Raw genomic sequence first — 48,649 nt, forward strand, 5'->3', positions numbered from 1 at the left:
AATGACGTGCAGTGCGTGTCGATCGAACACAAGCTCGGCATCAAGGCCAGCCCGACCGCGGTGCTGCAGTTTGGCGACCATGGCGGTGCCATCGGTTACCTGGTCGGCGAGGAGAACCGCGGCCTGGAGTACATGTTCGTGATGATGAACGCAGCGCGCTTCGGCGTGGGCGTGCAGGGTATTGCCATCTCCGACCGTGCCTACCAGCAGGCGGTGGCCTATGCGAAGGATCGCGTGCAAAGCCGCCCGGTCGATGGCTCGTCGCGCGAGGCGGTGGCCATCATCCATCATCCCGACGTGCGCCGCATGCTGACCGAGATGCGCGCGCTGACTGAAGGCGCGCGAGCACTGTCGCTGGTGGCGGCTGCGTACTCGGATCTTGCCCACCACGCACCGGATGCCTATACGCGGGCGCAGTTCAAGTCAGCCTACGAGTTCCTGGTGCCCGTCATCAAGGGCTGGAGCACGGAGATGTCGCTGGACGTGACCAGCCTGGGCGTGCAGGTGCACGGCGGCATGGGCTTTATCGAGGAGACCGGTGCCGCCCAGCATTTCCGCGACGCCCGCATCCTGCCGATCTACGAGGGCACTACCGCCATCCAGGCCAACGACTTGGTGGGCCGCAAGACCGTCCGCGATGGCGGCCTGGCCGCGCGCGCCATCCTGGCCGAAGTCGACCAGACCATCGATGCGCTCAGGGACTGCGCCGGTAGCGGCGCGGATGCGGCATGCAGCGCCATGTTCGTGCAACTCGGCTACGCGCGCATGGCGCTGGGCCGGGCCGTCGACTTTGTGCTGGAGAACGCGGCCAAGGAGCCGAACGCGGTGTTTGGCGCAAGCGTGGCCTACCTCAAGCTGGCCGGCATCGTGCTGACGGGCTGGCAGATGGCGCGCGCGCTGGTCGTGGCGACGCACAAGCGCAGCGAGGACGAAGCGTTCTACGCCGCCAAGATCGCCACCGCTGAGTTCTTCGCCAAGCAGATCCTGCCGCGCGCCGCGGCGCTGGAAGCGGCCATTACCGGTGCGTCGGGCGAGGACGGTTTCCTGAACCTGGACGAATCCCGGTTTTGAAACCCAAACTGTGGCGCAACGCGGCACGGGCAAAAAGATCAATCAATGTAGGAGGCCGTATGGCAATCGAGAACTACCGCATGGCGACGCTCAACGCGTTCGTCGGCAAGGAACTGGGCGTGTCCGACTGGGTGGAAGTGGACCAGGCGCGCATCGACGCATTCGCGCAATGCACCAACGATAAGCAGTGGATCCACGTTGACGTGGAGCGTGCCGGCAAGGAAAGTCCGTTCGGCGGCACCATCGCCCACGGCTACCTGACGCTGTCGCTGGTGGCAGGCCAAATGCAAGAGATGGGCGTGATCCCGGCCGATGCCAGCGCCGCAGTCAACTACGGACTGGAAAAGACGCGCTTCCTGGCGCCGGTGAAGGCGGGCTCGCGCGTGCGCAATCGCGTCAGCCTGTTGGCTGCAGACAACAAGGGCGGCGGCCGCGTGCTGCTGCGCACGGAAAACACGATCGAGATCGAAGGCGAGGCCAAGCCCGCGCTGGTGGCGGAAGCCCTGGCGCTGCTGGTCGCCTGAAGCAATGAGCAAGACAGTAGTAGCAAGGAATAAGGCGGGAGACGCAGGATGACGAGGGTCAGCAGTACGAGAGAGCAGGGCAGCAAGGGCGGCAGGGCCGGCAGGGCGAAGGTCGTTATGGCCAAGATCGATAGCGCCAAGGTCGATAGGGACGATAGTGCGGATCAGGCTGCAGCCGTGAGCGCGGCCACCGCGGTGGCGTCCATCGAACGCATGCCGGACATGATGGCCGGCCCCAACCCCTTCGTGGGCCTGCGCCTGGAAGACCTGGTCAGCACTGCGCAGCAGATCGGCGCGCAGTGCCTGCAGGAGCCGGTGCTGGTGCTTGAGCAGCAGGCGCAGCTGGCGCAGGACCTGGTCAGCGTGCTGGACGGCTCGGCCCCGTTGCCGTCGGCGCGCGACCGGCGCTTTGGCGACCCGGTCTGGCAGGACAACCCGCTGTACCGCATGTCGCTGCAGGGCTACGAGACCTGGCGCAATTTCATCAGCGGCTTTGTCCGGCGCTCGGTCATGGACGAGCGCAGCAAGCACCGCGCGGAGTACTTCACCTCGCTGGTTGCCGATGCGCTGGCACCGACCAACACGCTGCTGGGCAACCCGGCAGCGCTCAGGAAAACTGTGGAGTCAGGCGGCATGAACCTGATCAGCGGGTTGACCAACCTGGTCACCGACACCCTGACCAACCGCGGCATGCCCGCCCAGGTGGACAAGGAAGCGTTCAGTGTTGGCAAGAACCTGGCCACCACGCCGGGCGTGGTGGTGTTCCGCAACGATGTGCTGGAACTGATCCAGTACACGCCGTCCACCGAGAAGGTGCACGCGCGGCCGCAGCTCATCGTGCCGCCGCAGGTCAACAAGTTCTACGTGTTCGACCTGGCGCAGGGCAAGAGCATGGTGGAGTACCTGCTGGCCCAGGAACTGCAGGTATTCATCGTGAGCTGGCGCAACCCCACGGCAGCGCATCGCGACTGGGACATGGATACCTATGTCCGTGCGCTGGTCGAAGCCATCCACGCCATCCGCGACATCACCGGCAGCCCTGACGTGAACCTGCACGGCGCCTGCTCGGGCGCCATGACGATGTCGGCGCTGATGGGCTACTGCGCCGCGAGCGGCGAGAAGCTGGTGCATGCGGCCACGCTGATGGTGTCGGTGTTCGGGCTGGATGCCCAGTCCCAGCTTGGCCTGTTCAGCACGCCCGAAGCCGTCACGGCCGCCCGGCAGGGCAGCCAGGCGCGCGGCGTGCTCGACGGCGAGGAGCTGGGTCGGGTCTTTGCCTGGTTGCGCCCCAATGACCTGGTGTGGAACTACTGGGTCAACAACTACCTGCTGGGCAATGCGCCGCCGGCCTTCGATGTCCTCTACTGGAACAACGACACCACGCGGCTGCCGGCCGGCCTGCATGGCCAGTTCCTCGACATGCTCACACTGAACCAGCTGGCCACGCCGCGCACGCTGCGCGTGCTGGGCCACGCCATCGACCTGTCCGAAGTCCAGTGCGACAAATACGTGCTGGCCGGCATGACCGACCACATCACGCCGTGGAAGGCCGTGTACCGCTCGGTGCGCGCCTTTGGCGGACGCACGGAGTTCGTGCTCAGCTCCAGCGGGCATGTCCAGAGCCTGATCAACCCGCCCGGCAACCCCAAGGCGAAGTTCTTCCGCAACGACGCCACCGAGGCGGACCCGGAGACCTGGCTGAAAGGCGCCACGGCCACCCAGGACTCGTGGTGGCAGCACTGGAGCCAGTGGCTGAAGAAGCGCTCCGGGCCGAAGTGCAACGCACCGGCCAGCCCCGGCAGCCTGCAATACGCGCCTTGCGGCGAGGCCCCTGGCCTTTACGTGTCTGAAGCGTAGTCCACCGGCCCCACGGGGCCATCGTTTTCTGCAACCCAACCTGTCAGGAGAAATAAAGATGGAATCGACCAACACCGCGGGCACGTCGTCCGCACACACCGCCCCGCACAAGAAGCTGTTTGACTTCGTCAAGCAGAACCGCCTGGACCCGGCGGCTATCCTAGAATCGCGCCGCAAGGACATCGAGGCCCTGGCCGGCGTGAATATCGCGCTGCTGGCCGGCCTGCAGTCGCTGGTGCGCCAGCAGGGCGAATACCTCTGCGAGACCGCCGCCGACCTGCAGGCGCTGGCCCGTGGCGGCAAGGATGCCGACGGCCAGGCGGCCAAGGTCTCTGAAGTGCTGCCGCGCTCGCTGCACAAGGCCGTGAACGGCCTGCGCGGCCTGACCGACACCGTGTACAAGACCCAGGCCGACAGCATTGCCGCAGTAGGCCGGCGCATCGCCGAGAACGTCGAGGAAGTGAAGGGCATCCTGCGACCCAGGCAGTAAGCACCGGGGTGCACGGCCGCGATCGCAGCGATCGTGGCCGTGCCTTAGCGCCAACGACTCCAGGACAGCTTGATGACAATAAGCAATGCCGGCATCAGGGCCGGCCACATGCAGGTCCAGACTGTAGATCTGGACGGGCAGCAACTCAGGGTCGGCATCCGGCCCGGCAGCGGCGCGGGTCCGCCGCTGCTCATCTTCAACGGCATTGGCGCCAACCTCGAACTGATCGAGCCCTTCGTCGATGCGCTGGTGGGCGTGGAAGTCATCATCTTCGACGTTCCCGGCGCCGGCGGCTCCCCCGCGCCGCTGATGCCTTACCGCTTCTCCAACCTTTGCGTGCTTGCCGACAGGCTGCTGTCGCACCTTGGCTATGCGGGCCAGGTCGATACGCTCGGCGTGTCGTGGGGTGGTGCGCTCGCGCAGGAATTCGCGCGGCTCTATCCGCAGCGTTGCCGCCGCCTGGTGCTGGCGGCAACGTCGCCCGGCGTGCTCATGGTGCCGGGCAGGCTGTCGGTGCTGTCGAAGATGATCGGCGTGCGCCGCTACAGCGATCCGGAGTACCTGCGACGCGTTGGCGCCGACCTCTACGGCGGCGCCTTCCGCGACGATCCTGCACTGCTCGACGAACATGGACGGCACATGCAACCGCCACGGGGACGTGGCTACCTCTACCAGCTGCTGGCGGCCTGGGGCTGGAGCAGCCTGCCGTGGCTGGGCGCGGTCAGGCAGCCCACGCTGGTGATGCACGGCGCCGACGATCCCATCGTGCCGCTGGTCAATGCCAGGATCCTCGCCGCCCGCATCCCCAATGCGGAATTGCACGTACTCGACGACGGGCATCTCTTCCTCGTGACCGGCGCGGAGAACACCGCGCGCGTCGTCGGCGCCTTCCTGCGCCGCTAGACCCTTACTCAAGCCGCGGCACGTCCGCGGCTTTTTCTTGCTCCTCGAAACGAAAAAGAACGGCCGCGCGGGGAATCCCCCGGGCGGCCGCAAACGAGCATATTGCCCGGTGTCGATCCGATGACCGGATCGCCTGGTCAGAACTTGTGGCGAATGCCGACGGCGGCTCCGAACATATTGCTCTGGCCATTGCCCAGCGCGTAGCTGTTGCCCAGCGACAGGCTGTTGGCGTAGACCGTTGCCAGCGATTCCATCATCAGGCCGGCGTTCTTGGCGTAGGCGGTCGTCAGGTAGACGTCGGTGCGCTTGGAGAACGCATAGTTCGCCACGAAAGCGATCTGCCAGGGATTGGCGACGTTGGTATTGCCGAACAGGCTCTTGACGTCGTCGTAGTTGTATTCCAGCGTCAGGCCAATGGCTGACGTGACCTGGTAGTTGGCGCCGATCCAGTAGAAGTCATCACGCTGGATCACGACATCCGCCGCGTTCTTGTTCTGGCCCCAGCGGTAGCCGCCCATGATCTTGGCCGGCCCGATGCTGTAGCTGGCGCCCACCACGGCCTTCTTGGCAGTGCCATTGCTGGTGCCGATGGTCGGGTTCCACTGATCGTAGCCAGCGGTCACGCCAAACGGGCCGCCCTGGTACGCAACCGCGGCGCCATAGGCGGTATCGCGCCGGAACTGGCCGGGGACCTCGCCGTTGCCACCGATCGGCGTGGCGATGCCCACGGTGGCCGGCAAGGCCAGGCCCGTGCCAAACGACCAGTGCGCCAGCGCCGTGACCGGGCCGAACTTGCCGGTGTACTTGACCGTGTTGTCCTCACGGAAGTTCGGGCCAGACTGCAGCACCACCGGTTCGTATTGCGTGGCATAGGCCGTGGGCGAGAAATTGGCCAGTGCCTCGAACATCGACGTGTACTGGCGGCCCAGGCTGACCATGCCGATGCCGGGCTTCTGCACGCCCACGTACGCCTGGCGCCCGAACAGCCTGCCGCTTTGCTGCGAGGTGCCGCTGTCGACGTTGAAGCCGCTTTCCAGCACGAACAGCGCCTGCAGTCCGCCACCGAGGTCCTCGCTGCCGCGAAGGCCCCAGCGCGAGCCGGAGACGCCGCCGGAGTTCATGCGGTAGACGTCGTTGGCCGGGCCGCGGTTGAACTGGTTGGCGGCAGTCGGGACCGCGCCGACGTGATTGGCATACTCCACATTGATGTCCGCCACGCCGTACAGCGTAACGTTCGACTGGGCGAAGGCGCCCCCCGAACAGGCGAGCAGCGCGGCCGCGGCCATGCTCCTGAGCATCATTGGTATTTCTCCTCTTTTCCTTTGGTTGCGATGCGGATGAATCCGTCTCTGTGAGTACTACGGGTACTGCAATCTCTGTGGCGGCGTTGCGCTACGCGAAGGCTATTGCCGCTCAGTTGGCGCGCAGCAGCTTTTCCAGCAACTCGGTCGCGCGCGGCCACGGGCCATATCCGGCCGCCGGGTTCAGGTGGCCGACTTCGCCGAGGTCGACCAGGCGGCTGCCCCAGTCGCTGGCCATCTGCGCGGCGCGCTCATAGCTGGCCAGCGGATCGTTGCGGCTGGCGGCGAGGAGGCTGGGGAAGGGCAGTTGTGCCCGGGGCACGGGCAGCCAGCCGTTCCCGGCCAGCGTGGCGTGGTCCGGATAGCCGGCCGGCATCGGCGTTTCAAGATCAGCAGGCGTGGCCAGCAGCGCGCCGCGGATCTTGCGGTGGTGCTGCGCGGCCCAATGCACGGTGATCATCACGCCGGCGCTATGCGCCACCAGCACCACCGGGCCGTCGATATCGGCCAGGGCAGCGTCCAGCGCGGTCACGCGGGCATCACGGCTGAGCTTGTCGTGCTCCAGCGGCGCCACCGAACGGGCGTTCGGCAGCTCGGCCTGGAGCAGGGTCTGCCAGTGTTCCGCCACGTGATCGCGCAGGCCGGGAACCATCAGGAAGGTGGTATCAGCGGGAAAGTTCATCAGTCGTCCAGGTAATCAGTCAGAAGATCAGGCCTTGTTCGGGTCTGCCTCACGCTGGTTTTCCAGGCGAAGCAGGTCGGCCATGTAGGTGCGGCGCCCCACCAGGAAGCACAGCGCGGCAAGCACGCCTGCCAGCGGGATCAGTTGAAGGGCGCCGAGCAGGCCAATGCGGTCGGCGATCAGGCCAGTGACAAAGGGTCCGGGCGCCAGGCCCAACAGGTTGTTTGCCAGCGTGAGCGTGGCAAAGGCGGTGGCATGGATGGCCGGATGGGTCAGGTTTGCAACCGCGGCACTGGCCGGGCCGGCCGTGCCACCGACAAACAGCATGCCGGCACCGATCAGCACCAGTTGCGCGGTGCCGGCGGGCAGGTGGAACGCAGTGAGCAGCAGCGCGCAGCAGGTCACGCTGTAGGCCACGGCCATCAGCCACTTGCGCCCGGGGGCGTGGCGAGCCGCCCAGTCCGTCAGCGCGCCGCACAGGACCATCCCTGCGCCACCCGCCAGTACGAATGCCGCGGCGGTCACGCCGGCACGGTCCGTCGCCATGCCGTAGTAGCGCGCCAGGAAGCTCGGCATCCAGGTGAGCAGGGCGCCCATGACCAGCAACTGCAGCGCACTGCCCACATACGCGCAGAGGATCGAACGCGCCGAAAAGAGGGCAGACAGCAGCGGGCGCAGTGAGACGCTCTCGCGCCGAGCGGCACTGTCCGATTCCTCGCCCAGCGCACGGCGTTGCGCCTGCAGGCGCGGCTCGGTAATGAAGAGACGATAGAACCCGACCAGCACAAGCCCGAAGATCGCCATGCCGGCAAAGGCCCAACGCCAGCCAAAGTGAGCGGACAGGGCACCCCCCGCCGCCATCCCCAGCACGGAGCCAAACGCCCCGCCAGCGATGAACGCCGAACTCAGGCTGGCACGCAGATGGCGCGGAAACACCGAAAGCACCACGGCAATGCCGACGCTGCCATAGGCCGCCTCACCAATCCCCACGCACAGCCGCGCCACGAACATCTGCCCGAAATTGTTGGCCAGCGCGCAGCCCAGCGTGGCCAGGCTCCACAGCGCCGCCATCAGGATCAAGCTCCTGACCCGGCCCCAGCGGTCAGCCAGGATGGACAGCGGAAACGTCAGCAGGCCAACCATCAAGGCCACGATCCCGCCCAGCGCACCGAGCTCGGTGTCGCTCAGCGACCATTCCACCTTCAGCAGCGGAAAGACGGCGTTGAGCACCTGCCGGGACATGTAGTCCGACAGCAACAAGCCAAAGCTCAGCGCAAAGACGAGCCAGGCGTAAGAACGCGACGAACTCGCACCGGCCGCGCCGGCTGAGATGGGGGAATGCGTGGTGGTTTGCCCGAGCATGAAAAGCCTTTTCCTGGATGCGCTTGACTGCGTCATGGCTACGCATGCAGGGGACAAAACCCTCCTTTCAAACGCTGGCCACAGTCCTGTCGCGACCGGCGAAGTATCTAGGATTGGCTATCAGCAGTTTGACTAGCGGGGACAACTTGTTTGCAATTTGGGACAGTCGGGGAAAACGAGGAGTGGGTTGGGCGGGGGGTGGCTCCGAAGATGAGGCGCGCGCGTTTGTAGCTACGTAATACCCCAATGCAAAGACGACCCACGTGGGCGGCGGCACGCCACCGAAGAGTGGTAATCAATGGCGCCCGTGGTTGCAGGAACAAGTATGGACTAGAGCACTGAATGAACCCGTATGCCCAATCATTGCCGGGCGTGGCACCATCGTCACGTTCGATCAGGATCGGTAGATACGCGTTGGGCGACTCCAGGGAGCTTGGTGATATTTTTGTTATGTGCCATAACAATTTAACATAATATACATTCTGCGAAATTCGTTTGTAAGGCCCAAATAGTAATGTCGTACTTGAGTCAAATAGAAATGTCGTACCCCCTTACCAAAACTGGCCAGCTGTCGGCCTTCTTCCCGTGGCCACACCCGTGACACCATAGACTGGCTGTTATATGCTCCAATCCACACTTGCCTCCCAGTCCGGCCAAACAAGAACAAGGCACCAGCCAAACCTGCATGTTCAAATTCATCGGGCGTTTTCGACAGCGGCTGCGCTACCTGGACCTGAGCCTGAAGGCCAGCCGGTCCGTCCGGATCCGAGTCGTCGAGCGGCCCGGCCTGTGGATGGACGCGCAGCAGCTCGAAGCCATGCTGGCCGAGATGCGCGGCATCGTCCAGCGGGGAATCGGCAAGGATCTCGATTACGGGGTGCTTTCCGGCGACCCTGAAAGACTGCGGCGGGCCGTGATCACGCTGCTTTATGACCGGGACAGCGGCCAGGCGATTGCGTTCAATGCGCTGTCGGTCATGCCGATCGAGATCAAGGGCCGGCCGGCTGAGGCGATTCACCTAGGGCTGGTGATGGTCGATCCGGGCTATCGCACGCAAGGACTGTCCTGGGTGCTGTACGGGCTGACCTGCATCCTGCTTTTCTTCCGCCGCGGCCTGCGCCCGATCTGGATCAGCAATGTGACCCAGGTGCCGGCCATTATTGGCAAGGTTGCCGAGGTCTTTGTCACGGCCTATCCCAATCCCTTTGAGCCGTCGCGGCGCAGCTTTGAACACCTGAGCGTGGCCCGCGAGATCATGAAATCGCATCGGCATGTCTTTGGGGTTGACCGGGCGGCGGGATTTGACGAAGCGCGCTTCGTGATTACCGATGCCTATACGGGCGGCTCGGACAATCTCAAGAAGACGTTCGACCAGGCGCCGAAGCATCGGGACGAGCGCGCCAACGAACTTTGCCAGCGGGAACTTGACTACCAGCGCGGCGACGATTTCCTGCAGATCGCCTGCCTGGACCTGGCCAGCGCACGGAAATACCTGTTACGGGAAGTGCCTCGGGACTCCCTGCCCGCCATCCTTTATCAGATTGCGTTCCTGGCTGTCGGGCGGATCGTCCTGCCATTGTTCCACTGGCTGAATCCGCGCGAGCCGATGGGAGTCCTGCGCGCAAGGAAAAGCCAATGATTCCACCCTTTTCATACGAGGAATTCACCACCCGCAACATCGGCTTCGTCACCGACGCGGAACAGCAGCAATTGCGCAGTGCACGGGTGCTGATCTGCGGTGTCGGCGGCATGGGCGGCGCCTGCCTGCAGGCGCTGGCACGGGTGGGCATTGGCGGCTTCGCGCTGGCGGACTTCGATGCGTTCGACGTGTCGAATCTGAACCGCCAGGTGTTTGCCAGCCTGGATACCGTTGGCGTGAACAAGGTCGAGGCCACCGTGGCGCAGATCCGGCGCATCAACCCGGAACTTGCCATCGAGACCTTCGGCGCGGAGTGGACCGACAAGCTCGATGAACTGCTTAGCCGATACAAGATCGTGGTCAACGGCATGGATGACATGGCCGCGGGCATCGCGCTCTATCGCAAGGCGCGGGAGCATGGTGCGACCGTTATCGACGCCTATACCGCTCCCCTGCCCTCCGTCACGGTCGTCCGGCCGCAAGATCCCCGGCCCGAGGAGCGTCTTGCCTATCCCACGGCCGGCATGGACTGGAAGTCCCTGACGGCGGAGGTCAGGCAGGAATGCCTGGGCAAGGAACTGGAATATGTGATGGTCAACTCGAGTTCCGTCCGGCATGTGGAGCTTGGCATCGCTAAGGATCTGCTGACCGGCAAGCGCAAGCGCATGTCGTTTGCGCCGATGGTGATCACCACCGGCAATCTGATGGCGTTCGAAGCGATCAAGCTGGTGCTCGGCCGGCCGCAGCTGGCCGGTGTGCGCGGCTATTTCTTCAATCCCTGGAGCATGCGTGTCGAAACGCCGCGCAATGTGCTGACGGCATGGGCCGTGCGCGCGCTGGTACGGCGCTTCATGGCGAGGTTGATGCGAGATGAGGGCTGACGCGTGATTGACGCCCTGGCAAGCGATGTGGCCGTTACCTGGCTCGGCGCGGTGGGCTGCGGGCTCTACCTGCATTTCCTTTGGTCGCGGCGCGAGGCCGGGGCCGGCACGGGCCTGTTCCTGTTCGGGGTGCTGACGGCGCTGCTGGCAGTCCGGGGCTTTTCCTGGCTGTTTGGCGGTACGCTGCTGGCGCAGCTGGTGTTTGCGGCGGCAACCTTGCTGCCCATTGCCATGACCCTGTTTGCCGAGCACCTGGTGCGGCGCCACCACCCGTTGGGGCTGAAGCTGCTGGCGCTGGGCGTATCGGTGGTGTTCTTCGTCATCAATCTCTTTACCGATCTGTCGAACAATACGCCGCTGTTGCTGGCGTTCCTTGGGTGCTTCGCCGTGGTCACGGCAAGCAATGGCTGGTTCCTGCTGTGGCTGCGCGATGCCGAGCTGTCCGACAACGAGGAACGCCTGGCCCGGGCGGTGGTGGTGGTCGTGGCCCTGGCCGTCCCGCTCGCGGCCACAGACTTCCGCGAGGAGCTCGGCCATGTGCCGGTTCGCCTGGGGGCGCTTGGGGCGTTGGCATTCGTCTATGTGTTCCTGAAGCTGTCGGAATCGCAGCGGGTCGTGCGCGGGCTGCTCGCGCATATCGCAGCCGCCCTGCTCTTCGCCGTCGTGCTGGCCAGCGTGATGGCGCTGGCTTCGCGCGGGCCCGGCCCGGGCTTCGCCGAAGCTGGCCTGCGCGGCATGCCAGTTGCCATCGCCTGGGTGCTGCTGACCGCCATTTTTGTCCGCATTCGCGCCGTTTCACTGGCGGGCGATGGCAATGCCTTCTTGCGCTGGCTGCTCCATGCCCGGCTGGATACGCCAGAGGGTTTCCTGCATTCGCTCAGGCGCCTGCCGCAGACCGCCGACCATGTGGTGCTCGGCAACGCGGAGCTTGCTGATTACGCCCTGGACGCGCTGTTCGACCTGGCAGGAAGACGGCGTGAGCCCGTGTCGATCGGCGACGCCCGCGCGTGGGCCAGGCTCCGGGAAGGCGATCGGGTCGAGGCCGCGGAGCAACTGATAGACCTGCTCGAGCGCCACGAAATGACCCATGCCCTGCTGATCGCGCGCCAGCCCGCGCAGGTGGTGCTGCTGAACCTGCCGCAAGGCGCCAACGCAGCCATCGGCGAGCTGCGCGCGGCGGTGATCCTGCGGCTGGCGCGCCATCTCGGGCAGCGGGAGGCCGCATGACAACAGTGCTGCGTGAAGGCGATTTCGACGCGTTCTTCGAGGCGCCCTTCGCCTGCTATGGCCGTGATACCCATTTTGTCTCGCCGATGAAGGGGGATCTTGCGCGCGCGCTGGACCCGGCGAAGAACCCGCTGTTCCGGCAGTTTGCGCGCCGCACCTGGTTCACCGCCCATCGGGACGGACGGATCGTGGGCCGTATCCTGGCCCATATCCATGATGCATTCAATCAGCAATACGGCCAGAAGCGCGGCTACTTCGGCATGTTCGACTGCGTCGATGACGTGGAGGTCGCGCAAGCGCTGCTCGACGCGGCGGCGGGCTGGGTGAAGCACAACGGCTGTGACGAACTAGCTGGCAGTTTCAACCTGACGATCACGCAGATGATCGGCATCGTCACCGAGGGCTTCGAGCATCCGCCATACACCTACCAGGAATATACGCCGCCGCATATTGCCAGGCTGCTCCAGGCATGCGGCTTCGAGCCGTTCTTTCCGATGCGCACGTTCGAGCTCGACGTGCGCAGCTACGATCCGCAGCAGTTGATCGGGAGCAAGCAACGCGCGCTGCTGGATGATCCCGCCTGGCAATTCGAGCCGATCCGGCGGCGCGGCTTTGACCGGCGCCTGCTGGAAGCATGCGCTGTGCTGAACGATGGCTTTGCCAGCAACCCGATGTTCGTGCCGCTGACGGAGGAGGAATTCCTGTTTCCCTGCGCCGGCATGATGTGGATCATCGACGAGCGCCTGTCCTATACCGCTTATTTCAACGGGGAACCGATCGGGGTACTGCTGTGCGTGCCGGACCTCAATCCGTTTCTGCGCGCCACCGGCTTCCGCCTGAAGCTGTCCACGCTCTGGCATCTGATCAGGTTCCGCGCCAGCCGCAAGCGTGCGGCGATCATCTTTTTTTCCGTGCGCAGGGACTACCACAGCCGCGGCGTCAACGGCGTCATGCTGCACCATCTGCTCAAGGCGATGCGGGGTGCCGGATACTCGCATCTGGGCATCAGCTGGGTGTCGGACTCGAACGGCGCCAGCCTGAAGCAAATGGAGAAGATGGGGGCCACGGTACTGCATCAACTGCATCTCTTCAGGAAAGCCATCTAGCGATATGCTTACGCGCGATCAGCAACTCACCCTCGTTGCGCAGGCTGGCCGCGCTCCCAGCGCGCACAATATCCAGCCCGCTCGCTGGCGCTTTGCCGGCGACAAGGTTGAACTGTTTGAAGACCCTGCTCGATGGCTAGCCGTGGGCGACCCCACCGGGCGGGACAACCAGATCGCCCTGGGCATGGCCTGGGAAGGCATGGCCATCGCGCTGTCCACGCTTGGGTTGGGGCTTACGCAGCCAGAGGTCTCCGGCCTGCCCTACCCGCCCGCTACCCAGGGCCTGCGCCCGGCCGCATCTGGCCTGATCACATCAGGTGCGAGCCCGGATCCCCTTGACGCCTTCGTGGACGCACGCCGCGCCTATCGAGGCAAGTTTCTCCGTGCGACCCCGCCGCAGATCAAGTCGTTGGGCGAATGCGCTGCGGCCCACGCGGAGTTCGTCACGCTGGCGAGCGAGAACAGCACGGCGCAAATCGCCAATTGGTATGACGACGCCGCGGCTGCGGGATTGAATGACCCACGGTTTGCCGAGGAGCTCCATCACTGGCTGCGCTTGTCACCGCACGATCCGGGCTGGCCGCGCGACGGGCTTTCGGCCGAATGCATGGCACTGTCGCAGTGGGAAGCCTGGGGTGCGTCGATTGCGCTGAGACCCCGTGTGGTCCGGCTGCTCTCGGCGCTTTCGCTGACCCGCCTGCTGACATCGGAAAGCGCAAAAGTGAAAAGCGCGGCCCGGATCGTCCTGATTCATGCCCCACCCGACGTCACGAGCTTTGACATCGGGCGCCGCTGGTACCGGTTCTGGCTGGCCATGACCGCCAGGGGCTTTGCCGGCGTGCCGATGTCGGCGCTGGCCGATTCACCTGGCCATGCCGCCATGCTTGCCGAAAGCCAGCGCTTGCCGCGCGGAAACCGGCTCGTGAACATCATGCGCTTTGGGCCGGTGCCGGTCCGGGGCATCCCGCGAAGCGCAAGACTCCCCGCCGCAGAGTTGGTGCAAGCATCCTGAACCAACGACGCTTGCGGCCCTTACCCGGGGCGCGGTCCTGGCTATGCGTGTTCGCGCACCTCGGCGAAAGCGCGGACGGGGAAAGCCGCCGCGTCTCGCGCCTTCAGGGGGATGGAAAAGAAGCGAAACGGCACGCCATGCAAGCGCGACAGTCCGGTGAGGTTCTCGACGATCAGGATGCCTCGTCCCAGCAACCGGGTATGGGCCGGGCGTTCCGGGTCCTGGGTGGAGTCGACGTTCGCGCAATCCACCCCGAACATGGAAATGCCCGCATCGCAGAGCCGGTCTATCACGTCGCGTGAGACAAACGGGTGCGATCGATAGATCTCCGTTCCCCAATGGCGATCCCAGTCGAAATTCACCAACACAGCCCGGCCTGCGAGGAGCTCGGGAAACTGCAGGTCATTCCACGCCAGTTGTTGCCCGGGGGTCGCGTGGCGGGCATCGATGACCACGCCGTCAAGCACCAGCCGGCTGAGATCGAGGGCAGCAATGTCTTCCGCGCCTTCGAAGCGGTGACGGGGCGCATCCAGCTTGGTGCCGACGGATGTCTGGAACGCCACCTCGGAAATCTCGAACGAGGCTTTGCCCTCGTAGTGCCAGCCTGATTGCGCATGCGTCATGAACGGCCGGATATGCGCGGTCAACTCGACCGCTTCACCGGTTTCGCGCTTGAAGAGGACGCCAGGCATCCCGTCGTGGAACACATGAGAGAGATCGACAATCATCTTCTGCGCTCCATCCTGGTTGCGCTGAGCTGATGCTACTGCCGGGCCTTCAGCCGGGTCAAGCTGACGAAGGGGGCATCGTAAGCCGTTCAGTCTGACCCGGGCAACGCACAAGGCTAAAGCAGCTTCAGGAATTCCAGCAGCGCATCCTTGTCGCTTTCGGCAAGGGTCGAGAACGCCTGTTCATGGCCGCGATTGTCGCGCCCCGCTGTCGCCGTGTCGTAGAGCACGGGTTTCGACCACGGCTGGTAGCTGCCCGGATAGGCCCAGGTGCCGTTCGCATCGAGCTTGCCGGCGATGCCCAGCTTGCCGTAGTCCAGTGCATGACCGCCGACCCAGAAGCGCCTGGGCCGCGCCTGCGGATGCATCAGATGCCAGAGCGTGGGCACGGAGCCGTTATGAAGGTACGGGGCCGTCGCCCACACGCCGGAGAGAATGGGCGCGACATAGCCTCCGGTGTTTGCCGCGTCGATATGCTTGCCCAGCTCGGAGCGCGAGATGGCTTGCAGCAGGCCGGGATCGATCGCTTGCCAGCGCGTCGGGTCAGTACCGATATCCGCCTGTGCCACCAACCGGTTGGGGAAGCTTACAAGGCGCGGGCGCTCCGTGTCCTGGCTGTAGCTGCCGTGGCACTGGGCACAATGGGCATCAAAGACGGCGCGGCCGCGCGCGGCGCGGGGGCGGTCAATCGGGCCCGGAAACGGCGGCGGCGTGTAGCCCGCCATGAATCGCATGACGTCTTCCACCTGCGGAATGGCGCGGCCGGCGCGATCCGGCGGCATTCCCATGGTCGGCACGGTGAAGAAGGCCACGATATGCGCCAGCCGCCCGGCATCATCGGCGGCACCGGGCGCTACCGGCGCAAAGCGCGGCGCGCCCTTGCTGGTATAGACGCCGTCGTAGAGCAGCGATGAGCGCAGCCTGCGGTAGCCCAGTTCCGGAATCGAGGTGGAACCACTGGCGGCCGTGCCCGCTGAGAGCAGATGAAACTGGAACTTGAGTGCCGCGACGCCATTGGTGCTGCCAGCCGCGCCGTTGCTGAACGGCAGTGGCTCGTCACCGCTGGCTTCGAGTTCCGCCACCCGTTTCACCAGCCGCGGCCAGACGAATCTCCGGATGGTATCCAGTTCCTCCTTGCTGGTGTCGGGGTAAAGCTGGTGGATGGCTGAGAGGAGCGTTTCCGGATCGGATTTCACCCGCTTGACCGCCTGATAGACCGCGGCGACGAAGGCATCGAGGTTGAGCGAGGTATTCGGCAGCCCCAGCCAGACATCGTTGGTGGGATGCCCGTCCTTGCCGTAGGTGATGCCCGCATGACACGATGCACATCCCAGGTTGGACACCTCCAGGCGGATCTTCGGGATATCCCGGCCGATCATTCCGCTGACCACGCCCAGGGGCTTGTCGAACCTGGGCTGTTGCTGGCGCGGCCAGTTGCGGACCGCATCGGGATAGATAAAGCCGAACTCGTGCAGCGCCCGGCGCAAGGCGTCCTGGGTGACCGGAACGCCGGGGCCGCCGGCCAGCAGCAGCGCGGTCGTTGCCAGCTTCCACGGCAGCGCATTGGTTTCCAGGGTATCGGTGCTCAGGCCGCCGAAGTCATCGAAGACAAAGCGTGCCGCGCCGAGGTCGTCGGCTCGATCCCCGGCCCTGAAGTCCCGCATGACCGCGGATTCGCCTTCAGCATAGCCGCGCAGGAAATCGCATCCTGACAGCGAACCTAAGAGCAGACCGATCGCGAGCACGCGTCGTACAAGGGGCATCGTAGTCATCGTCCGACAGTGCGCGCCAGGGAATCCGGACCGCGCCGCGCTGATGGTAGCCGACGATCCATGCTGTCTCAAGCCAACCGCTGCAGCCAGGCCACCGCCCGGGTGGCGCCGCGGCGAACTGCCGGGGCAGCTTTACCCGGCGGGCGCCGTTACCATCACCACATGCGCCTGCATCGGCACGGCCAGTGGACCCGCGCCGTAAGCCTTCAGGAATGCCTGTTCGCAGTGGTCGGTTGCCCGGCCGAGCGCATCCGGCCCGCGCCGCTCCAGGTCGGCGCGCAACGGCGTGCCCTGGCAGAATGCCACCGCCGGGATGCGGGCGGCGCTGGCGCGGCTGGTTGCCGCGACGGTTTCAAAGACCGGGGATGACTGGAATCCGCCCAGGCGCAGATCCTGCTCGATGGTGGCCTGGCTGTGGTAACCATGCGGGACGCGGGCCATGAACTCGGGCGGCGCGTCGGGAAACAGCGTGGCGAGTGCCCCGGTGACATCGCGGGCAAAGGCGTTGAATTCCAGCCGGTCCCAGACATTGAAGATCAGCGTGCCGCCCGGCACCAGCACGCGGCGGGCTTCGGCGAAGGCGCGGCCCTTGTCCGGGAAGAACATCACGCCAAACTGGCAGGCGACCATGTCGAAGCTGGCATCGGCAAACGGCAGCGCCATGGCGTCGGCCTCGCGCCACTGCACCGGGCGGCTGGTGCCGGCCTGCTCCGCCCGCGCCAGCATCGGCGCGTTGAGGTCGGTGGCAACGATCATGGTATCGGCCGGCAGCTGCCCGGCGATTTCCCGGGTCAGCACGCCGGTGCCGGCGGCCAGTTCCAGCACCCGCCGGGGGTGCAGCGCGGCGATGCGGGCAGCCATGTCGGCAGCGTATGGCGCAAAGATCATCGGCACCATCAAGGCCTCATAGACTTCGGGAATCGCGCCCGCGAAGACTTTGTCCGAGTGTTGCAAGTCCATGAAACCCCCTGCCCTGGCGTGGAAGTTGCCGGCATCGCCTGACTGGGTGTAGGACACATTGCGGAGAAAGTAAACCGTGGCGGCCAGAACGTCTTATGCCCGGGAGGCGGCTTCCTTCAGCTGGTCACTGGCAGAGGTCAGCATGCGCAGTGTCTCTTCGAACACCAGCAGCGCGTCCTCGCGGCCTGGCGCGTCCTGCGGCATGCCATCCCGGTCGGCCGTGACGCCGCGGATGAGTTGATCGAGGAACCCGGGCCGGGTCATCTCAGTGCGCTGCAGCAGCATGTGCAGCAGGTAGCAGCAGGCACCAAGGCGCGGATCTTGCGGGGTTGGCATGGCTTGGTCTCCTTTGGGTTGGTCGGGTTTGCGCGTCGCGGCCCTAATCGCGGATGCGCGGCATCCAGCCGCTGCCGCGCGTGCGCGGATCCACCGGCAGCTGGCGCTGCAGCGCGGCCTTGGCCAGCATGTGGGCGCTGATCGGCGCGGTCAGGAACAGGAAGGCGGTCACCAGCAGCTCATGCAGGCTGGCATCGCCCCGGAAGCTGAAGTACGCCACCGAGGCCAGCACCACCCCGCCCACGCCCAGCGTGGTCGACTTGGTCGGCCCATGCAGCCGCATGAAGAAGTCCGGCAGCCGGAACAGCCCGATCGCCCCGACCAGCATGAACACGCTGCCCACCAGCAGCAGCGCGCACACGATGAATTCCGCAACAGGATGCAGCATCTGGCGCTCCCTAGTATTCGATGATGTCGCCGCGCTGCAGGTACTTGGACAGCGCCACGGTGCCGACGAAGCCCATCACCGCGATCAGCAGCGCGGCCTCGAAGAACAGTGCCGAATCCAGGCTGATGCCGAGCACCACGATCAGCGCGATGGCGTTGATATTCAGCGTGTCCAGCGCCACGATGCGGTCCGGCAGGCTGGGTCCGCGCAGCAGCCGCGCCAGGGTCAGCAGGAAGGCGAGGCCCAGGATCACCAGGCAGACCGGTATCACGATGGCAAGCATTGGAAGATCTCCTTGAGCGGGGTTTCATAGCGCGACTTGATGAGCTCGACCAGCGCGGCCTCTTCCTCCAGGTCCAGCACGTGCACGAGCAAGGCGCGGCGGTCATCGCTCAGCTCTGCGCACAGCGTGCCGGGGCTGAGCGAGACGATGCTGATCAGTGCGGTGGTGGCGAGTTCGTGCTCGACATCGAGCGGCACCACGATAAAGGCGGGGCGCAGGCGCGCGGTGGGGCCCAGCACCATGATGGCCACTTCCACGTTGGCTTTCACGATATCGAACAGCACATGGATGCTGAGCCGCAGGATCAGGTCGGGCCGCGACAGGCGGAACGCGCCCAGCACCAGCCAGCGGTCGGCCAGCCGGCCGATGGCCCAGCCCAGCAGTGCCCCCAGCAGCCAGTGCCCGGGGGCCAGGCTGTTGGTCAGCAGCAGCCACATGATCATCAGGATCAGGCTCAGCCAGGGATGGGGAAGCAGGCGCTGCAGCATGGCTTACCCCGGCTGCCCGGGCAGCACTGCCCGGAGATAGGCGGCGCGGTCCAGCAGCTGCGCCGCCGCGTCGGCCACATAGTCGCTGACCGGCCGCGCGCATACCGTCAGCGCGACATTGCCCGCCAGCAGCAGTGCGCAGCAGGCCAGCTTGCGCGCGTCGGGCCGCACGCGCACGCGTGCCGCGCCGGGATGGTCTTCGTCGAGGTATTCATCCCCTTCCGGCACGCGCTCCGCATCATGTGGCAGCCGCCACAGCAGCCGCGTGCCGGTGCGGGACACGGCAATCAGCAGCAGCAGGCCCGACACCAGCACCGCGGGCCACAGCGCCGGCACCCACGGCGCCGGGGTCGCGCGCAGGACCATGAGCTTGCCGAGGAAGCCCGACAGCGGCGGCAGCCCCACCGCTGCCACCACGCCCACCAGGTACAGCAGCCCGGCCAGCCGCGAGGCACTGACCGGGGGCCCGTCCTCGCGCGCCGGCTCCGGCTCCAGCGCGTCGGCCAGCAGGAACAGCGCGGCGGTACACAGCGTGGTGCTGAGCAGGTAGAACATCGCCGCGGCCCAGCCGGCTTGCGTCTGCATCGATACGCAGGCGGCCAGCAACCCGACCGATGTCACCACCAGGTAGCTGGTCATCGCGCGCAGCGTGCCGGCAGCGACCGCGCCCAGCGCGCCGACCGCCAGCGTGACCAGCGCCAGCACGAACACCCAGTCATGCAGGAATGGCCCCAGCAGCCCCTGCGGGCCGCCGAAGATCAGCGCATCGCAACGCAGCATCGCGTAGATGCCGACCTTGGTCATGATGGCAAACAGCGCTGCAACCGGGCCGGTGGCGCTGGCGTAGGCGCGCGGCAGCCAGAAATACAGCGGGAACAACGCCGCCTTCAGCGCAAAGACCAGCATCAGCATGGCGCCGGCAGCCACCGCCAGCGGCAGGTCCTGGGCCGGCAGGCCGGCCAGGCGCAGGCCGAGGTGCGCCATGTTCAGCGTGCCCGACAGCCCGTACAGCACGCCGACCGCCACCAGGAAGAACGACGACGCCACCAGGTTCAGGATCACATAGTGCAGCCCGGCGCCGATGCGCGCCCGCCCTGCCCCATGCACCAGCAGTGCATAGGACGCGATCAGCAGGATCTCGAAGAAGACGAACAGGTTGAACAGGTCGCCCGCCAGGAAGGCGCCGTTCAGGCCCATCAGCTGGAACTGGAACAGCGCATGGAAATGCCGGCCCTGCCGGGCGGTGCCCTCTCCCGCCGCCGCCAGCGCGGCGACGGCCAGCACCACGGTCAGGGCCAGCATCATCGCGCCGGTGCGGTCCATCTGCAGCACGATGCCGAACGGGGCGGACCAGTTGCCCATCGCATAGACCGCAATCTCGCCGGTAGCCGCCTGGCGCAGCAGGTGCACCGCCACTGGCGCCAGCAAGAGCGTGGCCACGGCGCAGACGATGCGCTGCGCGCGCAGCCGCTGGGCCGGCATCGCGGTCAACAGCGCACCGGCAAACATGGGGATCAGGATGGGCAGCAGCACGGCGTGGTTCATGGCCGCGGCTCCTGATTGCCGCCATCGGGATCGCGCCCCTCCGGCTGGCCGGCGGCGTCGACATGGTCGCTGCCGGTCAGCCCCAGCGAGCGCAGCGCCAGCACCACCGCGAACGCCGTCATGCCGAACGCGATCACGATGGCGGTCAGCACCAGCGCCTGGGGCAAAGGGTCGGCGTAGCTGGCGCCCGCCACGATCACCGGCGGCCGGCCGATCGACAGGCGCCCCATGCCCAGCAGGAACAGGCTGACCGCATACGACAGCAGCGTCAGCCCCAGCACCACGGTGAAGACGCGCTCGCGCAGCAGCAGGTAGATGCCGCCCGCGGCCAGGATGCCGATGGTGATGGCGTAGAGCGCGGCCATCAGGCGTCCTCCGCGGCCTGTGCCGGCGGCAGGTTGCGCACACCCAGGTGCGATACGATCACCAGCGTGGTTCCCGTCACAGTGCAGAAGACTCCCAGGTCAAAGATCATCGCCGTGGCCAGCTCCACCTCGCCGATGCCAGGTATGTGGAAATGCCCGAAGGCAGTGGTCAGGAACGGATAGCCGAAGGCCAGGCTGCCCAGCCCGGTCAGGCCCGCCAGCAGGATGCCCGCGCCGGCAATGGCGCGATAGTCCGGCGCAATGCGCGCTTCGGTCCAGCGCACGCCGCTGGCAACGTACTGCAGCAGCAGCGCCACCGAGGTGATTAGCGCCGCGACAAAGCCGCCGCCCGGCAGGTTGTGCCCGCGCAGCAGGATATAGACCGCCACCAGCAGCGTCAGCGGCAGCATCAGCCGCGCCAGCATGGCCAGCAGCAGCGGATGCGCCTGGCTGGTCCACGGCAGGCCATCGGGCGCTGCCGACGGCGTGTCCAGCCGCATGCCCTTGAGCAGCGCCTGCACCGCCAGCCCTGCGATCAGCAGCACGCAGATCTCGCCCATGGTGTCGAAGCCCCGGAAATCCACCAGCAGCACGTTGACCACGTTGTGCCCGCCGCCGCCCGGCACGGACTGGTCGATGTAGAAGGCAGACACCGGGTCATAGGGCCGCGTCATCACGGCGTAGGCCGCCATCGCCAGCAAGGTGCCGCCGCCAAGCGCCAGCACCAAATCCCGCCCGCGGCGCGCCGCCCCGGCGCGCTCCGGCGTCTCGCGCGGCAGGTAGAACAGCGCCAGCACCAGCAGCAGGATCGTCACCACCTCCACCGAGATCTGCGTCAGCGCCAGGTCCGGTGCGGAGAACCGCAGGAATGCCATCGACACCATCAACCCGCAGCCGCCCAGCAGCACCAGCGCGAACAGCCGCTGGCGGTGCGTCACCACCACGCCCACCGCGCACAGCCCGAGCAGCGCCAGCGTGGCGGCGCCGATCAGGTCGATGGCGCCCGCCGGCACGCTGCCACCGAGCCATTCCAGGTCAGCCAGGAAGTATGCCGGCACGGCCAGCAGCGCCAGCAGCATCCAGGCGACATAGGTCTGCAGCGAGCCGTTCTCCAGCCAGCGCGTGACGGCCGCGGCAAAGCGTTCCAGCGCATGCATGCCATGCTCGAATGACTGGCGCGCGCTCAGGTGGCTGATCGCGTGTTGCAGGCGCCGCAGCGCGTCGCGGCGCAGGAAGAACAGCGCCGCGCCCCCGCCCATCGACACCAGGCTCATCAGCAGCGGCAGGTTGACCCCGTGCCACAGGTTCAGGCTGTACTCCGGCAGGGGCGCGCGCAGCGTGGCCAGCGAAGCCGCCGCCAGCAGGTCGCCCACCGTATAGGCCGGCACCAGACCGACCACCAGGCAGATCACCACCAGGAACTCCACCGGCACCTTCATGAAGCGCGGCGGCTCGTGCGGCGGGTAGTGGGGCACGTCGGGCTGCCGGGCGCCGAAGAACACGCCGTAGATAAAGCGCAGCGAATAGGCCATCGTCAGCGCCCCCGCCAGCGTCGCCGCGGTCGGGATCACCCAGTTGAAGTCGCCCAGCAGGCCCTGCGCCAGGGTCTCGCCGAAGAACATTTCCTTGCTGAGGAAGCCGTTGAACAACGGCACCCCCGCCATCGACAGCGATGCCACGATCGCCAGCACCGCGGTGTGCGGCATATAGCGCGCCAGCCCGTGCAGGCGGTCCAGGTCGCGCGTGCCGGTTTCATGGTCGATGATGCCGGCCGCCATGAACAGCGACGCCTTGAACACCGCGTGGTTGATGATATGGAAGATGGCCGCCACCGTGCTGAGCTGGGTATCGAGCCCGAACAGCAGCGTGATCAGGCCCAGGTGGCTGATGGTGGAATAAGCCAGCAGCCCTTTCAGGTCCCGCTGCAGCAGCGCCAGGCCAGCGCCTACGATCAGCGTGGCCAGCCCCGTCATGCTGACCAGGTAGAACCAGCTGTTGGTGCCGTCCAGCACCGGATAGAGCCGCGCCAGCAGGAACACGCCGGCCTTGACCATGGTGGCCGAGTGCAGGTAAGCCGAGACCGGCGTGGGCGCTGCCATGGCATGGGGCAGCCAGAAGCTGAACGGGAACTGCGCTGACTTGGTGAAGACCGCCAGCAGGACCAGCACCAGCATCGGCAGGTATAGCGGGTGGTGCTGCACCTTGCCGGCCTGCGCGAGCACCTCGGACAGCTCGAAGCTGCCGCAGATATGGCCCAGCAGCAGCACCCCAGCCAGCAGCGCCAGCCCGCCGCCGCCCGTGACCGCCAGCGCCATGCGCGCGCCCTGGCGCGCATCGGTGCGCCATGACCAGAAGCCGATCAGCAGGAACGAGAGGATGCTGGTCAGCTCCCAGAACACCACCAGCAACAGCAGGTTGCCGGCCAGCACCACGCCCAGCATGGCCGCCATGAACAGCAGCAGCAGGCAGAAGAAGCGCACCGCGGATTCATTGCGCGCGAGGTAGTAGCGCGCGTACAGGATCACCAGCAGGCCCACGCCCAGCACCAGCAGCGCAAACAGGAACGACAGGCCATCCAGCCGCAGCGACAGGTCCAGCCCGAGCTGCGGCAGCCACGCCACGCGCCAGCCCAGCGCATGTCCCGGCGGTTCGAAGACCGCGCCGCGCAGGCTCAGCAGCAGCACCAGCGCTGCCAGCGGCAAACCGATGACGACAGGCGCCAGCAAGCGCGCGGTCCGCATGCCGATCAACCACGCCAGCGCCGCGGCCAGCAGGGGCAGCGCGATCAGCAGCACCAGCGCCATGCGCCCCCCTCAGCCGTTGCCCGGGATCACGGCCGGCCTGTGCCGGCCGTCGATGCGCCGGGCGGCAAGCCGGGCCGATGGTGCTTGTCTTGCAAATGGGGCGGTGGTCATGGGCCAGGTCCTCTATGCGGGCAGTCTTGCCCCCTACTTTCCGGATTCTGCCGGCATTGCGCAAGTCATGCTTGCCTTATTACGCGGCGCACGAAAGAATTCATCGCTTTGCTGGAAGAATCTGAATACGCGCGGCGATGGCGCGTGCTGCGCAGCAGCGAGGGCGCGTAGTACCCGTACCCTTCGACAATGCATGGCTGACAGGACACCCATGAAGCGGCCTTTGTTCCTTGCGATGGCAGTGATACTCGCGTTTGCCGCGGCCGTCTTGCCGATTGCGGCCAGCATGCGCGTGGCCGAAGAGGAGGTCGCCCGGCGCGAGGTGGCGCAACTGCAGATGTTTGCCAATGCTGCCGTCGCCCGCATGGAGATGGTCATGGCAGACGCCACTGGCGCGCTGCACGAAATGGAAGGCCTGCCCGACGCGCCCTGCTCCGACGGCAACCTGGCCAGCCTGCGGCGCATCACCTTCACCTTCCACCACCTGCGCGATACCGGGCGCTATGCCGGCAATTACCGCTTGTGCTCGGCACTGCTGGGCGACGTCTTCCGGCGGCATATGACATTGCCCGAGCCGGACTGGCGCGACACTCAGGGCTTCGAATACTGGTTCGACCTCGACAACCCGTTTGGCGCGCCCGGCCCTTCCATGCTGGTAGGGCGCCACGGCCATTACGTATCGGTCGACCCCAAGTCATTCGTCGACATCGTCGAGCTCGATGGCCGGTACATAGGCGCAGTCAATACTGCCACGGGCGTCTTCATCGCCACCACCACCGGCTCCGACGTGGCGCAGATGGCGCTCGAATACCAGCGCAATGCCAACGGCGCCGACGAACTCGACAATCCCGGCAGTTCCGTGCGCCGTTCCCCCCGGATTCCGTTCGCGGCCGTGGCCCTGGCACCGCCCACCGGGCTGCTGGCCACCTGGCCGATGCTGGTAGGCTCTTTCGTCGTGGCGGGGCTGGCGATCGGCGTGCTGCTGGCCGCGCTGGTGTTTCGCGCCATGTCGCGCCGCCTGACCATGGAGGGCGCGCTGCGCAACGCCGTGCGCCGCCGCCGGCTGGAGGTGCACTACCAGCCGATCGTCGCGCTGGAAGATGGCCGCTGCGTGGGCGCGGAGGCGCTGCTGCGCTGGAAGCGCGACGGCCAGCCGGTGCCGCCCGACCTGCTGATCACGCTGGCGGAGCAGACCGGGCTGATGCCGCAGATCACTGACCACGTGCTCGACCGCGCCATCGCGGAGCTGGGCCCGCTGCTGCGCGCCAGGCCCGGCTTCTATGTGTCGATCAATGTTTGCGCGGACGATGTCAGCTCGCCGCGTTTTCTCGACGTGCTTACCGCGCGCCTGCAGGGCACCGGGATCGCGCCCCGGCAGATCCGCATCGAGATCACTGAACGCAGCTTCCTGCACGCCGAGACCGCGCTCGAAGTGATCCAGGCCTTCCGCGATGCCGGGCATCCGATCTACATCGACGACTTCGGCACCGGCTACTCCAGCCTGTCCTACCTGCAGGTATTCAAGGTCGATGTGTTGAAGATCGACAAGTCCTTCATCGACACCATCGGCCGCGAGGCAGCATCCAGCACCGTGGCGCCGCACATCATCGCCATGGCCGAGGCGCTGGGCTTCGAGGTCGTGGCCGAGGGCATCGAGCATGAAGACCAGGCGCGCTTCCTGCGCGAGCGCGGCGCGCAGTTCGGCCAGGGGTGGCTGTATTCACGCGCCTTGCCGGCAGACGGCCTGCAGGCGTACCTGGCATCCCGGCGTGCCCCTGAGCGGTGACGCGCCGCGAGACGACGGCAGTGCATCCCTGAGCTTGCCGAACGCTTCCTCGCCGATGGCACCTCGCGGCGATAATCCCCGCGTGCCCGGGCCGGTTGTAATATGCCTGTTCCAGCTTATCGCCATCACGCCTGCGCGCGCCGAAGCCGGCACGCGCAGCCATCTTCAGGAGACGCCCGTCCAATGAGCGAAGCGCTTTGTCTTGCCAGCGCCGCCGAGCTGCAGCAGCGCATCCGGCGCAAGGAAATCTCGCCGGTGGAACTGACCGCCGCGGTGCTGGCGCGCGCCGAGCGGCTGCAGCCGGTGCTGAACTGCTTTATCACGCTGTGCGCGGACGAGGCCATGGCCGCGGCGCGCGCGGCGGAAGCGGAAGTGATGTCCGGCCGGCCGCTGCCCCCGCTGCATGGCATTCCTTTCACCGCCAAGGACATCGTCAACACGCGCGGCGTGCGCACCACCTTTGGCGCCGTGCCGATGCGAGACAACGTGCCGGCCGAAGACGCCGTGGCGGTGGCGCGGCTGCGCGCGCAGGGGGCGATCCTGGTCGGCAAGACCACCACGCCGGAATTCGGCTCCAAATGCCTGACCGATTCGCCGCTATTCGGGCGCACCCGCAATGCCTGGCACGCCGCACGCACCAGTGGCGGCTCCAGCGGCGGCGCCGCGGTGGCGGTGGCCAGCGGCATCGCGCCGCTGGCGGTGGCAACCGATGGCGGCGGCTCCACGCGCATTCCTGCCGCCTGCAATGGCGTGGTGGGCATCAAGCAGAGCCAGGGGGTGATTCCGCACAGCCAGGCGCAGGATCTGTTCGGCAACCAGACCTACGTGACGCCGACCACGCGCACGGTGGCCGACACCGGCCTGATGCTGCAGGCCATGGCCGGCGAGCATGCGTGCGACCCGTGGTCGATCGGCGTGCCCGCCGCCGACTACGTGGCCGCCGCGCAGCCGCAGGGCGACTTGCGTGGCCGGCGCATCCTGTATTGCCTGGCGCCGCCGGGCCGCCCAGTGTCGGCGGACGTGGCGCGCGCGTTCGAGGCCAGCCTGGACAAGCTGCGCGCGCTAGGCGCCGAACTGGTGCCGTTCGGCGGCGAAGGGTTCGACGTCGAACCCATCTGGCGTGCGATCAACCACACGGTCTGGCGCACGCGCTTTGCGCCGATCGTGGCGCAGCACCGCGAGGCGCTGAGCCCGACCTTCGTGCGCCAGGTGGAATCGGCCGCCGCCTTCACCGCCGTGGAATACCAGCAGGCGATGTTCGAGCGCTCGCAGCTGTTCCTGCGCGTGCAGGCGCTGCTGGGGCGCGCCGACCTGCTCGCCATGCCCACCATCACACGCACCGCACTGCCACTGGAGCAAGACCTGTTCGGCCAGATCGAAATCGATGGCCAGGACTATCCCGATGTGCGCGCGAACTGGTTCCCCTGGACCATGCCGTTCAATATGACGGGACATCCGGCCATCAGCCTGCCCTGCGGCTTTGGCAGCGACGGGCTGCCGATCGGGCTGCAGCTGGTCGGGCAGTTCCGCGGTGACGCGCAGCTGCTGCGTGCGGCGGCCTTGTACGAATCGGTCCATGACCTCACGGGCCAGTGGCCCACCCTGCCCTGACACCCTCTCAACATCGTTCCCTGACTGCCATGACTCATCAAGTCCGATTGACGCGCCGGCTGCTGGCCATGACCGCTGTCGCCGCCGCCACCTTCGCCATGACCGCGCCGGCCGGCGCGGCCGATGCCGAGCCGATGCATATCATTGTCGGCTACGCCCCGGGCGGCGCCGCCGACAGCCTGGCGCGCCTGTATGCCGAGCAACTGCGCCAGGACGGCCACGGCACGGTGGTGGTCGAAAACCGCCCCGGAGCCTCGGCGCGCCTGGCGCTCGACTACGTGAAGCGTGCCAGGCCCGATGGCAAGACCGTGTTCATCGGCCCCTCGCCCCTGTTCACCATCTTTCCGCTGACCTACAAGAAGCTGTCATACGACGCCGACAAGGACCTGGTGCCCGCGGCGGTGCTGACCGATGTGCCGACCGCGGTCGCGACCGGCGTGCAGCAGCCTTACCAGAACATGAAGGAATACGTGAGCTGGGCCAGGCGCAACCCGGGCGGCGCCAGCCTGGGCCTGGCCACCATCGGCAGCGCCGGCCACCTGGGCACGGTGGCACTGGGCAAGGCCGAAGGCATCGCCATCACGCCCGCGCCGTATCGCGGCGCGTCGCCGATGCTGGTGGATGTGGTCAGCGGCAATGTGTCGATCGGCTGGGATGCCGTAGCCAGCATGATGCCGCTGTACAAGGGCGGCAAGCTGCGCTTCCTTGGGGTGAGCGGTACGCGCCGCGCCAAGGCGCTGCCCGAAGTGCCCACCATGAAGGAACAGGGCTTCAGCCAGTATGACCACGCCACCAGCTGGTACGGCGTGTTCGTGCCTGCTGGCACGCAGCCTGACGTGGTGGCGCAGGTGGAAAAGATGTTCCTCGCCGCCTCGGCCAACGCCGCCACCGTGGCCAAGCTGGAAGCGCTGGGCCTGGAAGTGGTGGCGCGCCCCGGCCAGGAAGGCCGCCGCCGCATCCAGCTGGAACGCGCCGCGTGGAAGCCGATCGTGGAGGCGACCGGCTTCCAGGCCGAGGACTGAGGCCCGGCCCAGCCCTCAGGGCTTGGGCCGCACCGCGTCAGCGGTTCCCTGGATAAAGGCCTTGATCTTCTCGACGTCGTCCGGCGTCAGCTTGCCGGTAAAGTCCGGCATGCCGCGCGCCATCGCCGGCCCCTTGAAAACCACCTTGTCCAGGTTCTCGATATAGGCCGCATCAATATAGCCCAGGTTAGGGATATTGCCGCCGCGGTCCACGCCGGGCACGCCGTGGCACAGGGCGCAGTTGCTGACGTACAGGCCGGTGCCCGCCTTGACCTGCGCCGGGTCATATTTCACGCCCTGCAGCAGCCTGGCGGCGCGGTACTCGGCAAAGGCCGGCAGCGGCGCCTTGCCGCCGAGGGCGAAGGTGTAGACCGTGCCCGGCCCCTGCCGGTTGGTGGCGCGCTGGGCCTGCCCGTAGACCCCGCCCCAACCCACTGCCACCGACACATACTGCTTGCCGTTCAACTCGAAGCTGACCGGCGCCGCCACCACGCCGGTGCCGGTGGGCGACTCCCACAGCTTGTCGCCGCTGCGCGCGTCATAGGCGACAAAGCGGCCGTCGGCGGTGCCCTGGAACACCAGGTTGCCGGCGGTGGTCAGCGTGCCGCCGTTCCACGGCGACACATGCTCCTGCGTCCACGCCGCCTTCTGCTGCACCGGATCCCAGGCGATCAGCCGGCCAAAGGGCTTGCTCTTGGGCGGCTCGGCGTTCAGGAACTTGGCGGTGTTCCAGCCCACGTTGCCATGCGGGGTGCCGGGCTTGCCTTCATTGAAGTTCCAGGTCTTGTCGTCCATCAGGTTGATCGGCACGTTCTGCGCCGGCAGGTAGACCAGCCCGGTCTGCGGGTTGAACGACATCGGATGCCAGTTGTGCGCGCCGTACGGCCCGGGGACCGAGTCATAGGGCTTGTCGGTGGCGCGCGCCTCGGGCCGCTCGATGGGGCGGCCATTGGCGTCATAGCCGGTGGCCCAGTTCACGTCGACAAAGTTCTTTGCCGAGATGAACTTGCCGTTGGTGCGGTCGATGACGAAGAAGAAGCCGTTCTTGGGCGCGTGCAGGATGACCTTGCGCATCTGCCCGTCGAGCTTCAGGTCGGCCAGGATCATCGGCTGCGCCGAGGTGTAGTCCCAGTTGTCGCCCGGGGTCTCCTGGTAGTGCCAGACATACTTGCCGGTATCCGGGTTGAGCGCGACGATCGAGGCCAGGTACAGGTTGTCGCCGCCGGCCGGACTGCGCTTGCTGTGCGACCACGGCGCGCCGTTGCCGGTGCCCACGTACATCAGGTTCAGTTCGGGGTCGAAGGCCAGCGTGTCCCAGGCCGTGCCGCCGCCGCCCGCCTCCCAGTACTTGCCGCTGGGGTCCCAGGTCTTGGCCGCCGCGGCCATCGACTCATCCTCGAACGGCCTGGAGGGGTCGCCCGGCACCGTGAACCAGCGCCACTTCTGCTCGCCGGTGCCGGCGTCATAGGCGGTGATGTAGCCGCGCACGCCGTATTCGGCGCCGCCGTTGCCGATGATGACCTTGCCCTTGAACACGCGCGGCGCGCCGGTGATGGTGTACGAGTACTTGCGGTCGATGATGGTGTCCTTCTCCCACTGCTTGCGGCCACTGGCGGCATCCAGCGCGATCAGCCGGCCATCGTAGGCGGCCACGAACACCTTGCCCTGGTACAGCGCCACGCCGCGGTTGACCACGTCGCAGCAGCCGCGATAGCCGAGCGAGCGGTCCACCTTGGGGTCGAAAGTCCAGAGCCGCTTGCCGGTGCGCGCATCGACCGCATGCACCACGCTCCATGACGCGGTGACGTACATCACGCCGTCCACCACCAGCGGGGTTGCCTCCACGCCGCGGGTCGACTCCAGGTTGTAGGTCCACACCAGGCCCAGGTCGCGCACGTTCGCGGCATCGATCTGCCTGAGCCGGCTGAAGCGGGTCTCGGCATAGTCCAGGCCATGGCTGGGCCAGTCGCGGGCGGTGCTGGCGTTGGCACTGATGAAGGCGCCGTCAACCTTGGCTGCCGCATTGCGCGGCGCCGCGGCGCCGGCGGGCAAGACCTGCACCACCAGCGCCAGGGCCGCTGCCAGGAGGCCTGTGGCGCGCCTCATGGTGCGGCGGGTGTGCATTGCAACATCGGGGGCAACGGGGTCCGTCGCCTGCTTCAACGCATGGCTCATGTCGTCTCCTGTAGAGCATTCTTGTTGGAATTCGGGACTGCAGGATTACGGAACTGCGCGATGCCGGTCGGTGGCCGGGGCCTATAGATAATCGGTGAGCGATTCGATTATGGGTACAGGGATTACCCGCGGAAAGTCGTGCAGCCGGCGCAAGGCGGCTGGCGTCCCGAGCCTGTCGGGCGATATGTGCCGGATATTACTGATGAAGAAATGAATATTGGACGGTGTAGGCACGCCTCGCTTAGCCTTGGCGCCAAGGCAGGCAGCCAGCCAGCCAGCCCACATCCCCGTATCCGGAGACACCACCATGAGCAACTTCCTTCTCTACGAGCAGCAGGACCACATCGTCACGCTGACGATGAACGAGCCCGAGCGCCGCAACCCGCTGACCGGCAATACCGCCGTGGCGGAGTTCCTGGCCGCGATCGACCGCATCCACGGCGACCGCAGCGTGCGCGCGGTGGTCATCACCGGCGCGGGCACGGCGTTCTCGTCGGGCGGCAATATCAAGGACATGGAGCGCCAGGCCTCCGGCGCAGTGCCGGGCATGGAAATCCGGCAGGACTACCGCTGCGGCATCCAGCGGCTGCCGCTGGCGCTGTTCAACCTGGAAGTGCCGGTCATCGCCGCGGTCAATGGCGCGGCCATGGGCGCGGGGCTGGACCTGGCCTGCATGTGCGACATCCGCATTGCCTCGGAGCGCGCGCAGTTTGCCGAGTCCTTCGTCAAGCTCGGCATCATCCCCGGCGATGGCGGCGCGTGGCTGCTGCCGCGCGTGATCGGCCTGTCGCGGGCGGCCGAGATGACCTTCACCGGCCAGCCGATCGATGCCAGGCTGGCGCTGGAATGGAACCTGGTGTCGCGCGTGGTCGCGCCCGAGGCGCTGCTGTCCACTGCCTATGAGCTGGCCGGCCGCATCGCCGCCAACCCGCCGCACGCGGTGCGACTGGCCAAGCGCCTGATGCGCGAGGCCATGCATACCCGCCTGGATACGCTGCTGGAACTGTCCGCCGGCTTCCAGGCGCTGTCGCACCAGACTGCCGACCACCGTGAGGCGGTGCAAGCGTTCCTGGATAAGCGCACGCCGGTTTTCACGGGGAACTGAGCTGCAGCAGCCAGGCAGACTGCTGTGCCGCTCAGCCTGCCACGCCCAGCGCTCCCTCTACATTGCGCACCAGGCTCACCAGGCGCGGGCCGATGTCCTCCTCCATCTGCTTGCTCTGCTGGCTGAACACCGGCACCGAGGCGGCAAAGATCCACGCCTCGCCGTCGCGGCGGGTGCGCATCGGTACGGCAACCGATTCCACCTCGCGGTGCAGGTCGCGGTGGCCGCGGCAGAAGCCGTGTTCTTGTAGGTCGCTGGCGGCGTCAGCCAGGCGCTCCTGCAGCCAGTCAGCGCGCTGCGGATCGGCGGCGCGGAGCTGGGCGAGATAGGCCTCGCGCTCGGCCTCGCTCAACAGCATCAGGTAGCCGCGTCCGGACCCTGTGCGCGAGACCGACACGCGCGTGCCGACCTCGGGCCGGAACACATGGCTGCCCACGCCCTGGGCGATCTCGACGTAGGTCAGCGCATTGCCGCTGCCGACGATCAGCTCGACCTGCCCGGCGATATGGTCGGCCAGCTCCTGCATGGCCGGTCGCGCCAGCTGGCGGATCGTCATGCGTGCCAGCGCGGGCGCGGCCAGGTTGATCAGCCCGACCCCGGGCACGTAGCGCGACAGGCGCTCTGAATAATGCAGCAGGCCCAGCTCGCACAGGGTATCGAGCAGCCGGAACAGGGTCGGCTTGGCCAGGCCGGTGCGCTCCATCAGCTCGCGGCTGCTCAACTCCTGCACCGTTGGGGAAAAGCAGTTGAGGATCGAAATGCCACGCGCCAGCGCGCTGACAAGGCGCGCTTCGCCGTCGGCATCGGCGGGCGGCGGGGCCAGGGAGCCGTGTGGTGCATTCGTCATGTTATTGCCTGAATTCAAGGTTTTTTGATACGAGCGTCTCAAAACCCGGATGTTGCCCTTCGTTTTTTCCAAAGTCAAACCGGGTTATTTGGGTTTACACGACGCTTTTCCGAAGACAGAATCCCAATTCATCGTATTGGACGATCACATTTCGGTACGGACGTCTCAATATCCCAGCCACGACTCGCAACGCTCAGCTTTTTCAGGAGACACCCCATGCAACAAGCCGTCATCGTCGACGCCATCCGCAGCCCGATGGGCCGCTCCAAGCCAGGCTCGGCCTTCACCGAACTCCATGCCACCGAGTTGCTGGCGCAGGTGCTCAAGGGCCTGGTCGAGCGCAACAAGCTGGACCCGGGTTTGGTCGACGACGTCATCACCGGCTGCGTGACCCAGGCGGGCGAGCAGTCCGCCGGCCCGGGCCGGGTGGCGTGGCTGGCGGCAGGCTTTCCTGACCACGTGCCGGCCACCACCATCGACCGCAAGTGCGGCTCCAGCCAGCAGGCGGTGCATTTCGCCGCGCAGGGCATCATGGCCGGCGCCTATGACATCGTCATCGCCTGCGGCATCGAGTCGATGAGCCGCGTGCCGATGGGCTCGGCCCGCATCGGCCAGAACCCGTACGGCCCGTCGATGGAAGCGCGCTATGCGCCGGGGCTGGTCTCGCAGGGTGTCGCGGCCGAGCTGGTGGCCGCCAAGTACGAACTGTCGCGCCACGACATGGACAGCTACTCGGCCCACTCGCACGAGCTGGCCGCAGCCGCGCGCGAAAGCGGCGCCTTCCGCCGCGAGATCCTGGGCATCAGCACGCCCAACGGGCTGGTCGAGCAGGATGAAACCATCCGCCCGGGCACCTCGGTGGAGAAACTGGGCACGCTGCAGGCCTCGTTCCGCAACGACGAACTCAGCGCGCGCTTCCCGCAAATCGGCTGGAACGTGACCGCGGGCAATGCCTCGCAGATCAGTGACGGCGCCTCCGCCATGCTGCTGATGAGCGAGTCGATGGCGCAGCGCCTGGGCCTGAAGCCGCGTGCGCGCTTTGTCGCTTTCGACGTGTGCGGCGACGATCCGGTCATGATGCTGACCGCCCCGATCCCCGCCAGCCAGCGCGCGATCAAGAAGAGCGGCCTGAAGCTCGACCAGATCGACCACTACGAGATCAACGAAGCCTTTGCCTGCGTGCCGCTGGCCTGGCAGCGCGCGCTCGGCGCCGACCCGGCACGCCTGAACCCGCGCGGCGGCGCCATTGCGCTGGGCCATCCGCTGGGTGCCTCCGGCGTGCGGCTGATGACCACCATGCTGCATGCACTGGAAGACAGCGGCCAGCGCTATGGCCTGCAGTCGATGTGCGAGGCCGGCGGCATGGCCAACGCCACCATCATCGAGCGCCTGTAAGCGGCGCCTCCTACCGAACAACGTATCCAGTCAAGGAGACAAAGCATGAAACTGACCAATATGTCCGCCGTCGTGACCGGCGGCGCTTCCGGCCTGGGCCTGGCCTGCGTGCGGCGCCTGGTGGAACGCGGCGTCGACGTCGTGATCGCCGACCTGTCGGAAGAGCGCGGCAATGCCGCCGTCGACGAGTTCGGCGGCAAGGTCCGCTTCCTCAAGGCCGACGTGACCGACACCGACCAGATGAACGCCGTCTATGACGCCGCCGAAGCCATTGCCCCGCTGCGCGCGCTGATCCATTGCGCCGGCCTGGGCGGCCCGGTGCGCGTGGTCGAGAAGGACGGCTCGCCGGGGTCGCTGGAAAAATACGAGTCGATCGTGCGCATCAACCTGATCGGCACCTTCAACGCGCTGCGCCTGGGTGCCGCGCGCATGGCCAAGAACGAACTGATCGACGGTGAGCGCGGCGCGTGCGTGCTGACCGCGTCGGTGGCCGCCTACGAAGGCCAGATCGGCCAGATCCCTTATGCATCGGCCAAGGCCGGTATCGTCGGCATGACCCTGGTGGCCGCACGCGACCTGGCACAGCGCGCGATCCGCGTCTGCACCATCGCCCCGGGGCTGTTCGACACCCCGCTGCTGGCCAAGCTGCCGGAGAACGTGCGCGCCTCGCTCGGCGCCATGGTGCCGCACCCGCCCCGCCTGGGCGCACCGGATGAATACGCGTCCACCGCGCTGCACATCCTGGAGAACCCCATGCTCAACGGCGAAACCATCCGCCTAGACGGCGCCATCCGCATGGCACCGCGCTGAGCTGTGCGCTGCACCGATACCGACTTCTGACAAGGAAACCGCATGAGCGACACGCTGCAACTGGAAACCCACGGCAATACGCTGCTGATCACCATGAACCGGCCCCAGGCGAAAAATGCCATGGACTTCGAGACCGCGACCGCGCTGGCCGCCGCCATCGACCAGCTGGAAAGCCGCGACGACCTGAGCGTGGCCATCCTGACCGGCGCGGGCGGCACCTTCTGCTCGGGCATGGACCTGAAGGGCTTCCTGGAAGGCAAGCGCCCCAGCCTGCCTGGCCGCGGCTTTGGCGGGCTGACCGAGAAGCCGCCGCGCAAGGTGCTGATCGCCGCGGTGGAAGGCTATGCGCTGGCCGGCGGCTTCGAGCTGGCGCTGGCGTGCGACCTGATCGTGTCGTCGAAGGCGGCCAAGTTCGGCCTGCCTGAAGTCAAGCGGGGGCTGGTGGCCGGCGCCGGCGGCCTGATGCGCCTGCCGCGCCGCGTGCCGTACCACATCGCCATGGAATACGCGCTGACCGGCAATATGCTGGGCGCCGAGCAGGCTCACGCCTATGGGCTGATCAACCGCCTGACCGAAGCGGGCCAGGCGCTGGCAGGCGCGCTGGCGCTGGCCGACGAGATCGGCGCCAACGGCCCGCTGGCGGTTGCGGTCAGCAAGCAGATCGTGGCCGAGTCCGCCGACTGGAGCGCCGAGGAGATGTTCGAGCGCCAGCGCCCGCTGCTGGCGCCGGTGTTCACCTCGGCCGATGCCCGCGAGGGTGCCGCCGCATTCGCCGAGAAGCGCAAGCCGGTGTGGACGGGCAAGTGATGGCGCACGCCAGGCGGAGGGCATCGATGTCATCCGTCCTGCGCTAGTGGACTACAGAACGGCCGGCCGCAAGCCGGCCGTTCGCACATTCCAAGCAGCACGCAGACCAGAACATGGAGGAGACCCATGAAACACAAGCTGCCAGAATCGCTGTTCAACACGTCCGCGGCCCTGCTGCTGGCAACCGCCGCCGCCATGCTGCCGCTGGCGGCCAGCGCCGCGGCCTGGCCTGAGCGCCCCATCACCATCATCGTGCCCGGCGCGCCGGGGGGCACCACCGATATTCCGACACGGCTGGTGGCGCAGAAGCTGTCGGCCATCCTGGGCCAGCCGGTGGTGGTCGACAACAAGCCCGGCAGCGGCGGCATCATTGGCACGCAGGCCTTCATGCGCGCGGCGCCGGACGGCTACACGCTGCTGGTCGGCAATACCGGCTCGCACGCGATCAACTACAGCGCCTACAAGCAGTTGTCCTACCAGCCGCAGGATTTCCTGCCGCTGACGGACCTGATCTCGTTTGCCAACGTGCTGGTGGTCGGCGCGCAGTCGCCGGTACGCAGCGTGGCCGAGCTGATGGCGCAGCTCAAGCAGTCCCCGGGCAAATATTCCTATGCTTCGGCCGGCATCGGGCAGACCACGCACCTGACGGCGGAGCTATTCCGGCTGCGCACGGGCACCGAAGTGATTCACGTGCCGTACAAGGGGTCGACACCAGCCACGACCTCCGTGCTGGCGGGCGAAACCACCTTCATGTTCGACAACCTGACGCAGGCGCTGCCGCAAATCCGCGCCGGCAAGCTGCGCGCGCTTGCGGTGACCAGCGCCGAGCGCCTGCCGGCCCTGCCGGACGTGCCGACGATGGCGCAGGCCGGCGTGAAGGATTTCGTGGTAATGGGCTGGCTGGGCTTCTTTGCGCCGGCCAAGACCCCGCCGGCCATTGCCGCCACCCTGCAGGAAGCGCTGGGCAAGGCCATGCGCGACCCCGAGGTGGTGGCCAGGTTCCGCGACATGGGCGGCATTCCGGGCGGCGAACCGCAGCCGAAGTTCGCCGCGCTGGTCAGCGGCGACATCAAGCGCTGGGGCGAGACCATCCGGGCATCCAAGGTCAGCCTGGACTAGCCAGGCGCGGGGCCGCCTTTGGCAAAGCGGAAGGCGGACCCGCCCAAAGCCAAATTGACACGGTGGGACCCGGGGCATACCCTCGCCCTACCCTGCGGTATATTCAGCGCACGCTTAAATGTAAAGACATGGAAAGCGCCCCGGGGCTCACAACGATAACGACAACGACGAGACCACACCGTGCCCACCCCCACCGCGCCTTCCCGCTACGAAGCCCTGCGCCCGGCCTTGCCGATCCTGATCGGCGCCTCCTTGATGCTCAGCCTGGCCATGGGCCTGCGCCAGAGCCTTGGCATCTTCATGCCGCCGCTGACGCGGGACCTCGGCATCTCGGTATCGGATTTCACCATCGCCATCGCGGTACAGAACCTGGCGTGGGGCCTGCTGCAGCCGCTGGCCGGGGCCTGGGCCACGCGGATCGGCTTCCGGCCGCTGATGCTGGCCGGCTCGCTGCTCTATGTGACCGGACTGGTGCTGCTGGCGACCGCGCACAGCATGGTCGGCGTCACGCTGGGCGCGGGCGTGGCCATTGGCGCATCGATGGCCTGCACCGGCAGCGCCCTGGCGATGGCGGTGGCGGCGCGGCCGGTGTCGGCGGCGCTGCGCAGCACGGTGCTGGGGCTGGTGTCTGGCGCGGGCTCGCTGGGTGCGCTGCTGGCGGCGCCGATCGGGCAGATGGTGACGCAGGCCTACGGCTGGCGCACCGGGCTGGCAGCGTTCGTGCTGCTGGCGCTGGTGATGCTGCCCGCGGCGTGGTTTGCCGGGCGCGTGGACCGGCTGCCGCTGGTGTCGCCCGCAGGGCGCGGCCAGGACAGCGCGCGTGAAGCGCTGGGCACCGCGCTGCGGCATGCGCCGTTCGTGGTGATGGCGCTGGCGTATTTCGTCTGCGGCATGCAACTGGTGTTCCTGACCACGCACCTGCCATCGTATCTGGACGTATGCGGCATGGACCCAATGCTCAGCGCGCAGGCGTTGGGCGTGATCGGCGGCTTCAACGTGCTGGGCAGCATCTTCTTCGGCTGGGCCGGCGGCCGCTTCAACAAGCTGATGCTGCTGGGCGGCATCTATACGATTCGCTCGCTGGCGCTGACCTGGTACTTCTCGTCGGCGCCCACGCCGCAAAGCACGCTGGTGTTCGCCGCGGTGATGGGCTTCCTGTGGCTGGGCGTGGCGCCGCTGGTATCGGGCTGGATCGCCGAGACCTTCGGCCTGCGCTGGCAGGCCATGCTGGGCGGCGTGGCGTTCTTCAGCCACCAGATCGGCAGCTTTCTCGGCGCCTTCGGCGGTGGGCTGGTCTACGACGCGCTGGGTTCCTACACCGTGGCGTGGCAGGTCGGCGTGACCCTGGGGCTGGCCGCGGGTCTGGCGCAAATTGCATTTGCCGTGGCCACGCGGCGGCAGCCGCCGCTGATGGCCACGTCCTGAAACACTGTGCCGGGCCGCCCCGAACGGGGGATGCGGAGGGCGCGCTTAGCACCTAGCATGGATCCTGAGTGGTCCGGTCTTGGATCCTCAGGCCTTTTCAAGCCCGCCCCGCGCGGGTCTTTTTATGGTGCTTCGCTGAATTGGGTGGCACGCGCGCCAAGCCCTTCCCCGGCCCATACCAATATGCGCCCCCCGCCGGCGCCACAGACAGCCCCCAACACGTACAATCTCGGCTTTCCTTCCCGTCCCACCCGCTGCCATGACCACCCTCGGAACGCCTCTCTCCCCCTCTGCCACCAAAGTGATGCTGCTCGGCTCCGGCGAGCTGGGCAAGGAAGTGCTGATTGCACTGCAGCGCCTGGGTGTGGAAACCATCGCCGTCGACCGCTATGACAATGCACCCGGCCAGCAGGTAGCCCACCACGCGCGCACCATCGCCATGAGCGACCCGGACCAGCTCAAGGCGCTGATCGAGGCGGAAAAGCCGCACCTGGTCGTGCCCGAGATCGAGGCCATCGCCACGCCCATGCTCGAAACCTTGGAAGCCGCCGGCACCGTGCGCGTGATCCCCACCGCCCGCGCCGCGCGCCTGACCATGGACCGCGAAGGCATCCGCCGCCTGGCCGCCGAATCGCTCGGCCTGCCGACCAGCCCGTACAAGTTCTGCGATTCGCTGGATGAACTGCAGGCTGCCATCGACGGCGGCATCGGCTACCCGTGCGTGGTCAAGCCGGTGATGAGCAGCTCCGGCAAGGGCCAGAGCAAGATCGACGGTCCCGATGGCGTCAAGGCGGCCTGGGACTACGCAATGGCCGGCGGCCGCGTCAGCCACGGCCGCGTGATCGTGGAAGGCTTTATCGATTTCGACTACGAGATCACGCTGCTGACCGTGCGCGCCATGGGCGCCAGCGGCCAGGTGGAAACGCAGTTCTGCGCCCCGATTGGCCACGTCCAGGTCAGCGGCGACTACGTCGAGAGCTGGCAGCCGCAGCCGATGCACCCCGCCGCGCTGGAAACCGCCCAGCGCATTGCGCAGGCGGTCACGGCAGACTTGGGCGGCATGGGCCTGTTCGGCGTGGAGCTGTTCGTCAAGGGTGAGCAGGTCTGGTTCAGCGAGGTCAGCCCGCGTCCGCACGACACCGGCATGGTCACCATGGCCACGCAATGGCAGAACGAGTTCGAACTGCATGCCCGCGCCATCCTGGGCCTGCCGGTCGACACCACGCTGCGCAGCCCCGGCGCCAGCGCCGTGATCTACGGCGGCGTGGATGCCCAGGGGGTGGTCTTCGATGGCGTGGACCAGGCACTAAGCGTGCCTCAGACCGAGGTGCGCCTGTTCGGCAAGCCCGAGAGCTTCATCAAGCGCCGCATGGGTGTGGCGCTGGCCTACGCGGACGATGTCGACACCGCCCGCACCCGCGCCAAGGAAGCCGCCAGCCGCGTGCGTCCGCGCGCGGTCGGCTGAGCGTCAGGCGCAGCTCAGATCGGATGGCTGCCCGCGGCGGCGCCGTGGGCAGGGGCATGATGGACGGTGGCCTGTGCCGCCGCCACCTGCGCCGCGGCCAGCACCGGCGAGATGCGCACGCCGGTCAGATCCGCGCCTGACGGCGCCTGGTACAGGCGCAGGCCCAGCTCGGGCAGGATCGCCAGCAGGTGGTCGAAGACATCGCCCTGGATGCGCTCATAGTCCATCCACGCAGTCAGCGCGGTAAAGCAGTAGATCTCCACCGGGATGCCCTGCGAATCGGGCTCCATCATGCGCACGTTCAGCAGCAGGTCGTGGTGGATCTCCGGGTGCGCCTTCAGGTAGGCAATGCCATAGGCGCGGAAGGTGCCGACATTGGTCAGCCGGCGCCGGTTGACCGGGTCATTGCCGGCGGCAATCAGCAGGCGGTTGGCCTCGTCGACCTCGGCCTGCTTCTCCTCCAGGTAGTCGTGCAGCAGCCGGAAGCGCATCAGCGCCTGCACTTCCCGGTCCTCCAGAAAGCGCACGCTGCCCGCATCCAGCCGCAACGTGCGCTTGATGCGCCGCGCGCCGGATTCGAACATCTGCCGGTAGTTGCGGTAGCTCTCGGAGAACAGCTTGTAGGTCGGCACCGTGGTCACGGTGTTGTCCCAGTTCTGCACCTTGACCGTATGCAGGGCGATGTCCTTGACGTAGCCGTCGGCATTGCACTGGGGCATCTCGATCCAGTCGCCGATGCGCAGCATGTCGTTCGAGGTCAGCTGGGTACTGGCCACCAGCGACAACAGCGTGTCCTTGAACACCAGCAGCAGCACCGCCGACAGCGCACCCAGGCCGGACAGCATCCACAGCGGCGAGCGGTTGATCAGGATCGACAGCACCAGCACCGAGCACACCAGCCCCAGCCCGAGCCGCCCCACCTGGATATAGCCCTTGATCGAGCGCGTCTGTGCCTCGCGGCTGCTGGCGTATACGTCCTGCCAGGCGCTCAGCACGCCGCCTAGCATCAGGAAAAAGCAGATCCACAGGCCGGCATGGGCCAGGCGCTCGATGGCCAGCGCATAGCGGCCCATGTGCGGCACTTCGCCAATGCCGACGGTGATCACCGCGAACCCGACCGCATAGCCGAAGCGCCGATAGGCACGATAACGCGTCAGCGCCTTGCTCCAGGGGGCCTTGCCCCATACCGTCAGCAAGCGATGGGCGATACGCGACATCACGTGGCCGAACAGCCACTGAGCCACCACGGCGATCAGCACCAGCACCAGCAGGTACGAGGCAATCTGGGCCCATGGATGGGCTGGAATACGTTGCTGGAACAGCGCCAGCAGGACATCGAAACTCATGGAGGGGCGACTTTATAGCCAGTGGCTTGGCCAGATAGTGTACAGAACGTGTCCGCCACACCCCGAATCCGAAACGGATTCCCCCCAAGGTCCTACGCCGGCAGCAGCTTCAGCCCGCCAATCCCGACAAAGATCAGCCCGATCAACACCAGCCGCATCGGCGCCGCGCTTTCGCCCAGGAACAGGATGCCGATCACCGTCACCCCGATCGCCCCGATCCCGGTCCAGATTGCGTAAGCCGTCCCGACCGGCAAGTGCCGCAGCGCCGCGCTGAGCAGGAAGATACTGGCCAGCGCCGCCCCGATGCCCAGTGCTGTCGGCCCGGGCCGCGTCCAGCCGTCGGTATGTTTGAGCGCCAGCGCCATCACGATCTCGATCAGGCCCGCCAGCACCAGCAGCATCCACGCCATTGCCATGTCTTTCATCCAGGTGTGCCGCCCGACACCCATTGCCGGGCACGCGACGCCACTGTAGGCTGTGCAGATCAGCACGAAAACTGGCGAATTCTGCAAAGGGGCTATGCAAACATGCAGGAAGCAGACTGGGACGACCTGAAGTATTTCCTTGCCGTGGGCCAGTCCGGCTCGCTCGCAGGCGCCGCGCGCGCCCTGCACGTCAACCATTCCACAGTCCTGCGCCGGCTGGCGCGGCTGGAAGAGACCCTGGGCACCCTGCTGTTCGAACGCCATGCCACCGGCTACGCCATGACCGCCGCAGGCGAGGCCCTGGCGCACCGGCTGGCCGGCGTCGGCGAGCAGATCGATGCTGCCCAGCGCCAGCTGTCCGGCCTCGACAGCCAGCTGAGCGGGCCATTGCGCGTGACCACGACCGACACGCTGCTGGGTGGACTGCTGATGCCCTTGTTTGCAGAATTCCGGTCGATGCACCCGCGCATCCAGCTGCAGATCGTCATCAACAACAGCTTCCTGAGCCTGAGCCGGCGCGAGGCCGATGTGGCGATCCGGCCGGCGAATGCGCCGCCGGAGTACCTGGTGGGCCGCCGTATCGGGCGGCTGCAGACGGCGCCGTATGCGGCACGGCGCTACCTGCAGCAACTCGGCCTGCCAACGGAAGCCGACCATCCGCGGCTGGCGGACTGGTCGGCCTATGACTGGGTCGTGCCGGACGATGCGCTATCCCACCTTGCCCAGGCGCGCTGGATACGCGATCACGTGCCGGAACCCCGCCGCGCCGTCAGTGCCGACAGCCTGGTGGCCATGGCGGATGCCGTACGGCACGGCATGGGCGCCGGCATGCTGCTGTGCCTGCTGGCCGGGGCTAACCCAGACCTGGTGCGGCTGGCGCCAGTCGATGAAGCCATGGATACCGATTTGTGGGTGCTGACGCATCCGGATCTCAGGCACAGCGCGCGCGTGCGGGTGTTGGGCGATTTCCTGTATGAGCGGCTGAGACAAGGGGAATGGGTGGCGGGCTGAAGACTTGCCCCCGGTTCAGGCCGCCGCCGCATACATCTCCATCAGCTGCTCATCCGCATACCCCCAGTCAGCGGCATTCTCGAACGCCACCACCGTCTCGTCGCTGTGGCGCAGGTCGATCAGTTCGGTGGGGACGGGCCTGGACTGCGATACGGAATAGAACGCCATCACCTTCGGCCGCAGCGGATCGGCCTCGTTCTGCGCGCAGACCACCGCCAGCCGGTTCGAACGCAGCCGCAGCACGGTGCCGAGCGGATAGATGCCGACGGTGCGGGTGAAGGCCTTGAACACGCGCCGGTCGAACAGCGTGTCGACACGCACGGCCATGTATTCCATGGCGCGGGCCGGCGACCACGGCCGGTGGCCCGGGCGGCTGGAAGTGAGCGAATCATAGGCATCGCAGATCGCGCCGATCTTGGCGTGCACGCTCAGTTCGTTCCCCGCCAGGCCGTAGGGGAAGCCGCGCCCGTCCACGCGTTCGTGATGGTGGACGCAGACATCGAGCGGGATGTTCGAATAGAGCCGGGCCTCGTTCAGGATGCGGTAGCCAGCCGATGGATGCCGGCGGTAGATCTCCTCTTCCTCGGGCGTGCGTTCGCTGGCCTTGTGGACCGGGGCCGCGGGCAGCGTCAGCTTGCCGATGTCGTGGACCAGGCCGGCCAGGCCGAGTTCGCGCACCTCGTCGTCGGGCAGGCCCAGCGTGCGGCCGACGGCGATCATCAGCGCGCAGACGGCGAAGGCGTGCAGGTAGTTGTCGTCGCCACGCGCCTTGAGCCGCGCCAGCGCCAGCAACGCCTGCCCATGGCGCGACAGCGAGCGCGAGGCGGAATCGACCAGCAGCAGCGCGCCGCTGACCTCCAGCGCCCGGCCCATGCGGATGTCGGCGAACATCGAGCCGATCACGGCCTTGCCGGATTGCAGCAGCTCGCGCGCGCGGACGATCTCGGCATCAAGCGTGGCGGCGGGTGGCGGCACGGTGGCCGGATCCATGGGGTCGGGTGTCGACTCCGGGGCCGGGACGGGTCCGGGTATTTCCGGCGTGTCCGGCGCCGGTACGTTGCGGCCCTTCAGGATATCGATCCAGACCTCCTGCACCCCTGCCGACTGTATCTGCCGGACCTGGTCCTCAGTGGCGACCAGGAACTTTGCGCGCCAGAACGGATGGTTGATCCACGGGCCGCCAAGCCTGGCGACAAACATCCCGACCTGCAGTTGTTCCGACCGTATGCGTCTCAACATGCGTTACCCCCTCGGATGATGGTTTTCTTGTTGTCGATCCGTTTATCGGCGGCCGCCGGCAGGACTTTAGCCCCCATTGCGGGGAGGAACCGTGCCGCCCGCCCTTGTCAAGCGCCGCCCGAATGCCCGGACGGCGTCCTCGGGCATTGCCGGGGGGCGGTACCGCCGGCGCTACAATGGCCTGCCCAGTGCTCACAGACGCCAGCCAGTCGCCCCCGTTCACCCATGTCCGGAACGTACACGCTAGTCGGCATCGCCCGTGCCAAGACCCACCGCCGCGAGGCGCTGGTATCCCAGCTCACCACGCTGCGCTCGCGCGGGCTGACCGAGCCCGGCTGCCTGGACTACCACGTCGGGCAAGACGCCGAGGATGCGCGGGTCTTTGTGATCTACATGGTCTGGGACTCCAAGCGCGCGCTCGAATCGCACCTGAACCGGCCCTATATGCGCGATTTCCACGCCTCGCGCGCGGATTTCGTCGAAGGCGATTTCAGTTTCCGCTGGCTCAACGCCGCCTGATCCGCCTGGCCACGGGCAATCCCGGTCACTTCTGGCCGTCCCCCTGCTTGTCATTCCCGCCGCCCCGATCTATCACTCAATGTGACGCCCGGAGCGGGCACGGCAGGAGTGCACCATGGAAGTCAGGGATGGATTTGCCGGCACCATCGGCCACACCCCGCTGATCCGGCTGGCCGGCCTGAGCGCCGAAACCGGCTGCGATATCTACGGCAAGGCGGAATTCCTCAATCCAGGCGGCTCGGTCAAGGACCGCGCGGCACTCTACATCATCCGTGATGCCGAACGGCGCGGGCTGCTGACGCCCGGCGGCACGGTCATCGAAGGCACCGCCGGCAATACCGGCATCGGCCTGGCCCACCTGTGCGCGGCGCGTGGCTATCGCTGCATCGTCGTGATACCTGACACGCAGTCGCCCGAGAAAATGGAGCGGCTGCGCATGCTCGGCGCCGAGGTCCGCGCGGTGCCCGCCAAGCCTTACGCCGATCCGGACAACTACCAGAAGATTGCCGGCCGGCTGGCCGACCAGACCGACAACGCGATCTGGGCCAACCAGTTCGACAACCTGGCCAACCGCCAGGCCCACTATGAGACCACCGGGCCCGAGATCTGGCACGCCACCGGCGGGCACATCGATGCCTTCACCTGCTCCACCGGCACCGGCGGCTCGCTGGCCGGCATCGCGCGCTGCCTGAAAGAGCACAAGCCCGGCGTGCGCATCGTGCTGGCCGACCCGCACGGCAGCGGCCTGTACCACTTCGTCAAGCACCGCGAGGTCAAGGTCGAAGGCAGCTCGATCACCGAAGGCATCGGCTCCAGCCGGGTGACCGCCAACCTGCAGGACACGCCCATCGACGACGCGGTGCGCATCGACGACCAGACCTGCGTGGACATGGTCTACCGCCTGCTGCGCGAGGAGGGCTTGTTCGTGGGCGGGTCGTCGGGAATCAACGTCGGCGCCGCGGTGGCGCTGGCGCGCGAGATGGGGCCGGGCCATACCATCGTCACGCTGCTATGTGACCGCGGCGACCTGTACATGGCACGGCTGTTCAATGAAGCCTGGCTGGAGGGCAAGGGGCTGCAGCCGATTCCGTTCCGGCGTGCCGGCCCCGCCGGGTAAATGCCTGCGCGGCTCACGCCGCCTTGAGCCGCCGCCACAGCGTGGTCGGGCTGATGCCAAGAATATGGCAGGCCGCGGCGCGGTCGCCGCCGCACTCGGCCAGCACGCGCCGGATATGCTCGACTTCGCTGGACTGCTTCACGCCAGCCAGGGAACGGCGCGGGCGTGTTGCCGGCGGGGCGTGCTCAGCGTCGGCCTCGGCCGGCGCCAGCATGCCATCGCCAAACAGCTCCGGCACGGCTGCCTGCAGCTCGCGCTGCAGCGCGTCGCTGTCCAGCCGGCGCCCGGCCACCAGCACGGCGATCCGTTCGGTCACGTTTTCCAGCTCGCGGATATTGCCCGGCCAGCGGTAGCGCGCCAGCCGCGCGCGGGCCGAGGCGGGCAGGCGCTGCGGCCGGTCCATGCCCAGGCGCTCCTGGGCGCGCCGGTACAGCAGTTCGGCCAACTCCTGCAGGTCTTCGGAGCGGTCGCGCAGCGGCGGCATCTCGATGCGCAGGATATTGAGGCGGTAGTACAGGTCCTGCCGGAATGAGCCATCGCGCACCATCGCGGCCAGGTCGCGGTGAGTGGCGCCGATCACGCGCACGTTGACCGGTACGGCGTCGAGGCCGCCGATCGGCAGCACCTGCTTTTCCTGCAGCACGCGCAGCAGGCGCGTCTGCAGCGCGGACGGCATGTCGCCCACCTCGTCGAGGAACAGCGTGCCGTTGTGGGCCGACTCGAACAGGCCGGCCTTGCCGCCACGGCGCGCACCGGTGAAGGCGCCCTCTTCATAGCCGAACAGCTCGCTCTCCAGCAGCGCCTCGGGGAAGGCCGCGCAATTGACCGCCACGAACGGGAAGGCGCGGCGCGGGCTGGCGTCGTGCATGCCCTGCGCCAGCACCTCCTTGCCGGTGCCGCTCTCGCCGCCGATCAGCACGGTGGAATCCACCGCCGCGTAGCGCCGCGCCAGTTCGCGCAGCTCGGTCATGGCCGCGGAGGTGCCGGCCAGGTCGTCCAGGCTGTAGCGCACCCCGGCCGGCCGCGTGCGGGCGCGCGAGCGCAGGTTGCGGTCCACGCGCTGGATCGCGCTGGCGTCCTGGATGGTCAGCACGGCGCCGGTGGTGCCGGCTTCGCCGATGATGGGGATGCGGTTGACCACCACCATCTTGTCGCCGAGCTTGTGGATCGCCTCCAGTTCCTTGTCACCGCTCTGCATCACGCCTTCGAGCGCCAGGTTTGGCGCCAGCGTCTGCAGCTTGCGCCCGACCGCGGCGGCGACGGAAGTGCCGAGAAAGCGCTCCATCGCCGGGTTGAACGACTGGATGCGCCCTTCGGCATCCACCGCCGCCACGCCCTCGTTCAGGTGCGCCAGGATGGTGTTGACGTAGTCGCGCCGGGTGGCCTCGATGCGGCGCAGGCGCGCGGCCTCGATCGCGTCTTCCAGCGCCATGCGCACCGAGTTGCCGGAGTACAGGAACACGCCGGTCAGGCCATAGCGGTCGGCCAGGTCGGTCACCAGGCCGGGGCCGACCACGACCTGGATGCCCTCCTGCTTGAGCGCCTTTACGCGTGCGACGGCATCGTCCTCGGTCAGGTAGGTATAGGCCGGGACCAACAGCGAGAACGCGCGCACGAATTCATCCACCTCGGCATACGTCGACGCGTGCGTGACCAGCGCCACCCGCGGCGAGATGCGCCGCGCGGTGGCCAACGCGCTCATCACGTCAAAGCCCGTGACCTTGACCAGCACCACCGGCACATCCACGTGCTGGCGCAGGTAGGCGCCGTTGGAGCCGCCCGCCACCACCACGTCGAGCCGGCCCTCGCGCGCCTCGCGCGCCACGGCGCTGGCGGCGGCCTCGAAACCCTTGCCGACGATGCGGAATTCGGCCCGGTCGGCGTAGGCCGGAATCAGGTCGGCGAAGGCGCGTGCCAGGCGGCTGATGCCGATGGCCCAGATGCGCGGACGGGCTTGCGTGGAAACGGGAGAAGCCATGGTGCAATGCGGAAAGAATGCGTGGTGAAACCCGGGACGAACAGGCGTACAGTGCTGGCACATTGTCCGCCACGCAGCCCGCGATTTCAACTTTGAATTCCAAACTTGTGATTTTGAAATTCAATTGTGCTGAAAAGATGACATGAAATCGGCGGCGAGGCCAGCCGCCCTGCCCGCCAGCCCAGCGCTGACAAAGGCTGGCGGATTTCCCGCGGGCCCGCCCAAGGGCTTGGCACACCCCTTGCAGTATTAGGCCCGTCCTGTTCACCAACGCATACGCCATGACCTACTCCGCTTCCGACCTCGCGCGCTCCGCTGGCGCCCGCTTCCGCCAGGCGCTTGCCGACGAGCATCCGCTGCAGGTAGTCGGCACCATCAATGCCAACCACGCCCTGCTGGCCAAGCGCGCCGGCTACCGGGCCATCTACCTGTCGGGCGGCGGCGTTGCGGCCGGCTCGCTGGGCCTGCCGGACCTGGGCATCTCGAACCTGGACGACGTGCTGACCGATATCCGCCGCATCACCGACGTGTGCGACACGCCGCTGCTGGTGGACGTCGACACCGGCTTCGGCGCCTCGGCCTTCAACGTGGCCCGCACCACCAAGTCGCTGATCAAGTTTGGCGCGGCGGCCATGCATATCGAAGACCAGGTCGGCGCCAAGCGCTGCGGCCACCGCCCCAACAAGGAAATCGTCACGCAGGGTGAAATGGTCGACCGCATCAGGGCCGCCGTCGACGCCCGCACCGACGAGAATTTCGTCATCATGGCCCGCACCGACGCGCTCGCCGTCGAAGGCCTGGACAAGGCCATCGAGCGCGCCGTCGCGTGCGTGGAAGCCGGCGCCGACGCCATCTTCCCGGAAGCCATGACCGACCTGGCCATGTACCGCAAGTTTGTCGATGCGGTGAAGGTGCCGGTGCTGGCCAATATCACCGAATTCGGCGCCACTCCGCTGTTCACCACCGAGGAACTCGGCGGCGCCGGCGTGTCGATGGTGCTGTACCCGCTGTCGGCCTTCCGCGCCATGAACAAGGCGGCGGAGAACGTCTACGCGGCCATCCGCCGCGACGGCACGCAGAAGAACGTGGTCGATACCATGCAGACCCGCGCCGAGCTCTACGAGAGCATCGGCTACCATGACTTCGAGCAGAAGCTGGACGCGCTCTTCGCACAAGGCAAGGGCAAGTAAGTAAGACTCACGCGCGGCCGGGCTTTGTCCCGGCCGCTTGCACGACAACAGACAGGCAATACCAGGCATCACACAAAGGAGACCCAGATGTCCGAAGCGCAACCGCTCGTCACTCCCAAGCCCAAGAAATCCGTCGCTCTGTCGGGCGTGACCGCCGGCAATACCGCGCTGTGCACCGTCGGCCGCACCGGCAACGACCTGCACTACCGCGGCTACGACATCCTCGACATCGCCGAGACCTGCGAGTTCGAGGAGATCGCCCACCTGCTGGTGCACGGCAAGCTGCCGACCAAATCCGAACTGGCCGCCTACAAGGCCAAGCTCAAGAGCCTGCGCGGCCTGCCTGCCAATGTGAAGGCCGCGCTCGAATGGGTGCCCGCCAGCGCCCACCCGATGGACGTGATGCGCACCGGCGTGTCGGT

At 67.0% G+C, this 48,649-nt stretch carries 44 protein-coding genes (1 of these 44 only partly in view); 25 read left to right on the plus strand and 19 right to left on the minus strand.

Translation table 11 applies throughout. The features are described from left to right. The 5 genes from AC3WL8_RS26340 to phaZ form a co-directional block, all read left to right on the plus strand. Nucleotides 1-1,071: the 3' portion of an acyl-CoA dehydrogenase gene (locus AC3WL8_RS26340; protein WP_013956811.1), read on the plus strand. It extends 732 nt beyond the left edge of the window; the window shows 1,071 of its 1,803 coding nt (coding positions 733-1,803); its start codon lies off the left edge, out of view; its stop codon occupies nt 1,069-1,071. 59 nt (nt 1,072-1,130) lie between these two features. Then, on the plus strand, nt 1,131-1,595 hold the full coding sequence (locus AC3WL8_RS26345; protein ID WP_013956812.1) for a MaoC family dehydratase: 465 nt from the start codon (nt 1,131-1,133) through the stop codon (nt 1,593-1,595). A gap of 213 nt (nt 1,596-1,808) precedes the next feature. Further along, nucleotides 1,809-3,452, plus strand: a complete 1,644-nt coding sequence (locus tag AC3WL8_RS26350; protein ID WP_477147888.1) for an alpha/beta fold hydrolase — start codon at nt 1,809-1,811, stop codon at nt 3,450-3,452. A gap of 58 nt (nt 3,453-3,510) precedes the next feature. After that, a complete protein-coding gene (locus tag AC3WL8_RS26355) occupies nt 3,511-3,942 on the plus strand; it encodes a phasin family protein (RefSeq protein WP_153955801.1) in 432 nt (143 codons plus the stop codon). A 72-nt stretch (nt 3,943-4,014) separates the two neighbouring features. Next, on the plus strand, nt 4,015-4,845 hold the full coding sequence (phaZ, locus tag AC3WL8_RS26360; protein WP_153955802.1) for a poly(3-hydroxyalkanoate) depolymerase: 831 nt from the start codon (nt 4,015-4,017) through the stop codon (nt 4,843-4,845). 137 nt (nt 4,846-4,982) lie between these two features. Here the strand turns inward: phaZ and AC3WL8_RS26365 are convergent, their stop codons facing one another. The 3 genes from AC3WL8_RS26365 to AC3WL8_RS26375 form a co-directional block, all read right to left on the minus strand. Then, entirely contained in the window at nt 4,983-6,146 is a 1,164-nt protein-coding gene (locus tag AC3WL8_RS26365; RefSeq protein WP_492379090.1) for a porin, read from the minus strand. A gap of 112 nt (nt 6,147-6,258) precedes the next feature. Further along, a complete protein-coding gene (locus tag AC3WL8_RS26370; protein ID WP_153955804.1) occupies nt 6,259-6,828 on the minus strand; it encodes an RBBP9/YdeN family alpha/beta hydrolase in 570 nt (189 codons plus the stop codon). A gap of 27 nt (nt 6,829-6,855) precedes the next feature. After that, nucleotides 6,856-8,190, minus strand: a complete 1,335-nt coding sequence (locus AC3WL8_RS26375) for an MFS transporter (protein ID WP_153955805.1) — start codon at nt 8,188-8,190, stop codon at nt 6,856-6,858. 685 nt (nt 8,191-8,875) lie between these two features. On the opposite strand from AC3WL8_RS26375, the gene AC3WL8_RS26380 reads away from it, so the two are divergent. From AC3WL8_RS26380 to AC3WL8_RS26400, 5 genes are read left to right on the plus strand one after another with little or no spacing between them, the layout of a single operon-like run. After that, nucleotides 8,876-9,829: a hypothetical protein gene (locus AC3WL8_RS26380; RefSeq protein ID WP_153956267.1), complete on the plus strand. Its 954-nt coding sequence runs from the start codon at nt 8,876-8,878 to the stop codon at nt 9,827-9,829. After that, nucleotides 9,826-10,710 carry a HesA/MoeB/ThiF family protein gene (locus AC3WL8_RS26385; protein WP_153956266.1) on the plus strand — a complete coding sequence of 295 codons (885 nt, stop codon included), beginning with the start codon at nt 9,826-9,828 and terminating at the stop codon, nt 10,708-10,710. The genes AC3WL8_RS26380 and AC3WL8_RS26385 overlap by 4 nt, the downstream gene beginning before the upstream one ends. 3 nt (nt 10,711-10,713) lie before the next feature. Continuing rightward, nucleotides 10,714-11,937, plus strand: coding sequence for a hypothetical protein (locus tag AC3WL8_RS26390; RefSeq protein ID WP_492379091.1), 1,224 nt, complete (start codon nt 10,714-10,716; stop codon nt 11,935-11,937). Next, on the plus strand, nt 11,934-13,043 hold the full coding sequence (locus tag AC3WL8_RS26395; protein WP_013956822.1) for a GNAT family N-acetyltransferase: 1,110 nt from the start codon (nt 11,934-11,936) through the stop codon (nt 13,041-13,043). The genes AC3WL8_RS26390 and AC3WL8_RS26395 overlap by 4 nt, the downstream gene beginning before the upstream one ends. A 4-nt stretch (nt 13,044-13,047) precedes the next feature. Continuing rightward, entirely contained in the window at nt 13,048-14,055 is a 1,008-nt protein-coding gene (locus AC3WL8_RS26400) for a nitroreductase family protein (protein ID WP_492379092.1), read from the plus strand. A 41-nt stretch (nt 14,056-14,096) separates the two neighbouring features. Here the strand turns inward: AC3WL8_RS26400 and AC3WL8_RS26405 are convergent, their stop codons facing one another. The 10 genes from AC3WL8_RS26405 to AC3WL8_RS26450 all read right to left on the minus strand — a co-directional run bounded on the left by AC3WL8_RS26405 (nt 14,097) and on the right by AC3WL8_RS26450 (nt 23,724). Next, nucleotides 14,097-14,783 carry a cyclase family protein gene (locus tag AC3WL8_RS26405; RefSeq protein ID WP_492379093.1) on the minus strand — a complete coding sequence of 229 codons (687 nt, stop codon included), beginning with the start codon at nt 14,781-14,783 and terminating at the stop codon, nt 14,097-14,099. A gap of 116 nt (nt 14,784-14,899) precedes the next feature. After that, nucleotides 14,900-16,546 (minus strand): c-type cytochrome, encoded by a 1,647-nt coding sequence (locus AC3WL8_RS26410; RefSeq protein ID WP_211979749.1) that lies wholly within the window; start codon nt 16,544-16,546, stop codon nt 14,900-14,902. 141 nt (nt 16,547-16,687) lie between these two features. Further along, the gene (locus AC3WL8_RS26415; RefSeq protein ID WP_492379094.1) at nt 16,688-17,515 is read right to left on the minus strand and encodes a class I SAM-dependent methyltransferase; all 828 of its coding nucleotides are present in this window, start codon (nt 17,513-17,515) and stop codon (nt 16,688-16,690) included. A gap of 93 nt (nt 17,516-17,608) precedes the next feature. Continuing rightward, a complete protein-coding gene (locus AC3WL8_RS26420) occupies nt 17,609-17,851 on the minus strand; it encodes a hypothetical protein (protein WP_492379095.1) in 243 nt (80 codons plus the stop codon). Nucleotides 17,852-17,894: 43 nt separating this feature from the next. Further along, nucleotides 17,895-18,239 carry a Na+/H+ antiporter subunit G gene (locus AC3WL8_RS26425; RefSeq protein WP_013956828.1) on the minus strand — a complete coding sequence of 115 codons (345 nt, stop codon included), beginning with the start codon at nt 18,237-18,239 and terminating at the stop codon, nt 17,895-17,897. A gap of 10 nt (nt 18,240-18,249) precedes the next feature. Next, complete coding sequence (locus tag AC3WL8_RS26430) at nt 18,250-18,522, minus strand: K+/H+ antiporter subunit F (protein ID WP_013956829.1); 273 nt, start codon at nt 18,520-18,522, stop codon at nt 18,250-18,252. Continuing rightward, entirely contained in the window at nt 18,507-19,010 is a 504-nt protein-coding gene (locus AC3WL8_RS26435) for a Na+/H+ antiporter subunit E (RefSeq protein ID WP_010812079.1), read from the minus strand. The genes AC3WL8_RS26430 and AC3WL8_RS26435 overlap by 16 nt, the downstream gene beginning before the upstream one ends. Before the next feature lie 3 nt (nt 19,011-19,013). Beyond that, nucleotides 19,014-20,555, minus strand: coding sequence for a monovalent cation/H+ antiporter subunit D (locus AC3WL8_RS26440; protein ID WP_153956260.1), 1,542 nt, complete (start codon nt 20,553-20,555; stop codon nt 19,014-19,016). After that, nucleotides 20,552-20,920: a Na+/H+ antiporter subunit C gene (locus AC3WL8_RS26445; RefSeq protein WP_013956831.1), complete on the minus strand. Its 369-nt coding sequence runs from the start codon at nt 20,918-20,920 to the stop codon at nt 20,552-20,554. The genes AC3WL8_RS26440 and AC3WL8_RS26445 overlap by 4 nt, the downstream gene beginning before the upstream one ends. Beyond that, on the minus strand, nt 20,920-23,724 hold the full coding sequence (locus AC3WL8_RS26450; RefSeq protein ID WP_013956832.1) for a monovalent cation/H+ antiporter subunit A: 2,805 nt from the start codon (nt 23,722-23,724) through the stop codon (nt 20,920-20,922). The genes AC3WL8_RS26445 and AC3WL8_RS26450 overlap by 1 nt, the downstream gene beginning before the upstream one ends. A gap of 322 nt (nt 23,725-24,046) precedes the next feature. Between AC3WL8_RS26450 and AC3WL8_RS26455 the strand changes: the two genes are divergently transcribed. The 3 genes from AC3WL8_RS26455 (at nt 24,047) to AC3WL8_RS26465 (ending at nt 28,254) form a co-directional block, all read left to right on the plus strand. Further along, nucleotides 24,047-25,621: an EAL domain-containing protein gene (locus tag AC3WL8_RS26455; RefSeq protein ID WP_492379096.1), complete on the plus strand. Its 1,575-nt coding sequence runs from the start codon at nt 24,047-24,049 to the stop codon at nt 25,619-25,621. A 183-nt stretch (nt 25,622-25,804) separates the two neighbouring features. Next, nucleotides 25,805-27,232 (plus strand): amidase, encoded by a 1,428-nt coding sequence (locus AC3WL8_RS26460; RefSeq protein WP_492379097.1) that lies wholly within the window; start codon nt 25,805-25,807, stop codon nt 27,230-27,232. 68 nt (nt 27,233-27,300) lie between these two features. After that, nucleotides 27,301-28,254, plus strand: coding sequence for a Bug family tripartite tricarboxylate transporter substrate binding protein (locus AC3WL8_RS26465; RefSeq protein WP_114135356.1), 954 nt, complete (start codon nt 27,301-27,303; stop codon nt 28,252-28,254). 15 nt (nt 28,255-28,269) lie between these two features. On the opposite strand, the gene AC3WL8_RS26470 is transcribed toward AC3WL8_RS26465, so the two are convergent. Next, the gene (locus tag AC3WL8_RS26470; RefSeq protein ID WP_013956836.1) at nt 28,270-30,429 is read right to left on the minus strand and encodes a PQQ-dependent dehydrogenase, methanol/ethanol family; all 2,160 of its coding nucleotides are present in this window, start codon (nt 30,427-30,429) and stop codon (nt 28,270-28,272) included. Between the two features lie 307 nt (nt 30,430-30,736). On the opposite strand from AC3WL8_RS26470, the gene AC3WL8_RS26475 reads away from it, so the two are divergent. Then, complete coding sequence (locus AC3WL8_RS26475) at nt 30,737-31,534, plus strand: crotonase/enoyl-CoA hydratase family protein (protein WP_013956837.1); 798 nt, start codon at nt 30,737-30,739, stop codon at nt 31,532-31,534. 31 nt (nt 31,535-31,565) lie between these two features. Here the strand turns inward: AC3WL8_RS26475 and AC3WL8_RS26480 are convergent, their stop codons facing one another. Further along, complete coding sequence (locus tag AC3WL8_RS26480) at nt 31,566-32,381, minus strand: IclR family transcriptional regulator (RefSeq protein WP_211979752.1); 816 nt, start codon at nt 32,379-32,381, stop codon at nt 31,566-31,568. Between the two features lie 216 nt (nt 32,382-32,597). On the opposite strand from AC3WL8_RS26480, the gene AC3WL8_RS26485 reads away from it, so the two are divergent. The 6 genes from AC3WL8_RS26485 (at nt 32,598) to purT (ending at nt 39,402) form a co-directional block, all read left to right on the plus strand. Then, nucleotides 32,598-33,776: a thiolase family protein gene (locus AC3WL8_RS26485; RefSeq protein WP_153956255.1), complete on the plus strand. Its 1,179-nt coding sequence runs from the start codon at nt 32,598-32,600 to the stop codon at nt 33,774-33,776. A gap of 45 nt (nt 33,777-33,821) precedes the next feature. Next, nucleotides 33,822-34,586 (plus strand): SDR family NAD(P)-dependent oxidoreductase, encoded by a 765-nt coding sequence (locus AC3WL8_RS26490; RefSeq protein ID WP_013956840.1) that lies wholly within the window; start codon nt 33,822-33,824, stop codon nt 34,584-34,586. Between the two features lie 42 nt (nt 34,587-34,628). Then, on the plus strand, nt 34,629-35,393 hold the full coding sequence (locus tag AC3WL8_RS26495; RefSeq protein WP_153956254.1) for a crotonase/enoyl-CoA hydratase family protein: 765 nt from the start codon (nt 34,629-34,631) through the stop codon (nt 35,391-35,393). A 126-nt stretch (nt 35,394-35,519) separates the two neighbouring features. Next, nucleotides 35,520-36,512 (plus strand): Bug family tripartite tricarboxylate transporter substrate binding protein, encoded by a 993-nt coding sequence (locus AC3WL8_RS26500; protein ID WP_013956842.1) that lies wholly within the window; start codon nt 35,520-35,522, stop codon nt 36,510-36,512. Between the two features lie 180 nt (nt 36,513-36,692). Further along, entirely contained in the window at nt 36,693-37,937 is a 1,245-nt protein-coding gene (locus AC3WL8_RS26505; RefSeq protein WP_420872234.1) for an MFS transporter, read from the plus strand. Nucleotides 37,938-38,196: 259 nt separating this feature from the next. Beyond that, complete coding sequence (purT, locus tag AC3WL8_RS26510; RefSeq protein WP_080569540.1) at nt 38,197-39,402, plus strand: formate-dependent phosphoribosylglycinamide formyltransferase; 1,206 nt, start codon at nt 38,197-38,199, stop codon at nt 39,400-39,402. 14 nt (nt 39,403-39,416) lie between these two features. On the opposite strand, the gene AC3WL8_RS26515 is transcribed toward purT, so the two are convergent. Together AC3WL8_RS26515 and AC3WL8_RS26520 are read right to left on the minus strand one after the other, a co-directional pair. Beyond that, nucleotides 39,417-40,748: a mechanosensitive ion channel family protein gene (locus AC3WL8_RS26515; protein ID WP_013956845.1), complete on the minus strand. Its 1,332-nt coding sequence runs from the start codon at nt 40,746-40,748 to the stop codon at nt 39,417-39,419. Nucleotides 40,749-40,840: 92 nt separating this feature from the next. Next, nucleotides 40,841-41,158: a DMT family transporter gene (locus AC3WL8_RS26520; protein WP_018313582.1), complete on the minus strand. Its 318-nt coding sequence runs from the start codon at nt 41,156-41,158 to the stop codon at nt 40,841-40,843. A 117-nt stretch (nt 41,159-41,275) separates the two neighbouring features. Here AC3WL8_RS26520 and AC3WL8_RS26525 point away from each other — a divergent pair, with 117 nt between their 5' ends. Then, the gene (locus AC3WL8_RS26525) at nt 41,276-42,184 is read left to right on the plus strand and encodes a LysR family transcriptional regulator (protein ID WP_153956253.1); all 909 of its coding nucleotides are present in this window, start codon (nt 41,276-41,278) and stop codon (nt 42,182-42,184) included. Nucleotides 42,185-42,199: 15 nt separating this feature from the next. Here the strand turns inward: AC3WL8_RS26525 and AC3WL8_RS26530 are convergent, their stop codons facing one another. After that, complete coding sequence (locus AC3WL8_RS26530; RefSeq protein ID WP_013956848.1) at nt 42,200-43,423, minus strand: cyclic di-GMP phosphodiesterase; 1,224 nt, start codon at nt 43,421-43,423, stop codon at nt 42,200-42,202. 225 nt (nt 43,424-43,648) lie between these two features. Between AC3WL8_RS26530 and AC3WL8_RS26535 the strand changes: the two genes are divergently transcribed. Both AC3WL8_RS26535 and AC3WL8_RS26540 read left to right on the plus strand, forming a co-directional pair. Continuing rightward, nucleotides 43,649-43,942 (plus strand): putative quinol monooxygenase, encoded by a 294-nt coding sequence (locus AC3WL8_RS26535; protein ID WP_010812104.1) that lies wholly within the window; start codon nt 43,649-43,651, stop codon nt 43,940-43,942. A 115-nt stretch (nt 43,943-44,057) separates the two neighbouring features. Continuing rightward, nucleotides 44,058-45,059, plus strand: coding sequence for a cysteine synthase A (locus tag AC3WL8_RS26540; RefSeq protein ID WP_013956851.1), 1,002 nt, complete (start codon nt 44,058-44,060; stop codon nt 45,057-45,059). Nucleotides 45,060-45,072: 13 nt separating this feature from the next. Here AC3WL8_RS26540 and prpR read toward each other — a convergent pair whose 3' ends face one another. Further along, nucleotides 45,073-47,037: a propionate catabolism operon regulatory protein PrpR gene (gene prpR, locus AC3WL8_RS26545; protein ID WP_492379098.1), complete on the minus strand. Its 1,965-nt coding sequence runs from the start codon at nt 47,035-47,037 to the stop codon at nt 45,073-45,075. 281 nt (nt 47,038-47,318) lie between these two features. Between prpR and prpB the strand changes: the two genes are divergently transcribed. Further along, nucleotides 47,319-48,227, plus strand: coding sequence for a methylisocitrate lyase (gene prpB, locus AC3WL8_RS26550; protein ID WP_013956854.1), 909 nt, complete (start codon nt 47,319-47,321; stop codon nt 48,225-48,227). Between the two features lie 87 nt (nt 48,228-48,314). Next, on the plus strand, nt 48,315-48,649 hold a 335-nt coding region (locus AC3WL8_RS26555), incomplete at its 3' end, for a citrate/2-methylcitrate synthase (RefSeq protein WP_492379099.1).

It is taken from the genome of Cupriavidus sp. FW305-F7 (assembly GCF_058782875.1).

Coding starts and splice junctions, on each gene's coding strand:
- AC3WL8_RS26415 (WP_492379094.1), bottom strand. CDS start 17,515: ATGGACTTGCAACACTCGGACAAAGTCTTCGCGGGCGCGATTCCCGAA.
- AC3WL8_RS26395 (WP_013956822.1), top strand. CDS start 11,934: ATGACAACAGTGCTGCGTGAAGGCGATTTCGACGCGTTCTTCGAGGCG.
- AC3WL8_RS26515 (WP_013956845.1), bottom strand. CDS start 40,748: ATGAGTTTCGATGTCCTGCTGGCGCTGTTCCAGCAACGTATTCCAGCC.
- prpR (WP_492379098.1), bottom strand. CDS start 47,037: ATGGCTTCTCCCGTTTCCACGCAAGCCCGTCCGCGCATCTGGGCCATC.
- AC3WL8_RS26405 (WP_492379093.1), bottom strand. CDS start 14,783: ATGATTGTCGATCTCTCTCATGTGTTCCACGACGGGATGCCTGGCGTC.
- AC3WL8_RS26355 (WP_153955801.1), top strand. CDS start 3,511: ATGGAATCGACCAACACCGCGGGCACGTCGTCCGCACACACCGCCCCG.
- prpB (WP_013956854.1), top strand. CDS start 47,319: ATGACCTACTCCGCTTCCGACCTCGCGCGCTCCGCTGGCGCCCGCTTC.
- AC3WL8_RS26460 (WP_492379097.1), top strand. CDS start 25,805: ATGAGCGAAGCGCTTTGTCTTGCCAGCGCCGCCGAGCTGCAGCAGCGC.
- AC3WL8_RS26540 (WP_013956851.1), top strand. CDS start 44,058: ATGGAAGTCAGGGATGGATTTGCCGGCACCATCGGCCACACCCCGCTG.
- AC3WL8_RS26500 (WP_013956842.1), top strand. CDS start 35,520: ATGAAACACAAGCTGCCAGAATCGCTGTTCAACACGTCCGCGGCCCTG.
- phaZ (WP_153955802.1), top strand. CDS start 4,015: ATGACAATAAGCAATGCCGGCATCAGGGCCGGCCACATGCAGGTCCAG.
- AC3WL8_RS26455 (WP_492379096.1), top strand. CDS start 24,047: ATGAAGCGGCCTTTGTTCCTTGCGATGGCAGTGATACTCGCGTTTGCC.
- AC3WL8_RS26400 (WP_492379092.1), top strand. CDS start 13,048: ATGCTTACGCGCGATCAGCAACTCACCCTCGTTGCGCAGGCTGGCCGC.
- AC3WL8_RS26480 (WP_211979752.1), bottom strand. CDS start 32,381: ATGACGAATGCACCACACGGCTCCCTGGCCCCGCCGCCCGCCGATGCC.
- AC3WL8_RS26410 (WP_211979749.1), bottom strand. CDS start 16,546: ATGCCCCTTGTACGACGCGTGCTCGCGATCGGTCTGCTCTTAGGTTCG.
- AC3WL8_RS26365 (WP_492379090.1), bottom strand. CDS start 6,146: ATGATGCTCAGGAGCATGGCCGCGGCCGCGCTGCTCGCCTGTTCGGGG.
- AC3WL8_RS26520 (WP_018313582.1), bottom strand. CDS start 41,158: ATGGCGTGGATGCTGCTGGTGCTGGCGGGCCTGATCGAGATCGTGATG.
- AC3WL8_RS26475 (WP_013956837.1), top strand. CDS start 30,737: ATGAGCAACTTCCTTCTCTACGAGCAGCAGGACCACATCGTCACGCTG.
- AC3WL8_RS26385 (WP_153956266.1), top strand. CDS start 9,826: ATGATTCCACCCTTTTCATACGAGGAATTCACCACCCGCAACATCGGC.
- AC3WL8_RS26380 (WP_153956267.1), top strand. CDS start 8,876: ATGTTCAAATTCATCGGGCGTTTTCGACAGCGGCTGCGCTACCTGGAC.
- AC3WL8_RS26420 (WP_492379095.1), bottom strand. CDS start 17,851: ATGCCAACCCCGCAAGATCCGCGCCTTGGTGCCTGCTGCTACCTGCTG.
- AC3WL8_RS26525 (WP_153956253.1), top strand. CDS start 41,276: ATGCAGGAAGCAGACTGGGACGACCTGAAGTATTTCCTTGCCGTGGGC.
- AC3WL8_RS26350 (WP_477147888.1), top strand. CDS start 1,809: ATGCCGGACATGATGGCCGGCCCCAACCCCTTCGTGGGCCTGCGCCTG.
- AC3WL8_RS26440 (WP_153956260.1), bottom strand. CDS start 20,555: ATGAACCACGCCGTGCTGCTGCCCATCCTGATCCCCATGTTTGCCGGT.
- AC3WL8_RS26430 (WP_013956829.1), bottom strand. CDS start 18,522: ATGCTTGCCATCGTGATACCGGTCTGCCTGGTGATCCTGGGCCTCGCC.
- AC3WL8_RS26435 (WP_010812079.1), bottom strand. CDS start 19,010: ATGCTGCAGCGCCTGCTTCCCCATCCCTGGCTGAGCCTGATCCTGATG.
- purT (WP_080569540.1), top strand. CDS start 38,197: ATGACCACCCTCGGAACGCCTCTCTCCCCCTCTGCCACCAAAGTGATG.
- AC3WL8_RS26495 (WP_153956254.1), top strand. CDS start 34,629: ATGAGCGACACGCTGCAACTGGAAACCCACGGCAATACGCTGCTGATC.
- AC3WL8_RS26425 (WP_013956828.1), bottom strand. CDS start 18,239: ATGCTGCATCCTGTTGCGGAATTCATCGTGTGCGCGCTGCTGCTGGTG.
- AC3WL8_RS26370 (WP_153955804.1), bottom strand. CDS start 6,828: ATGAACTTTCCCGCTGATACCACCTTCCTGATGGTTCCCGGCCTGCGC.
- AC3WL8_RS26530 (WP_013956848.1), bottom strand. CDS start 43,423: ATGTTGAGACGCATACGGTCGGAACAACTGCAGGTCGGGATGTTTGTC.
- AC3WL8_RS26375 (WP_153955805.1), bottom strand. CDS start 8,190: ATGCTCGGGCAAACCACCACGCATTCCCCCATCTCAGCCGGCGCGGCC.
- AC3WL8_RS26490 (WP_013956840.1), top strand. CDS start 33,822: ATGAAACTGACCAATATGTCCGCCGTCGTGACCGGCGGCGCTTCCGGC.
- AC3WL8_RS26445 (WP_013956831.1), bottom strand. CDS start 20,920: ATGGCCGCGCTCTACGCCATCACCATCGGCATCCTGGCCGCGGGCGGC.
- AC3WL8_RS26535 (WP_010812104.1), top strand. CDS start 43,649: ATGTCCGGAACGTACACGCTAGTCGGCATCGCCCGTGCCAAGACCCAC.
- AC3WL8_RS26485 (WP_153956255.1), top strand. CDS start 32,598: ATGCAACAAGCCGTCATCGTCGACGCCATCCGCAGCCCGATGGGCCGC.
- AC3WL8_RS26450 (WP_013956832.1), bottom strand. CDS start 23,724: ATGGCGCTGGTGCTGCTGATCGCGCTGCCCCTGCTGGCCGCGGCGCTG.
- AC3WL8_RS26345 (WP_013956812.1), top strand. CDS start 1,131: ATGGCAATCGAGAACTACCGCATGGCGACGCTCAACGCGTTCGTCGGC.
- AC3WL8_RS26470 (WP_013956836.1), bottom strand. CDS start 30,429: ATGAGCCATGCGTTGAAGCAGGCGACGGACCCCGTTGCCCCCGATGTT.
- AC3WL8_RS26465 (WP_114135356.1), top strand. CDS start 27,301: ATGACCGCTGTCGCCGCCGCCACCTTCGCCATGACCGCGCCGGCCGGC.